The 57,212-nt window shown below is 36.4% G+C and carries 60 protein-coding genes and 1 riboswitch; of the genes, 22 read left to right on the top strand and 38 right to left on the bottom strand.

What is annotated here, in order from left to right; translation table 11 throughout:
* Positions 1 to 180: hypothetical protein (locus AC6HVZ_RS14585; RefSeq protein WP_497558906.1), on the top strand; the 180-nt coding region annotated here is incomplete at its 5' end.
* A 97-nt stretch (positions 181 to 277) separates the two neighbouring features.
* On the opposite strand, the gene AC6HVZ_RS14590 is transcribed toward AC6HVZ_RS14585, so the two are convergent.
* Positions 278 to 4,684 carry a S8 family serine peptidase gene (locus AC6HVZ_RS14590; RefSeq protein WP_497558907.1) on the bottom strand — a complete coding sequence of 1,469 codons (4,407 nt, stop codon included), beginning with the start codon at positions 4,682 to 4,684 and terminating at the stop codon, positions 278 to 280.
* Positions 4,685 to 5,496: 812 nt separating this feature from the next.
* On the bottom strand, positions 5,497 to 6,555 hold the full coding sequence (locus AC6HVZ_RS14595; RefSeq protein WP_497558908.1) for a M20/M25/M40 family metallo-hydrolase: 1,059 nt from the start codon (positions 6,553 to 6,555) through the stop codon (positions 5,497 to 5,499).
* Between the two features lie 126 nt (positions 6,556 to 6,681).
* Between AC6HVZ_RS14595 and AC6HVZ_RS14600 the strand changes: the two genes are divergently transcribed.
* The 5 genes from AC6HVZ_RS14600 (at position 6,682) to AC6HVZ_RS14620 (ending at position 12,412) form a co-directional block, all read left to right on the top strand.
* Positions 6,682 to 7,236, top strand: a complete 555-nt coding sequence (locus AC6HVZ_RS14600; RefSeq protein WP_497558909.1) for a thioredoxin family protein — start codon at positions 6,682 to 6,684, stop codon at positions 7,234 to 7,236.
* Between the two features lie 116 nt (positions 7,237 to 7,352).
* Positions 7,353 to 8,345: a potassium channel family protein gene (locus AC6HVZ_RS14605; RefSeq protein WP_497558910.1), complete on the top strand. Its 993-nt coding sequence runs from the start codon at positions 7,353 to 7,355 to the stop codon at positions 8,343 to 8,345.
* 117 nt (positions 8,346 to 8,462) lie between these two features.
* Positions 8,463 to 8,837, top strand: coding sequence for a S1 domain-containing post-transcriptional regulator GSP13 (gene yugI / locus AC6HVZ_RS14610; protein ID WP_497558911.1), 375 nt, complete (start codon positions 8,463 to 8,465; stop codon positions 8,835 to 8,837).
* A 575-nt stretch (positions 8,838 to 9,412) separates the two neighbouring features.
* The gene (locus tag AC6HVZ_RS14615; RefSeq protein ID WP_497558912.1) at positions 9,413 to 10,759 is read left to right on the top strand and encodes a glucose-6-phosphate isomerase; all 1,347 of its coding nucleotides are present in this window, start codon (positions 9,413 to 9,415) and stop codon (positions 10,757 to 10,759) included.
* Between the two features lie 477 nt (positions 10,760 to 11,236).
* A complete protein-coding gene (locus AC6HVZ_RS14620; RefSeq protein WP_497558913.1) occupies positions 11,237 to 12,412 on the top strand; it encodes a MalY/PatB family protein in 1,176 nt (391 codons plus the stop codon).
* An 858-nt stretch (positions 12,413 to 13,270) separates the two neighbouring features.
* On the opposite strand, the gene AC6HVZ_RS14625 is transcribed toward AC6HVZ_RS14620, so the two are convergent.
* Both AC6HVZ_RS14625 and AC6HVZ_RS14630 read right to left on the bottom strand, forming a co-directional pair.
* The gene (locus tag AC6HVZ_RS14625; RefSeq protein WP_497558914.1) at positions 13,271 to 13,846 is read right to left on the bottom strand and encodes a superoxide dismutase family protein; all 576 of its coding nucleotides are present in this window, start codon (positions 13,844 to 13,846) and stop codon (positions 13,271 to 13,273) included.
* Between the two features lie 350 nt (positions 13,847 to 14,196).
* Positions 14,197 to 14,388, bottom strand: a complete 192-nt coding sequence (locus AC6HVZ_RS14630; protein ID WP_497558915.1) for a hypothetical protein — start codon at positions 14,386 to 14,388, stop codon at positions 14,197 to 14,199.
* Positions 14,389 to 14,509: 121 nt separating this feature from the next.
* Between AC6HVZ_RS14630 and kapB the strand changes: the two genes are divergently transcribed.
* Entirely contained in the window at positions 14,510 to 14,902 is a 393-nt protein-coding gene (gene kapB, locus AC6HVZ_RS14635; protein WP_497558916.1) for a kinase-associated lipoprotein KapB, read from the top strand.
* A 421-nt stretch (positions 14,903 to 15,323) separates the two neighbouring features.
* On the opposite strand, the gene AC6HVZ_RS14640 is transcribed toward kapB, so the two are convergent.
* Positions 15,324 to 15,587 carry a phosphocarrier protein HPr gene (locus tag AC6HVZ_RS14640; RefSeq protein WP_497558917.1) on the bottom strand — a complete coding sequence of 88 codons (264 nt, stop codon included), beginning with the start codon at positions 15,585 to 15,587 and terminating at the stop codon, positions 15,324 to 15,326.
* Between the two features lie 223 nt (positions 15,588 to 15,810).
* On the opposite strand from AC6HVZ_RS14640, the gene deoD reads away from it, so the two are divergent.
* The 3 genes from deoD to AC6HVZ_RS14655 all read left to right on the top strand — a co-directional run bounded on the left by deoD (position 15,811) and on the right by AC6HVZ_RS14655 (position 17,894).
* Entirely contained in the window at positions 15,811 to 16,518 is a 708-nt protein-coding gene (gene deoD, locus AC6HVZ_RS14645; protein WP_497558918.1) for a purine-nucleoside phosphorylase, read from the top strand.
* A 117-nt stretch (positions 16,519 to 16,635) separates the two neighbouring features.
* A complete protein-coding gene (locus tag AC6HVZ_RS14650; protein ID WP_497558919.1) occupies positions 16,636 to 17,229 on the top strand; it encodes a biotin transporter BioY in 594 nt (197 codons plus the stop codon).
* Positions 17,230 to 17,420: 191 nt separating this feature from the next.
* A complete protein-coding gene (locus AC6HVZ_RS14655) occupies positions 17,421 to 17,894 on the top strand; it encodes a divergent PAP2 family protein (protein WP_497558920.1) in 474 nt (157 codons plus the stop codon).
* 48 nt (positions 17,895 to 17,942) lie between these two features.
* Here the strand turns inward: AC6HVZ_RS14655 and spsC are convergent, their stop codons facing one another.
* The 3 genes from spsC to AC6HVZ_RS14670 form a co-directional block, all read right to left on the bottom strand.
* A complete protein-coding gene (gene spsC / locus AC6HVZ_RS14660; protein WP_497558921.1) occupies positions 17,943 to 18,614 on the bottom strand; it encodes a stationary phase survival protein SpsC in 672 nt (223 codons plus the stop codon).
* A 61-nt stretch (positions 18,615 to 18,675) separates the two neighbouring features.
* Positions 18,676 to 18,987, bottom strand: coding sequence for a YuiB family protein (locus tag AC6HVZ_RS14665; RefSeq protein WP_497558922.1), 312 nt, complete (start codon positions 18,985 to 18,987; stop codon positions 18,676 to 18,678).
* Between the two features lie 128 nt (positions 18,988 to 19,115).
* Positions 19,116 to 20,333 carry an NAD(P)/FAD-dependent oxidoreductase gene (locus AC6HVZ_RS14670; RefSeq protein ID WP_497558923.1) on the bottom strand — a complete coding sequence of 406 codons (1,218 nt, stop codon included), beginning with the start codon at positions 20,331 to 20,333 and terminating at the stop codon, positions 19,116 to 19,118.
* Between the two features lie 334 nt (positions 20,334 to 20,667).
* Between AC6HVZ_RS14670 and AC6HVZ_RS14675 the strand changes: the two genes are divergently transcribed.
* Complete coding sequence (locus AC6HVZ_RS14675) at positions 20,668 to 21,651, top strand: NAD(P)/FAD-dependent oxidoreductase (RefSeq protein WP_497558924.1); 984 nt, start codon at positions 20,668 to 20,670, stop codon at positions 21,649 to 21,651.
* A 136-nt stretch (positions 21,652 to 21,787) separates the two neighbouring features.
* On the opposite strand, the gene AC6HVZ_RS14680 is transcribed toward AC6HVZ_RS14675, so the two are convergent.
* The 3 genes from AC6HVZ_RS14680 to AC6HVZ_RS14690 form a co-directional block, all read right to left on the bottom strand.
* A complete protein-coding gene (locus tag AC6HVZ_RS14680; protein ID WP_497558925.1) occupies positions 21,788 to 22,492 on the bottom strand; it encodes a Crp/Fnr family transcriptional regulator in 705 nt (234 codons plus the stop codon).
* A 156-nt stretch (positions 22,493 to 22,648) separates the two neighbouring features.
* Positions 22,649 to 23,005, bottom strand: coding sequence for a HesB/IscA family protein (locus AC6HVZ_RS14685; protein ID WP_497558926.1), 357 nt, complete (start codon positions 23,003 to 23,005; stop codon positions 22,649 to 22,651).
* A 137-nt stretch (positions 23,006 to 23,142) separates the two neighbouring features.
* On the bottom strand, positions 23,143 to 23,265 hold the full coding sequence (locus tag AC6HVZ_RS14690) for a hypothetical protein (protein WP_497558927.1): 123 nt from the start codon (positions 23,263 to 23,265) through the stop codon (positions 23,143 to 23,145).
* A 124-nt stretch (positions 23,266 to 23,389) separates the two neighbouring features.
* On the opposite strand from AC6HVZ_RS14690, the gene AC6HVZ_RS14695 reads away from it, so the two are divergent.
* The gene (locus AC6HVZ_RS14695) at positions 23,390 to 23,644 is read left to right on the top strand and encodes a NifU family protein (protein WP_497558928.1); all 255 of its coding nucleotides are present in this window, start codon (positions 23,390 to 23,392) and stop codon (positions 23,642 to 23,644) included.
* Between the two features lie 72 nt (positions 23,645 to 23,716).
* Here the strand turns inward: AC6HVZ_RS14695 and AC6HVZ_RS14700 are convergent, their stop codons facing one another.
* A complete protein-coding gene (locus AC6HVZ_RS14700) occupies positions 23,717 to 24,682 on the bottom strand; it encodes a 2-hydroxyacid dehydrogenase (RefSeq protein ID WP_497558929.1) in 966 nt (321 codons plus the stop codon).
* Between the two features lie 29 nt (positions 24,683 to 24,711).
* Entirely contained in the window at positions 24,712 to 25,686 is a 975-nt protein-coding gene (locus AC6HVZ_RS14705) for a YutH/CotS family kinase-like spore coat protein (RefSeq protein WP_497558930.1), read from the bottom strand.
* An 87-nt stretch (positions 25,687 to 25,773) separates the two neighbouring features.
* Between AC6HVZ_RS14705 and AC6HVZ_RS14710 the strand changes: the two genes are divergently transcribed.
* Positions 25,774 to 26,286, top strand: coding sequence for a phosphatidylglycerophosphatase A family protein (locus AC6HVZ_RS14710; protein WP_497558931.1), 513 nt, complete (start codon positions 25,774 to 25,776; stop codon positions 26,284 to 26,286).
* Positions 26,287 to 26,436: 150 nt separating this feature from the next.
* Here AC6HVZ_RS14710 and AC6HVZ_RS14715 read toward each other — a convergent pair whose 3' ends face one another.
* Genes AC6HVZ_RS14715 through AC6HVZ_RS14725 form a run of 3 tightly spaced genes read right to left on the bottom strand, consistent with a single transcriptional unit; the run spans position 26,437 to position 28,349 of the window.
* A complete protein-coding gene (locus tag AC6HVZ_RS14715) occupies positions 26,437 to 27,207 on the bottom strand; it encodes a TIGR01457 family HAD-type hydrolase (RefSeq protein WP_497558932.1) in 771 nt (256 codons plus the stop codon).
* 54 nt (positions 27,208 to 27,261) lie between these two features.
* Positions 27,262 to 27,897 carry a helix-turn-helix transcriptional regulator gene (locus AC6HVZ_RS14720; RefSeq protein WP_497558933.1) on the bottom strand — a complete coding sequence of 212 codons (636 nt, stop codon included), beginning with the start codon at positions 27,895 to 27,897 and terminating at the stop codon, positions 27,262 to 27,264.
* 11 nt (positions 27,898 to 27,908) lie between these two features.
* On the bottom strand, positions 27,909 to 28,349 hold the full coding sequence (locus tag AC6HVZ_RS14725; protein WP_497558934.1) for a DUF86 domain-containing protein: 441 nt from the start codon (positions 28,347 to 28,349) through the stop codon (positions 27,909 to 27,911).
* A 330-nt stretch (positions 28,350 to 28,679) separates the two neighbouring features.
* On the opposite strand from AC6HVZ_RS14725, the gene AC6HVZ_RS14730 reads away from it, so the two are divergent.
* Positions 28,680 to 28,964, top strand: coding sequence for a hypothetical protein (locus AC6HVZ_RS14730; protein ID WP_497558935.1), 285 nt, complete (start codon positions 28,680 to 28,682; stop codon positions 28,962 to 28,964).
* 23 nt (positions 28,965 to 28,987) lie between these two features.
* Here the strand turns inward: AC6HVZ_RS14730 and AC6HVZ_RS14735 are convergent, their stop codons facing one another.
* Positions 28,988 to 29,263 carry a YutD family protein gene (locus AC6HVZ_RS14735; RefSeq protein WP_497558936.1) on the bottom strand — a complete coding sequence of 92 codons (276 nt, stop codon included), beginning with the start codon at positions 29,261 to 29,263 and terminating at the stop codon, positions 28,988 to 28,990.
* A 137-nt stretch (positions 29,264 to 29,400) separates the two neighbouring features.
* On the opposite strand from AC6HVZ_RS14735, the gene AC6HVZ_RS14740 reads away from it, so the two are divergent.
* Together AC6HVZ_RS14740 and AC6HVZ_RS14745 are read left to right on the top strand one after the other, a co-directional pair.
* The gene (locus AC6HVZ_RS14740; protein ID WP_497558937.1) at positions 29,401 to 29,967 is read left to right on the top strand and encodes a YhcN/YlaJ family sporulation lipoprotein; all 567 of its coding nucleotides are present in this window, start codon (positions 29,401 to 29,403) and stop codon (positions 29,965 to 29,967) included.
* 188 nt (positions 29,968 to 30,155) lie between these two features.
* The gene (locus AC6HVZ_RS14745) at positions 30,156 to 31,091 is read left to right on the top strand and encodes a M23 family metallopeptidase (protein WP_497558962.1); all 936 of its coding nucleotides are present in this window, start codon (positions 30,156 to 30,158) and stop codon (positions 31,089 to 31,091) included.
* Between the two features lie 640 nt (positions 31,092 to 31,731).
* On the opposite strand, the gene AC6HVZ_RS14750 is transcribed toward AC6HVZ_RS14745, so the two are convergent.
* Both AC6HVZ_RS14750 and AC6HVZ_RS14755 read right to left on the bottom strand, forming a co-directional pair.
* Positions 31,732 to 31,839: a methionine/alanine import family NSS transporter small subunit gene (locus AC6HVZ_RS14750; protein ID WP_497558938.1), complete on the bottom strand. Its 108-nt coding sequence runs from the start codon at positions 31,837 to 31,839 to the stop codon at positions 31,732 to 31,734.
* Positions 31,840 to 33,387: a sodium-dependent transporter gene (locus tag AC6HVZ_RS14755; RefSeq protein ID WP_497558939.1), complete on the bottom strand. Its 1,548-nt coding sequence runs from the start codon at positions 33,385 to 33,387 to the stop codon at positions 31,840 to 31,842. It abuts the gene before it with no gap.
* A gap of 73 nt (positions 33,388 to 33,460) precedes the next feature.
* On the opposite strand from AC6HVZ_RS14755, the gene AC6HVZ_RS14760 reads away from it, so the two are divergent.
* Positions 33,461 to 33,736, top strand: a complete 276-nt coding sequence (locus tag AC6HVZ_RS14760; RefSeq protein ID WP_497558940.1) for a hypothetical protein — start codon at positions 33,461 to 33,463, stop codon at positions 33,734 to 33,736.
* Between the two features lie 969 nt (positions 33,737 to 34,705).
* Here AC6HVZ_RS14760 and AC6HVZ_RS14765 read toward each other — a convergent pair.
* From AC6HVZ_RS14765 to AC6HVZ_RS14790, 6 genes are all read right to left on the bottom strand, one after another.
* Entirely contained in the window at positions 34,706 to 36,265 is a 1,560-nt protein-coding gene (locus AC6HVZ_RS14765; RefSeq protein ID WP_497558941.1) for a Na+/H+ antiporter NhaC family protein, read from the bottom strand.
* A gap of 173 nt (positions 36,266 to 36,438) precedes the next feature.
* Positions 36,439 to 36,617, bottom strand: a riboswitch (Lysine riboswitch).
* Positions 36,618 to 36,665: 48 nt separating this feature from the next.
* Positions 36,666 to 37,451 (bottom strand): sporulation protein YunB, encoded by a 786-nt coding sequence (gene yunB, locus AC6HVZ_RS14770; protein ID WP_497558942.1) that lies wholly within the window; start codon positions 37,449 to 37,451, stop codon positions 36,666 to 36,668.
* Between the two features lie 63 nt (positions 37,452 to 37,514).
* Complete coding sequence (locus AC6HVZ_RS14775; protein ID WP_497558943.1) at positions 37,515 to 38,600, bottom strand: HD-GYP domain-containing protein; 1,086 nt, start codon at positions 38,598 to 38,600, stop codon at positions 37,515 to 37,517.
* A 260-nt stretch (positions 38,601 to 38,860) separates the two neighbouring features.
* Positions 38,861 to 39,169, bottom strand: a complete 309-nt coding sequence (locus tag AC6HVZ_RS14780) for a YunC family protein (protein WP_497558944.1) — start codon at positions 39,167 to 39,169, stop codon at positions 38,861 to 38,863.
* A gap of 79 nt (positions 39,170 to 39,248) precedes the next feature.
* Positions 39,249 to 40,652, bottom strand: coding sequence for a bifunctional metallophosphatase/5'-nucleotidase (locus AC6HVZ_RS14785; protein ID WP_497558945.1), 1,404 nt, complete (start codon positions 40,650 to 40,652; stop codon positions 39,249 to 39,251).
* 12 nt (positions 40,653 to 40,664) lie between these two features.
* On the bottom strand, positions 40,665 to 41,483 hold the full coding sequence (locus tag AC6HVZ_RS14790) for a sulfite exporter TauE/SafE family protein (protein WP_497558946.1): 819 nt from the start codon (positions 41,481 to 41,483) through the stop codon (positions 40,665 to 40,667).
* Between the two features lie 565 nt (positions 41,484 to 42,048).
* On the opposite strand from AC6HVZ_RS14790, the gene AC6HVZ_RS14795 reads away from it, so the two are divergent.
* Positions 42,049 to 42,591: an NADPH-dependent FMN reductase gene (locus AC6HVZ_RS14795; protein WP_497558947.1), complete on the top strand. Its 543-nt coding sequence runs from the start codon at positions 42,049 to 42,051 to the stop codon at positions 42,589 to 42,591.
* Positions 42,592 to 42,874: 283 nt separating this feature from the next.
* On the opposite strand, the gene AC6HVZ_RS14800 is transcribed toward AC6HVZ_RS14795, so the two are convergent.
* From AC6HVZ_RS14800 to AC6HVZ_RS14820, 5 genes are all read right to left on the bottom strand, one after another.
* Positions 42,875 to 44,428, bottom strand: a complete 1,554-nt coding sequence (locus AC6HVZ_RS14800; RefSeq protein ID WP_497558963.1) for a polyamine aminopropyltransferase — start codon at positions 44,426 to 44,428, stop codon at positions 42,875 to 42,877.
* Positions 44,429 to 44,600: 172 nt separating this feature from the next.
* Entirely contained in the window at positions 44,601 to 44,996 is a 396-nt protein-coding gene (locus tag AC6HVZ_RS14805; RefSeq protein ID WP_497558948.1) for a DUF350 domain-containing protein, read from the bottom strand.
* Positions 44,997 to 45,013: 17 nt separating this feature from the next.
* On the bottom strand, positions 45,014 to 45,619 hold the full coding sequence (locus AC6HVZ_RS14810) for a DUF4247 domain-containing protein (protein ID WP_497558949.1): 606 nt from the start codon (positions 45,617 to 45,619) through the stop codon (positions 45,014 to 45,016).
* Positions 45,620 to 45,714: 95 nt separating this feature from the next.
* Positions 45,715 to 46,383 carry a PspA/IM30 family protein gene (locus AC6HVZ_RS14815; protein WP_497558950.1) on the bottom strand — a complete coding sequence of 223 codons (669 nt, stop codon included), beginning with the start codon at positions 46,381 to 46,383 and terminating at the stop codon, positions 45,715 to 45,717.
* A gap of 36 nt (positions 46,384 to 46,419) precedes the next feature.
* Entirely contained in the window at positions 46,420 to 46,929 is a 510-nt protein-coding gene (locus AC6HVZ_RS14820; protein ID WP_497558951.1) for a DUF4178 domain-containing protein, read from the bottom strand.
* Positions 46,930 to 47,145: 216 nt separating this feature from the next.
* Here AC6HVZ_RS14820 and speD point away from each other — a divergent pair, with 216 nt between their 5' ends.
* Positions 47,146 to 47,526 carry an adenosylmethionine decarboxylase gene (gene speD / locus AC6HVZ_RS14825; RefSeq protein WP_497558952.1) on the top strand — a complete coding sequence of 127 codons (381 nt, stop codon included), beginning with the start codon at positions 47,146 to 47,148 and terminating at the stop codon, positions 47,524 to 47,526.
* Between the two features lie 317 nt (positions 47,527 to 47,843).
* On the opposite strand, the gene AC6HVZ_RS14830 is transcribed toward speD, so the two are convergent.
* Positions 47,844 to 48,548: a Fic family protein gene (locus AC6HVZ_RS14830; protein WP_497558953.1), complete on the bottom strand. Its 705-nt coding sequence runs from the start codon at positions 48,546 to 48,548 to the stop codon at positions 47,844 to 47,846.
* Positions 48,549 to 48,933: 385 nt separating this feature from the next.
* Here AC6HVZ_RS14830 and AC6HVZ_RS14835 point away from each other — a divergent pair, with 385 nt between their 5' ends.
* The 3 genes from AC6HVZ_RS14835 (at position 48,934) to AC6HVZ_RS14845 (ending at position 51,055) form a co-directional block, all read left to right on the top strand.
* Entirely contained in the window at positions 48,934 to 50,175 is a 1,242-nt protein-coding gene (locus tag AC6HVZ_RS14835) for a helix-turn-helix domain-containing protein (protein WP_497558964.1), read from the top strand.
* 17 nt (positions 50,176 to 50,192) lie between these two features.
* Entirely contained in the window at positions 50,193 to 50,381 is a 189-nt protein-coding gene (locus AC6HVZ_RS14840) for a hypothetical protein (protein ID WP_497558954.1), read from the top strand.
* Between the two features lie 530 nt (positions 50,382 to 50,911).
* On the top strand, positions 50,912 to 51,055 hold the full coding sequence (locus AC6HVZ_RS14845; protein ID WP_497558955.1) for a hypothetical protein: 144 nt from the start codon (positions 50,912 to 50,914) through the stop codon (positions 51,053 to 51,055).
* Positions 51,056 to 51,543: 488 nt separating this feature from the next.
* Here the strand turns inward: AC6HVZ_RS14845 and AC6HVZ_RS14850 are convergent, their stop codons facing one another.
* The 7 genes from AC6HVZ_RS14850 to AC6HVZ_RS14880 form a co-directional block, all read right to left on the bottom strand.
* Complete coding sequence (locus tag AC6HVZ_RS14850) at positions 51,544 to 51,852, bottom strand: DUF378 domain-containing protein (RefSeq protein ID WP_497558956.1); 309 nt, start codon at positions 51,850 to 51,852, stop codon at positions 51,544 to 51,546.
* A gap of 435 nt (positions 51,853 to 52,287) precedes the next feature.
* Positions 52,288 to 52,569 (bottom strand): HesB/IscA family protein, encoded by a 282-nt coding sequence (locus tag AC6HVZ_RS14855; RefSeq protein WP_497558957.1) that lies wholly within the window; start codon positions 52,567 to 52,569, stop codon positions 52,288 to 52,290.
* A gap of 32 nt (positions 52,570 to 52,601) precedes the next feature.
* Complete coding sequence (gene arsA, locus AC6HVZ_RS14860) at positions 52,602 to 54,368, bottom strand: arsenical pump-driving ATPase (RefSeq protein WP_497558958.1); 1,767 nt, start codon at positions 54,366 to 54,368, stop codon at positions 52,602 to 52,604.
* Between the two features lie 15 nt (positions 54,369 to 54,383).
* Entirely contained in the window at positions 54,384 to 54,740 is a 357-nt protein-coding gene (gene arsD / locus AC6HVZ_RS14865) for an arsenite efflux transporter metallochaperone ArsD (RefSeq protein ID WP_497558959.1), read from the bottom strand.
* Between the two features lie 88 nt (positions 54,741 to 54,828).
* Positions 54,829 to 55,248: an arsenate reductase (thioredoxin) gene (arsC, locus tag AC6HVZ_RS14870; protein WP_497558960.1), complete on the bottom strand. Its 420-nt coding sequence runs from the start codon at positions 55,246 to 55,248 to the stop codon at positions 54,829 to 54,831.
* A 41-nt stretch (positions 55,249 to 55,289) separates the two neighbouring features.
* A complete protein-coding gene (locus tag AC6HVZ_RS14875) occupies positions 55,290 to 56,579 on the bottom strand; it encodes an arsenic transporter (protein ID WP_497558965.1) in 1,290 nt (429 codons plus the stop codon).
* Positions 56,580 to 56,603: 24 nt separating this feature from the next.
* Entirely contained in the window at positions 56,604 to 56,948 is a 345-nt protein-coding gene (locus tag AC6HVZ_RS14880; RefSeq protein WP_497558961.1) for an ArsR/SmtB family transcription factor, read from the bottom strand.
* Between the last annotated feature and the right edge of the window lie 264 nt (positions 56,949 to 57,212).

Below are 57,212 nucleotides of genomic sequence, written 5' to 3' on the forward strand. Positions count from 1 at the left end.
GAAAATAAAATTAGCCTTGTCCTTAACACCTTGGGACACTTGCACTTTGAGACTTCGCAATTAGCTCTTAAGAATTTAGAAAAGCATTTTATCGCATATTTCATTACTTTTATAGCCCTGCAAACTGAATACACCTCGCTTTCACTTCCAAGTGCGAATTTGTTCGGGCGGGACGAGTAAACGCAGTCCAAACTTTTAAAAAACGGCATTAAAAAGTGCAGAAGCGATATGCTTCTGCACTTTTCAGAATGACCTCTTCTACCTGAAAGAGATAAGGTCACTCTACATTTATAAACAATTTACCTTCTGCTTGCTCACGGGTTTCGTTACCAAAGTCATCAACTATTTTCACTTCAATAACGGCACCTTCAGCATAAGCATTACTTGTTGCTGTCCAATAACCAACATAATGACCTTCAGATGTTTCCATCATTGGAAGCTCTGTCGCATTGGCAACCGTATTTGTTAGTGGCATATGGATAAAGTATGTTGCTCTTAGTCCAGGCTCACTATCAAACTCAAATTTCACACTTTCACCAGCATTGATGTAGACATCTTCTGTTGGTGTTAAGTTTTCAATTTCCGGTTGAGTGAAGTCCACATCAATTGTTACAGATTCCTCTGATATGTTTCCAGCTAAATCCGCTGCAATAACTTCAATTGTGTTTTCTCCTTCATCAAGCAGGATACGTTTGGAATAGCTTCCATCCGTTACAGCTGCCTCCTGACCGTTTACTTCCACATAGTCAAGATTTGGATCAGAAACAGTACCTTCAACTGTCACTGTTTCACGGTTTGTTTCCTCACCATCAGCCGGACTGTCAATGGTTAATTCCGGTGCTTCTGTATCCAATGTTACTGTCACAGGAGCAGATTCACCTGTTGGTGTACCTTCAAGTAACGATACTGCCATAACAACATTTTCACCTTCTGAAAGCTCCACAGGAATTGCAAATTGACCATCATCGCCAACCTCTGCAGATCCTGCTTCTTCTCCATTATTCAACAATTGAATAGTAGTTGTAGGTGAAGCAGTACCTTCAACTGTAATATCAGCCTCATTTGTTATAAGATCTTCTGCAGGTGATGTTATCACAGGTTCTTCAACCTCATAACTCACACGTGCACGGATCATATAGTTTCCTTCAATAGCAGGTGACTGGGACCAAGCACCAGCAACTAATTGATAGCTACGTTCAGCATTTGGACCATTTTCATCTGTTGCAAGTCCTGGTACATTAGGATTTGCACCTGTTTGGATATAAACCATGTAGAAGTCGCCTTCAACTTGGATAGCATGTTCTCTTAAGTCAACAACAGTCCATTCATCCAAACTTCTTGTCGCTTCTGCTTCAACTGGGCCTGCTATTTTTTCTCCTGGTGTTCCATCAGGACCTGTAGCATCCCATACTTCTACAGCAAATTCAGTACCACCCGGGACTGGCCAATCGGTACCATGGAATTGGAATACGCCATCTGTTACGATACCAGATTCTTCACCCTCAGGTAAGGACATTTTAACTGCCCAGCCATTGCCTGCATCATAGAATGCACGTGCATTTTCCGCTGTTCCGTCATCATAGCCGATCTCTCCGCCAGGAACGGTGTAAAATGGTTCAAGTGCAACATCAACAGTAGCATCCGAACCATCAAGGTTAACTTCAACCTCTGCAGCGTGATAACCACTTGCTAATACTTTTAATGTGTAGGTTCCTTCGTATGCTGTTAGAGAATAGTTACCATCCTCATCTGTTTCGACAGGTGTAATATTGGCATCTTCCACAAGAAGCACTGTTGCCCCTTCAATCATTTCACCTGTTGCTTCATCCGTAATTGTACCACTTACTGTATACTGATCGATTTCTTCTAAAGTGAAATCAGCTTCAGTCGTTTCATCTGCTGCAATTGTTACACTTTGCTGATCGGAATGGAATCCATAAGCTTCAGCCTGAACAGTAAATTCTCCTGCAGCATGAAGTAATGAATAGTTTCCATTTTCCGGATCTGTATTTACGGATCGTCCACTTTCAATTACACTAACTTGTGCGCCGATTGGAAGTAATGTTGGATTAATAACGTCCTCTTCCACTGGCGGCTTTTCTTTAATAGGTAATACAGGTACTATTTTAGCAGGATCGACTTTGTCTTTTAAAGCTGTCTTGTCCCCTTTATTAATTAAGCCAAGACCAAGACCGTTGTTCCCTTTATTCAATCCTGTTGCTTTCCCATTGCTATTGCCATTAGCGATTCCAAGTGCTAAGCCTTTACCTGGAACTACCCCTAGTGATGCACTACTACTTTTTGACGTATCAGATAATGCAACATCATCAATATACCAGCCATCACGTGTTACACTGCCATCAGTTGTTAGATTGAAACCAATATATACTCGCTGGCCACTATATTCAGATAAATCTACTTCAGCACTTTCCCAAGCATCAGTTAGACCTTCCACACGTAAAACTTGCGTCCATTCTTCCTGATCTGTTGATATGAAAACGTGTCCAAAGTCATACGCAGTACCTGAATCATATTTCTCTAAATCATGCCATTGATTAAATTGTAAATAAGACTCTCCTTCCGGCAAATCAATCGGCGGCATCATTAGTGTAGCATTCGCACTGCTGTCATACGCTCCAGCCAGGTTCGTTGCATAAACATTTTCACCAGATGCAGCATCTCCTGGTCCTGATGTTGGTACACCGCGTTCCCAGCTGTTATTTTCACCAAATAAAGTCCAGCCAGTTACAGCTGATTCAAAGTCTTCGGAATAACCTACAGTAATTCCTTGCTCAACTGCTACAACATATTCATCACTGGTAACTTCATTATTCCCAAAATCATTGATAACCCATTGATATGTGAAAGAATCACCATCAATGTGTTCCCCAGGAATTGAAACTGCGTATTCACCAGCTTTATAATCTCCTGAAATACGATCTGCTTCAACTGTATGATCATCACCATTAGCGTCCTGATACTGTAATTCTACAGATGCAACACTAATGTTATCACTTACTTGGATAGTTAAATCGAGAGCCATTCCTGCGTAAGTTTCCTCAGGTGCTTCATGTTCAAAGGTAGGTGCTTCTAAATCTTCGCCCTCTTTTGTAACCTGACCCTCTAAAGTTCCAAGACCTGTGACAAGAGATGAAACTGCATCATATGCATTAACTAACCCATAACCATATCCCATATTTGGAGATTCAGGATATTCTCCATCTGTTAATGGTGTCGCTGTGTTCATAATAATTTCTTCCAATTCATCGACAGTTAAACTAGCATCTGCTTCAATCAAAAGTGCCACAACTGCAGATACAGCAGGTCCTGCCATGGAGGTTCCATTCCAACCACCTTCATAATTCCCACCTGGTACAGATGAACGAATATTAACACCAGGCGCTGAAATATCTGGTTTAATATCACCTTCATATGGAGAAGGCCCCTCTAAAGAAAAACTTGCTAAATTATCATTTGCATCCGTTGCACCTGTGGCAAATGATTCAGGATAATTTGCAGGTGTTGCAATAGATCCTGGCCCACCTGGATTAAATATAGTAGTATTACCCGCTGAAAATTCTGGGAAAATATCAGCAGCTCTCCAGTTCTGCACAACTTCACGATACCATTCATCAAGACCTGGTCCGCCGCCCCATGAATTATTAACAACATCTGGTGCCAAATCAACACGAGCGTTTCCATCTGCATCTGTTGGTGCCATAATCCAATCAGCTGCTTCTAGGAGATCAACATCCGTTCCTCCAGCTGCAGTGAATGCTTTAACTGCGATCCATTTAGCACCAGGAGCTACCCCAACCTGATTAGATCCATCTGACTCACTACCAACCATTGTTCCAGTTACGTGTGTACCATGACCTAGATCATCATAGGGTGTCGTTTCACCAACGGTTGCATCAAAAAAGTTAAAATCGTGTTCTACTTCACCTGTTGCCACGTCATATCCACGATATTTTTCTTTAAGTGCTGGGTGATCCCACTGAACACCTGTATCAATACTTGCTACAACTGTGCCTGTGCCATCAAACCCCATATCCCAAACTGCAGGAGCGCCGACACGTTCAACGTTCCATTCCACATTTGCAATTTCGGATTGTGGTGTTTTAGCATCTTTCGTTACGTTTGTATACAATTCGCGTGTTTCGTTTGGTAATATTTTTTCTACTTCTGCAAATGTAGCTATCTTCTCTGCAACTTCTTTCGTAGCGGTAACTGACAATCCATTCACAATATAATAAGAGTGGAAATCCTTCACATTCCCTTTTTCAAGCTCCTGCTCCAGATACTGCTTTACATTTGCTTGAGAGGCCAGGGATGTTGCTTTTAATTCTGATACCACGGCCGAACGTTGCACAAGTTCTGCTTTTTGGGCCGAAAGATTTGCTTTAGCAGCACTTGATTTAGCTTCCTCAGCTATCTTTGCTGTATCCGTCTTTTCAGTGAATTTAATTAGAAAAGTTACTTTTTCATCATCTTTAAATTCATTGAGTAACCGATCACTAACCTTAGCTTCTGTTACCTTACTGGAATCGTTTAATGACGTATGCAGCTTGTTTGATGATTCCGCACTGCTAATTCCAGGTGCAATTAAAGAAAAAGTCATTAGAAATGATGCTGCAATACTAAATGCTTTGACCTGTTTTCTTTTCTTTTTCCTCAATATCATTTCCTCCCCTCGATTTTAAAACAGAGCGGCCCCTACCGCCTATGTTCTTCTGGAAAGAACAAAACTTTCCACCCCTCCTTTTCTTAGAATAATAGGTTTTGAACTTCTGGTGATGTAATTCGAAGCATCTAAGTTGTTAATGTAAGTATAATAGAATAACAACAGTGATTGTGTCGAATTATGTCGATTTTAATCTGAATATTCAAAATTGATAGTTTAGTATTGTTTTTTCCTCTATTACTTCATAGGCTATGTACCTGTTTAAATGTGTATTTTGTCATAAAAATAAATAAAATCATTGACGTGAAAGGGTTTACCAGACAATACCAATAAATCTATTATTTTCTATTTATTTGATATAATCCAAAAAATGATTAGATGGTCCTATTAAATTTATCATTGTTGTAACTATATTTTCTGATAGGAAGAAAACAAAGGACTTCCCCCCTTCTTTAGTTACAAATAATAGTTATATTTTCACAAAATTTGTTATATTAAATAGACTTAAGAACTAATTAATGAGATATTGTCATTTCTCCGTAAAATATGTAGTTAACTAAGAAAAATGCTTGTACATCTTTCTAGGAGCAAGAGGTCAGAGATCGGATTAGTAGAAAATGTTGAAATAACCGATCTTTTTATCTAAACCTTTTTCTAATAAAGATCCCACCAACAAAAAGCTATTATCTTAACTCTGTTGGTAGTACCCCAATAGTAGTTAAATTCTATACTTTTCTACCTCTAAAAAAATCAACCGACAATCCTTTTAAACGAAGACTGTCGGTTGATTTTTTTATACTTTTATTATTGGCTTAATCTTCCAAAGGATTTAAACTTTCATTTCCAGACATGTCAGCTATCATTGTAACAAGTAATTCTATCACTTCTTCTATATCCTTTATACTTGCTGTTTCAACAGGCGAGTGCATATAACGAAGAGGTAGTGATACTAGTGATACCGGAACCCCTCTCCCAGTTAAACGCATTTTATCTGCATCTGTTCCGGTCACTCTTGGGGTTAATTCATATTGCACATTCATGTTTAATTTCATTGCGGTTTGTACGAGAAGCTTATTTATTTTAATGTTGATTGGTGCTCCCTTAGCAAGTACTGGACCATTCTCAAGGCGAACATCTCCATGCTTATTTTTATTTACCCCGGGATAATCAGTTGCAAATGTCACATCACAAGCAATCGCCATGGTAGGTTCAATGCCTGCAGCAGCAAAGTATGCACCTCCCATATTTGTTTCTTCATTAACTGTACTTGCTGCATATACACCTACAGAGCAGCCTTTTTTTGCCAACCTTTTTAGAACTTCTGCTACGATAAAGGCACCTGTTCGATTATCCAATCCACGTCCTGCCACATAACGATTCTTTAATATTTCCGGCTCTGTTTTATATACAGCCAAATCCCCAATTTGTACATCTTCTTCAGCTTCTTCCTTTGTTTTATAGCCACAATCAATAAATAAATTCTCCAGACCAAAGTCATTTTTCAAGCCACCATGGTGTTGTGCGTTCACACCAATAACACCAATCGTAGTTTTAGTAGAGCCTAGGACAGTAACCTTCATACCAACTGCAGCTTTTGGATTAATTCCACCCATTTTATCAAAATGCAAAAAGCCATTCTCATCAATTCGATTAATTACGAGTGCAATTTCATCACAATGACCTGCCAGCAATATTTTAAACGGGGCGTCAGGATTAAGTATCCCGATTACATTTCCTGCATTGTCTGTTCTAATTTCATCTGTAAAGTCTTTCACATAATTTATCCATTTTTTCTGGATCACCATTTCATAACTAGATGGAGATGGAGTATGTAAGAGTTCCAATAAAAAATCCTGATTTACTTTTTCCAAATTTACTTCCTCCTTTAAAAACGTTAGTACAATCATAGCAAAAAATTATAATAAGAGCACATTTGTTTACGTAACTATCGCAATTAGGTACCATTTAAGAAAAGCATTTAAAAGGAGCGATAAATTATGGGTCTGAACGATTGGTTTAAAAAAGGAATGTCACCAGATACATACATTGAATCCATGGAAAAAAATAAGGATGGTTTGTTACAGGTTTATGATCATTTTTCATTACCTGCTGATGAAGAATTTCACCAGGAGCTAAAGCACAGGAACCTCCGAGCTATTGCCTTAACTGAAGATTGGTGTGGGGATGCCATGGTAAACATGCCCATTTTACTTCGACTAGCTGAAGCATCCAGTATCGATGTGCGAATACTGCTCCGTGATCAAAATCTCGAGTTAATGGATCAATACCTGACAAACGGTCAATCACGCTCGATTCCAATTTTTATATTTATCGATGAAAATGGGAATGAAGTAACAAAATGGGGACCGCGTGCGGAAAAAATTCAAAAATTTGTTGATGACTCCCGCGACGAATTACCGGATAAGAATGCAGCGGATTACAAAGAGAAATTTAATGAAATGCTTTTGTTTATGAATCGATCATTTCGTGAAAATAGTGATTTCTGGATTGAAATATATACAAGTTTGAAACAAAGATTGCAAAATAGCTGATTTATAGAAAACATGAAGGCTGACACTAAATTTCTGTCATCCTTTTTGTATAGTCTGCTATCCCTTTTGTCCATACTAAGTAGATAGAATTTACTTAAAAGGTGAAGCATATGAGCATGAAACTTGTTAAACATATCTACTTACAAATACCGATTATAATCCGGCTGCTTTTAACAATTCTCTTACTTATGATTGGATTTGGTGGAATCATTCACCTAATAGAACCACTGCAATTCCCTACTATTTTTGATGGGATTTGGTGGGCATTTGTAACAGGTGCTACTGTTGGTTATGGTGATTATGTTCCGCTGACATTTGAGGGTAAAGTGGTTGCTATTCTATTAATCCTCTCGGGTGGTGGATTAATTGCTTATTACATCACTACATTTGCTGCCACTACATTTAAACATGAGCATAATTTAGCCAGTGGCAAAGTAGCTTTTAAAGGCAGCGGACACCTTGTTTTTATTGGGTGGAATGAGCGGACAAGACAGCTGATTGATATAACAGTCGATAACGATCCACATGTTCGAATTATTCTCATTGATAAAACATTAAACCATCTTGCCTTCCAGCATTATCCCGTTCATTTTATTCACGGGGATGCAACCGAAGATCAGACGTTAAACCGAGCTAATATTGCCACAGCAGATAAAGTTATTATAACTGCTGATATTTCAATAAAAGAGAGACAGGCTGACATCTATACGATATTAGCAACTGTTGCAATTAGAGGCAATAACAAAGACATTCCAATTATTGCAGAAATTCTATCTAAACTGCAGATAGAAAATGCGTTACGGGCTGGTGCAACGACAATTATTAAATCAAATGACTTCATGAGTGCATTACTCTTTCATGAGCTGTCCCGGGTCAAAACGGCAATGCCATTTGAAGATATATTACAATTACTGAAAAGCCAGCAATTCTATCACACAAAAATTATGGAGGGATTAGTGAATAAATCATTTCTGGAAGCTTCTGTATATTATTTAAAGAAAAATCAGCTACTGTTAGGAATCATCCGCCAAGATAAATGGGAGTTTAACCCACAAGCAGACTTAATTTTAAATAAAAATGATATTATTGTGACACTTGCCCCATGGTAACTTTCCCATTGCCATACTCCAGTCTATTTTTCTATCTTTTTTGCTAGTTAAGCTTATTTATGATAAAATAGTTTATTGTGTGAAATGAATCGAAAATGGATATAGGAGTTGTTCAGCATGACAAACAAATTTGAGAGTGGTCAAATTTTAGAAGGTAAGGTAACAGGAATACAGCCATACGGAGCATTTGTTGCTTTGGATGAGGAGATTCAAGGATTAGTTCATATTTCTGAAGTAACGCATGGGTATGTAAAAGATATTAACGATCATCTGACTGTTGGGGATGAAGTAAAAGTTAAAGTCCTAAATGTTGACGAAGCGAATAATAAAGTATCATTATCTATCCGTGCAACAGAGGAAGCACCCAAGAAACCGGCAAAAGTGAAGAAACCTCAAGTAGCGAAACAAGAAGATAATGGCACTACTGGATTCAATACATTGAAAGACAAGTTAGAAGAATGGATAGAGCAATCAGAAGAATTTAAAAAATAAGATCCAAAGTGAAAATACGATGTATGTACTACGCCCCACCGTGCAAGGAAAGCTTCTTAGAGTTTGCATCGCACATAGTTAAAGCCTGCTTCTTTTTTCAAGGACATCAGGTGGTTGGGCTTTGCCGTATATGGCTGTCTTAGTTAAACATTCATTCACAGGAGATTTACCTCAAAGTATTAGATGATCTAAGACTTCTGTTTTTAACTATTAAATTCATTTAAAAGGAAATACAGTGAGCTAATAGCGAACCGATGTTGGTTTAGATTACGGAGAAGGCGAAAATCTACTACGCATACGCATTAGAACTGAATGTGACTACCTTGTCCTTAGCTATATAGAGCCTGGAATTTTATATTTTCTTTCTATCATAAAAAGAGGCAATCTAAACTAAATTGGCTGCAGTCAATTAAGTTTAAGCTGCCTCTTTTTTTACTTTAATATAGGATAATATTGTTATTGACCATTCATTTGGATTTTTTTTAATGTGTTCTTTCTTGATTTATTAACTTCACTTGGTTAAAGTAAAATGTATGATATATACAGAAATTGAAAGCTTCTTAAGGAGGATTATTATGACTCACATTTCATTTAACTATGACAAAGCACTTACATTTTTTAATCAGAAAGAATTAGATAACCTGAGTGATTATATTCAAACTGCTCATACAGCACTACACAATAAAACGGGAGCTGGAAGTGATTTTTTAGGATGGGTTGATTTGCCGGAAACCTATGACAAAGGGGAATTTTCCCGCATAAAAAGGACTGCTGAAAAAATCAGACAAGACTCAGATGTTTTGCTTGTAATTGGGATTGGCGGATCCTATTTAGGGGCACGGGCTGCACTTGAAATGCTTACCCATTCATTTCAAAATCTTCTTTCCAATGAAGAACGTAAAGCACCACAAGTAATTTTTGTTGGTCATCACATGAGTTCAACCTATATGAGTGAATTATTTGATGTACTAAAAGACAAAGATATATCGATCAACATCATTTCAAAAAGTGGTACAACTACTGAACCAGCAATCGCCTTTCGTATTTTCAAAAATTATTTGGAACAAAAATACGGTGTTGAGGAAGCGAAGAAACGCATCTATGCTACAACAGATAAGGCTAGAGGTGCATTAAAAACAAGTGCGGATCAAGCAGGCTACGAAACGTTTGTCATCCCCGATGATGTCGGTGGTCGTTATTCTGTATTAACTGCAGTAGGATTATTACCAATTGCAGTCAGCGGAATTTCGATTGATGATATGATGCAGGGAGCTAATGAAGCAATGAATGGCCTGGATGAGCCTAACCTTGAAAACAACCCTGCTTATCAATATGCAGCAATACGAAATATCCTGTATAACAAAGGAAAAACAATCGAAATGCTCATTAACTACGAGCCACAGCTTCAATATTTTGCAGAATGGTGGAAACAGTTATTTGGTGAAAGTGAAGGAAAGGATCAAAAGGGAATTTATCCTTCTTCAGCTAACTTTTCAACAGATCTACATTCACTTGGTCAGTATGTTCAGGATGGACGGAGAGATCTATTTGAAACAGTACTTCATGTGAATAAATCAAAGAAGGATTTGATTTTAGAAGCAGATGAAGTGAATTCAGATGGGCTTAATTATATTGCTGGAAAGACAATTCATGAAATTAATGACAAGGCCTTTCAGGGAACGCTTTTGGCCCATACAGATGGCCAGGTGCCTAACCTAATTGTTGAAGTGCCAGAGCTTGATGCCTATACATTCGGATACCTGGTTTACTTTTTCGAAAAAGCATGTGCCATTAGTGGATATTTGCTTGGAGTAAATCCTTTTGATCAACCAGGAGTAGAGGCATATAAGATAAATATGTTTGCCCTGCTTGGTAAACCCGGATTTGAAAAAGAGAAAGAAGAACTTGAAAAAAGACTCTAATGACCTAAAAGCACCTTATGTTCAGTTCAAGACATGGGGTGCTTTTTTCTTATTCCATCGCTCTATCAAGTACTTTCCATTCATTATTTTCTTTGATCAATTGTTTACTGCCAGCTACATCTACACCCCTATTCGTGCTGGATGCATTCATGTAAAAAAAGATGCTCTTCCCATTGAAAATAATATCCACCCTGATGTTTCATTATTTGCGTCTTCTTTCATCTATGACTTCCCTCTCTGCTTACATCCTTCATCTATATAAGAAGTTTATTCAGCGAAAAGGATTCATTTTAAAAAGTTTTTTTAAAATTGGTGTTTATATATTTTAATTCGGGGTATAACTATAACTGTAAGACTTTCTCGTATTCCCCCTGTAAGCAAAGCGTTTAAACGCTTTGCTTTTTTTTATCCATTTTACCTCATTGGTGACTTTATTCATTCATGTTATAATAGGATTATTGAAAAGGGGGTTTTTACATGGAAAATTTCGAAACTTTATATGATCGAAAAAATACACGTTCTGTAAAATGGGATATGCTCCAGCCAGTTTTTCAAACCGATGATGTCCTGCCAATGTGGGTAGCTGATATGGATTTCAAAGCTCCAGAAGCTGTTAATGATGCTTTAGTAAAACGGGCACAGCACGGAATTTATGGCTATACCATTATCGATAATGATGTGAAAGGATCTATCTTGAATTGGGTAGAGAAACGACATAATTGGAAAATTGATCAGGAATGGCTATCCTTCAGCACTGGAGTTGTTACAAGTTTACATATGGCAATTCAAGCGTTTACCAACCCAAATGATAGGGTTTTAATTCAAACACCTGTCTACACACCGTTCTACAATGTAATCGAAGCACATGATAGAAAAGTGGTTAGAAATCCGCTTATTTTGGAAGATAGCTATTATAAGATTGATTTTGAAGACTTCGAAGAAAAGTTGAAACAAGGCGTAAAAGCATTTGTTTTATGCTCTCCACATAATCCGGTTGGACGGGTCTGGAAGCAAGAGGAATTATTGGAAATGGCCAAGCTTTGTTTAAACTATGATGTATTAATTTTGGCAGATGAAATTCATTGTGATCTTGTCTTTTCGGGAAACCGCCATATTCCGATTGCATCTCTTTCCGAAGATATCGCTGATCAGACCATTACTTTTATGGCTCCATCAAAAACATTTAATCTTGCTGGCTTAGATGCTTCCTATGTGATTACAGCGAATAAAGAGATGCATCAAAAGCTGGATGCTCAATTTGGTAAACAGGGATTTCATAATATGCTTAATACAATGGGGAATACAGCACTAGAGGCTGCCTACACCCACGGAGAAGAATGGCTTGATGGATTACTTACTGTTTTAGAATCCCATCAGAAATATGTTACAGAAATGTTTGAGAAGCATACAAAGGAACTCAAAGTAATTCAAGCAGAAGGAACTTACCTACTATGGATTGATTGCAGTGATTTAGGTATGGATAGTAATGAATTGAAAACATTTATGATAGAAAAGGCTAAAGTTGGTCTGAATACTGGTGTTGATTACGGGGTAGAAGGTGGTTCTTTCATGCGGATGAATATCGCTTGTCCACGGACGACCTTGGAAGAAGGAGTAAATCGGATTATTAATGCAGTAAATAGCAGATCCTAGTTACCGTTTCCGCAAAAATTTAAGTGAACAAAATGGAACATAGGAACGCTATAAAGCTTGCAGTTATAGGATTTATTTTTAAATATTGCAATGGAGATGACCTCAAAAACACAGCTATTAATCTGGTTTTTAAATCTTTCAAGCTGAAACTTAAGCTAACAGAATTGCATGCTCTGATTTCTATATTACTCAACTTTCGCACCAATAAAATAAGCTCAAACAGTTAACTTTGATCAACCCAAAATGTTTCTAATTGTTGGCTTGACAACCTTGATAAACATAAAAGATCGTTGTACACACAAATATAAAATGTGCAATTACTGCCGCATTTGATTTCCGCTGCGGGCAGTTGCTTTCCGCGGGCACGGCCTCAGCCTCCTCGGAAGAAAACCACTTCCTGCGGGGTCTTCAGACTCGTGCTTTTCCCGCAGGAGTCAACTGCCCTCCGCTCCAATCAAATGCTGGTACAGTGCAACATCGATTGTTAAGCATTGCATTACAGTGAATACGAAAGAAAAAATTAAAAATCAGCGGAGGGAATACATGGAGACTCCTGTGGGAGCAGAGGCCTGGATGAGACCCCACAGAGCGTTAGCTCGAGGAGGCTGATCAGCCGCCCACGGAAAGCGACATGTATTTCCGCAGCGGCATTATAGCACATTTCTGCCTTCTAACTTGTTACACATCTTATAGCAAATACGAACCGTTAAACCAAAGTCAACTCGAGTAGTGTATTTTCAGCCTTCCTTATTCCTTCAAGACTTATGTGTTCATTTTACGCTGCGAAAGTTGAGTATATTACTTTAAATTTAAAAGCCATACTTCCAAAGGTAGTATGGCTTTTTTTCTTAAATCAGATTATTCTTCTTGTTCTTCATTAAACTCAGTAGGATCTGTCGGTGATTCTGTTGAGGTTGCATTAGGATCCGTCTTAATTTCACCACATACAAGCCGTACACCAGAGTTACCACTCGGCTGGCTAACTCCATCATCTTGTCCATCATGTACAATTAATGAAGTCCCTTCCCCCTGCAATAAAGAATTTTTACCCTCCATAAGAGTAGCACCGGCCAGCATTAATTCTGCCTCCACAAGCCCAGCCTCATCAGCTTCGATGTTAGGTAAGTCACCTAAATGAGGCCCTTCTGGATGCATTAACCCATGCTCTTTCCCCTCCGGATTGAAATGATTGCCCGCACTGGTAAATTCAGGACCCTCACATTTCGGATATTCATGTACATGTATCCCATGAAAGCCAGGGGTTAATCCTTCCAGTTTAAGTTTTATTTGAACCCCATCAGGCTGTTCAGCCAAAGCAGCGGTACCTACCATATCTCCCGTTGAATTATACATGTCCACATTACGTGACGTCTGACTATCATTTTGACAAGCAGTCAAGAATAGAATAATAATAGTTAATAATATGAAGCGCATGCAGATTTCTCCTTTAATCACTTACTTTACTAAGTAGTATCTACATGATATTAAAATGATAAACATTAGCAAACTTGGCTTATCGTTAATTGGGATTCTTGAAAACGTATTTCGCTTTCAAAGAAACCCCTAAACTCTGTAGTATATGCCTTCATTCAGGCGAACAATACCTTTCGTTTACAATCTGAATTTACTTTGAAGTTTTACTTATGCACCGATGATTTCTAAAAAGGTAAAATTTACCTATCTGTGTAATAAATCCCCCCAACCAATCAAGGTATAATTAAAGTAGTGCCTTTTCTTGACCTGAGCGAATCCCAACAACTTAAATAAATAAGGTGAGCAAAGTTTTATTCATTTTTCTTCGGTAAATTCTTTGTATCATTAATATTATATTTTTCATTAAATTCCTTTTCGTCTTTTTTAGATTTCTTGTAAAACCAATACATTGCTCCAACAGCTAAGATCATAAAAATAACTAATACAATAAAAGCTGGAATATATTCGGATTTGTCTTCCGGAAAATATAAAAATGGCATCATGATTATTCACTTCCTTCTGTATACAGTATAGCAAAAATATGGTTATTTCTAAACAATGGATAGCAAATGTTCGCAAATCTGTTCTATTTTTGGCACAATAAAAATAAGGAGGGAACTAAAATTGGCAACTGTAACTATCGGTGAAATTGTTCGTGCCCATTACAATTCTGGAACGTACATAGGAGAGGTGAAGGAAGACCGGGGTGATCGCTATTTAATTGAAGTACTAGCCGTTGATAAACATCCATTACAAGGAGACCTGCATAACCCTGGGGAGGTGCGGGGTGTATTTTTCCACGAACGTAAAGCATTGGCGCACCATGAAAAAATGAACGTAAAAAAACCTGCAATACACTCATACGAAGATGTTATTCCAGATTACAGTGAATCACTAAAAGCTGCTGTGGGTAGATATAAAGAAAAACTTTCGCTTGAAGATAGTGAATTTAATAAACAAGCACGAATTAAGCTAAAGGATCTTGAAGAGAAATATTACGAAAAAAATTACTACTGATTAGGAAACTTGGCTTATCACCAAGCTTTAGTTGCACTTATACTGATTTCCTAAAAAAGTTAAACTTTCCTATCAGTGGAACAAAACGCAGACCACCCGTTTATCTCGTATATGAACTCAATCGTGTAAGATCTTAGTTAAAGGATGTTTAATAAAATCGACACGTCCTGGGACTGCGCCAGAGCTTCCCGAGAACCTTACATGGCAACGTCTAACTGACCTACATCCTAGATGCCCGAGTAAAGGGAGTCGATGTGACTTAGATTAAGGAAGTTTTATCTAAGGGAGCGCTGGAGCTCGATGCGGCTGATCCGGTTGCATAGTTATCTTATCCACAACCAACAATGATATATTTTACATCATGTGCTAAAAGAAGCTGAAGAGTTAATAATCTCCAGCTTCTTTTTAATTAATTTCCTAATTATTCACCAAGATGTTCTTTAATTACTTCAGAAACACCATTAAGTGCATCTTCTTCATCACTACCTGTAGCAGAAACTTTAATTTCCGCTCCTTTTGGAATTCCAAGTGACATAACACCCATGATTGATTTAAGATTAACTGTTTTTCCACTATAGGAAACCTCAATCTCTGACTCAAATTGCCCTGCTTTATTTACCAACAATGTAGCTGGACGTGCATGAACACCAGTATCCGCAGTAATTGTAAATGTTTGTTCTTTCATTACGATCATCCTTTCAAACCTATATTAGTTTCATATGTACTATTTATTATTAGTACATTATAAATCCTAAGTAAAAACTGCACTAATCCTATTATATACAATCTTTTAGTATTTTGGAATTAAAAACTATAAAAATCCTTATTTTCTTAGATATATTTGTCTTTATTTTGACGTTATGATAACGTTATTTTAGAAACAATACCTTTAATTGGGAGGAAATAAGATGAGTGTACATATAGGTGCGAAACAAGAAGAAATTGCAGACAAGATTTTATTACCTGGAGATCCACTACGTGCGAAGTATATTGCTGAGACATTTTTACAGGATGTAACAAAGTACAATGAGGTTCGTGGAATGTTAGGTTTTACTGGAACCTATAAAGGTGAAAGAGTCTCGGTACAGGGAACTGGTATGGGAGTACCATCCATCTCTATTTATGTAAATGAATTAATTCAGAGCTACAATGTAAAGAAATTAATTCGTGTTGGAACATGTGGTGCAATTCAAAAGGATGTAAAAGTGCGAGATGTTATTCTTGCTCAAGGTGCTACTACAGATTCTAAAGTCAATCAGCTTGTATTCAATGGAATCGATTATGCTCCATTGGCTGATTTTGATTTATTGAAAAACGCATATGATGTAGGTGTAGAAAAAGGAATGAATCTGCGTGTTGGTAATGTGTTTACAAGTGATATCTTTTATCGCGATAATGCGAAGGAACTCAATGAATTATTAGCAAAATATAAGGTACTTGCAATCGAGATGGAAACTGCCGCACTTTATACATTGGCAGCAAAATTTGATCGCCAGGCCTTATCTGTTTTGACAGTATCTGATCATATTTTAACAGGGGAAGAAACAACTTCAGAAGAGCGTCAAACAACATTTAATGAAATGATGGAAATTGCTTTGGAAGCAGCAATCAAATAAATAAGTAGATTGGAGCAGTCTTTCAAGTAAAGGCTGTTTTTTATTGTTAACCTTAAATAAAAGTGGTTGACAACATCCCTCCTTCCATTTAAAATTATACAAAAGGAGGAGGAAAGTTTGAAAGGATTACGTCCGATTGATTTAACATTTGGAGCAGTATTTGTTTGTTTAATGGCGATTGGTGCTAATATCACCGTCTGGTTTCCAATATTAACTGTTCCTATAGGTGGAACCTCTGTGCCATTATCATTACAAACATTCTTTGCTGTTTTAGCTGGGTTAATGCTCGGCAGGAAGCTTGGAAGTATTGCGATGATTACATATACGCTAGTAGGAGTAGCTGGTGTGCCGGTATTTGCAGGGCTTTCTGCAGGGCCAATGGCATTAGTAAGTCCTACAGGTGGGTTTATTATTTCATTTATCCTTGTTGCGTTTTTCGTTGGTTGGATCAGTGAGCTTAGTAAAAAGCCTTCTATAGCTATCTATTCAACAGCGGCAATTATCGGCTTAATTATTAATTATGGATTTGGTGTTTCTTATATGTATCTAGCTATGAATACGTGGCTGGAGCTGAATATATCCTACACCCTTGCCTGGATGGGAATGATTCCTTTTATTATTAAAGATACGGCATTTGCTTGTTTAGCTGCAGTATTTATGATTCAACTGGCTAAACGGGTTCCATCACGATGGACAAGCGCAAAAGCCTAAAAACATAATACCTTTAGAGCCGTTCATTTTGAATGGCTCTTTTTTTCTCCGTATAACATGCGTTTACATAAACATTATGATAAACTAATAACTACAATTATAGTTGTATATACTTAAAGTTTCACATAAAGTGGAACTTCACTCACTGAGATGTAGTAAAATTTTCATCAGGAAAGGTGTTTTACACATTAATGGAACTTTTTTTGAATTTCCCTTTAGCAGCTGCATTAGTATCGATTGTATTTGCCCAGGCAGTTAAAATCCCGATAAAACTAATCGTAACAAAAGAGTTTAAACCAAGTCTCGCATTCAGTACTGGAGGAATGCCAAGCAGTCACTCTGCAGCTGTAACAGCATTAACTACTGGAGTTGGTATTGTTGAAGGTGTAACATCAACTGTATTTGCAGTAGCTTTCGTTTTCAGTATTATTACCATGTTTGATGCAACCGGCGTGCGTCGACATGCTGGTGAACAAGCAGTGGTGTTAAATATGTTAATCAAAGACTTTCACTATTTTATTGAAGGAGCAAAAGACTGGAACAAGAAAGAAGAATATGAAAAACGCCAGGAGTTAAAAGAATTATTAGGACACCAGCCAATAGAAGTATTTTTTGGTGGACTGACTGGTGTAGGTATTGCCTTTTTTCTCTATCCATTTTATTAAAGAAATCAAGGGCTTTCAATATGAGATTTGAAAAGCCCTTGATTTCTGTTAACTTTCTATTATTTGCTGTCTGAACGCCTGCAGTGCCTGATTTTCATTTAACTTAATGAGTTCATCTTCTGTTAATTTCCCTTCACCCATTTCAATAACATAAACTTCAATTTCACGTTTACCCCAATTGCTATAAACATCTGCAACTGTATGGTAATAAAGATCAATTTTATTTCCAGTTATTGCACTGCCTTTATCAGCTACTACTCCAAAACCATAATCTGGAATATATAATATTGTTCCTATGGGATAAACATCTAAATCTGCAGCTATAGTAGAATACAAGTCTCGTTTTACTTTAACACCTGAATAAGTAATTCCGTATTCCGGATGATTCGGGCTTTTCCCTGTTGATTCTACACCTGCAGTATAACCGGTAGCAACAACGGTCTGACTAGGATATTGTGCAAAGTCGCCCCATTCTTCTAAGGTTTTTGCTTCTTTAAATTCATCACTAGAGGGGGAATTCTTTTTCGCCTGTACTTGATTCGACGTTTCTTTATTCACTGTTTGTCGATTTACAGTTGAATCTTGAGCACCAATTATATTTTTATTCCAGTCACGCATGTCAGCTAAAGATATATTCGAAATGGATGTTACTGTAACATAAAATGCCCCTAAGAACAACAGTAACATTAGGTTTCTTCGAATAAAATTTTTGATTTTCATTCATAACACCTCTCTGGGTGTCATCATTTCCAATCTAGTAAAGTTTTATTCATTATTCCAACTAAAACATTCGATAACCACTCTTACGCAGCAGTTTAATAACAATTCCAGAAACAATAGTTCCGGCAAAACCCGATAGTAAAATCGTTATATCAACTGGGGTTATTTGCCCTAATTTTGAAAAGGCAGTTGAAAATGCATCACCTGGATGCTTAAAATATTCTACTGTTGACATATCATCAACAATGATAAGTACAATAAATGGATAAATAAACGCCATTAGCCAAGTTCTTCTTAACAGCATATTTAATATAAAAGCAATGCCAAAAAATATTACAAAATATAACATAATTGAAACAACTAATTGAATCAACGATCGTATCTCCCTTCACTCTCTACCTTCATACCAGTTTCATTTTATAATAAAAATGTAAAAAAGCAAAGGCAGCCACATTCCCTTTGCTTTTAGTGGACGTTCTTTTAGTGCATATCCAAAACCTTTTAATAAAATATATTAAATTTCCCTTTTTTCATTAGCAAGCCAATTCCACCTAATTTCAGAAGATAACGGTTATCAATTATTTTTTTCATAACAGTAGCTTTCCAGCCTATTAATTTTTGATTATTTAATATAACTCCAATTGCATCATTATTACCTAAAGAAGCTACGGTACCCATTATATTTGCTTTAAAAGGCTCCATTTCTTCTCCATTTATGAGAGCTTTCACATTGTGTGCAACTACACCCGATTCCTGGATAGCAATTTGTGCTGTCGGAGGATAAGGACTGCCAATTTCTCGATCCATGACTAATGCACAATCCCCAACGACAAATATATTATCAAAATCAGGTGCCCGCAAGTCGCCGCGAACTTCCACTTTTCCCCGATTTGTTTCCATTCCAGATTGTTCAACAATTGAGTTTGCTCGAACACCTGCAGCCCAAACAGTAGTCATTGTTGGAATTTTTTCTTGCTTTCCATCCTTTTCATATACAATTTCATCAGGCTTACATTCTTTCATCATAGCATCAGTTATAAATTCAACACCACGTGTTTCTAAAGAATTCATTGCATATTCAACAAGCTGGGCATCAAATCCAGGTAAAATAGACGGTGATCCTTCTACATTAATAATTCGGACTAAGTTTTTCTCAATATCATATTCCTCACATAATTCCGGTATGCGGTTTGCCAATTCACCCAAAAATTCAACCCCGGTGAAGCCACCACCACCAACAACGATATTAAGCCGAGCCTGTTTTTTTTCTTTTTCTGTATGATATCGTGCAAAGTTATATTCAATGTGCTCCTTTATAAGTCGAGCACTATTTATATTGCTGATTGTAAATGCATGCTCGGCTAATCCCGGAATACCAAATGTTGCTGCTTCGAATCCTAAACCAATTACAAGGATATCGTAATCCAGTACACCATTTTCAAGTTTAACCTTTTGTTTATCTGGTTTAATAGAAAGTACTTTATCCAGTAAAAAGTTCACCTGTTTCGTGTTCACAACATCTTTAATGGGAATTCGCGTTCGATCATGATGTAATGTTCCAGCGGCATTCTCGTGTAACCAGGTAGATTGATAGTGGTAGTCATTCATATTTACAAGTGTTATCTTTGCATCGCTTGCCCCTAATATTTTCTGTAATTTGACTGTAGTCATAATCCCACCGTATCCCGCACCGAGGATTACTATATTTGGTTTTTTCATATTTTTCACTTCCAATTTATTATTACTTTTCAATCTATACGTATGTGACATTATTCACTTAAAAGGAAATAGAACAGTTGGTTTCATCTCAAGTGTGAAATCTGAATTAACATAATTATAATACCTTTGTTACATAAACGTAATATATCTCCATGAAATATCATACCTGTATTCGCTCTAGATTTCAAGACCAAAAAAAGCAATGATTAATATTTAATTTTTCTATTATTCTCCTTTTACCTTTCTGCTTGTGCACTTATGTACACATGGTTTATTTGTTTATGATACTATAGGAATGGCGTTCAATTTAATATAGAGAAACGAGGGATTATCCATGTCTGAAAAAGTATATGACATAACCATAATTGGAGCAGGCCCTGTTGGTTTATTTACTGCTTTTTATGGCGGAATGCGTCAAGCGAGCGTTAAAATAATCGAGAGCTTACCACATACTGGCGGGCAGTTAACAGCCCTTTATCCAGAGAAATATATATATGATATAGCAGGATTTCCTAAGATTCGTGCACAGGATTTAGTAGATAACCTGGAAGAACAGGCAAAACTTTTTGAACCAACTATCGTGCTTGAGCAATCAATTGAAAAAGTGGAACGATTGAAAGATGGTTCATTCAAATTAATTTCTGACAAGGAAATTCATTATTCAAAAACAATTATTATCACTGCCGGGAACGGTGCATTCCAGCCAAGACGTTTAAATGTTGCTGGCTGTGAACAATTTGAAGGTATAAATCTGCATTATCATGTGAAAGACATGAATAAATATAAAGACCAAAATGTAATCCTCTTAGGTGGAGGTGACTCCGCAGTTGACTGGGCACTTATGCTTGAACCAATTGCAAAAAAAGTAACCCTTGTCCACCGTCGTGATGCCTTTAGAGCTCACGAACATAGTGTTGAAAAGCTGATGAATTCTACTGTTGATATTATGACACCATTTGTACCAAAAGAAATTGTTGCAACGGATAAAATTAATAAAGTGATTTTAGAAGAAGTAAAAGGTGACACGATAAAAGAAGTTGATGTTGATTCTGTACTATGTAATTATGGCTTTATTTCAACACTGGGGCCAATTAAGGATTGGGATTTGGAAATAGAAAAAAATAGTATTGTAGTGAATACTAAAATGGAAACAAATATCCCTGGAATTTATGCAGCTGGAGATATTTGTACCTTTGAAGGAAAAGTAAAACTAATCGCAACTGGATTTGGCGAAGGACCTACTGCCATTAACAATGCTAAACAATACATCGATCCAAAAGCACGGATTCAGCCAAGACATTCTACTAGTATGTTTTAGAACGAAAAACGGAGCGATCTTAGCAGCTGCAGAAGATTGAAAAAAATTTAAGCTAGCATTACGGATTATTCTGTCCACGCTAGCTTTACCCCTCCGGCAGATATTCCCGCCCTCCAAACGATATTTCACCGGTAATTTATCCCGATGCTACAGCTAAAAGTGTTTCCATATCTATAATTTTTATATTGCGATGCCCTGTCTGTTCAATCCACCCATTCGTTTGAAAACTAGATAATCTTCTGCTTACCGTTTCCTGTGTCGTTCCTAAATAGGAAGCAAGGTCTTTTTTACTCATTGGCAACACAATTTCGACTGAATTTTTACCTTCAGCCAATTCCATTAAATAACTGGCAATTCGTGTTTCTACATCTTTTGAACTTAATTGTCCCACGAGTTTTTCCGTTTGATCTAATCTATTCGAAAACTGCTCTAAAATCTTTACCGCAATCATAGGATAAGTTTGCATTAATTCCTGCATGTCATCTCTATGTATCATACATATATTTGTTTTCTCCATTGCTTCAGCATAATTATCCAATAGCTTTTCTGTAAATAATGCAAGTTCCCCCATAAATTCTCCAGGCTCTATAATCCGTAGTAACTGCTCTTTACCTGATTCAAACAGCTGATAGCTTTTCACACGACCTTGATGTACAATATATAAATATTCAAGTGGATCTCCTTCATGATAGATAATTTCACCTTTCTTAAAATCCATATGTCTGCTCATATTAGCTATTTTTAACATTTCATCTATGTCCAAATGATTAAAAAATGGCACCTTTGACACACACAACTGTTTGCTGTCCACTCCATGGTCATGATTATACGATTCGGTCATCATAGAACCCCCTTTACTTATAGTATAACTTATATCGATAAGCCAGGAGTCATAATTGCTTGTAATTATGCAAAAGTTTTGATATCAACAGGGTGTTCGATTGTGACCATTAAAAAACCAGAGTACCTTACAAGTACTCCAGCTGCTTTTTCGTTGTTAACAATTTTCTGGTGTTCCTTCTCTATCCTTCGCTCTAAATGAGGATCCACAGCCACATGATACAATCGCATTTGGATTATCGATACTAAATCCTCCTCCCATCATGTTCTGTTTAAAATCAATTGTTGTCCCTTCTATAATAGGAATATCTTGATTGAAAAACACAACAGGAATTCCATTTATTTCGTCCAATGTATCTAGTTCATCATTGATGTCATATTCAAAGCCCAATGAATAAGATAATCCACTGCAACCGCCACCTTTGATCCCAAAGCGTAGACGTGCCCCATCTGATTCTTCTTTCATCATTTCCTGAATTTGCGTACTAGCGTGATCTGTAATTGTAATCACCATCGGCAGTACCTCCTTTTTCATGGTTAACTAATAGTATACAAATAATAAATTTACTATACAAACATTTGATATATAAAATGAAGCTTGTAACACTTTGCCATGTTTATCTAATTCCTTATAATGTAATCGGTTCATCATCATATTTCCTTCCAATTGCAGCCTGTAGCCACCCAGAAGTATCCTTGAAAACCTGGTACACCTACACAATTTGCGCAAATTTTCTCTGCGCCGTATATTGTAATCAATACATTTTCATTCACCACTTGCTCCCCTATTTTATAGTTGCTTTTATTTTACAAAATGTTCGTATAAAGGTAAAATAAAATAGACTTATAATAGTGAATATTGCTTTTCAGATAGATTTTTTAACAAATTCATCATATAATGATTTATAAGGAAAGGAGAAGATGGATAATGCAAGAGCAAGTACAAGAAGTTTTGAACAAACTACGTCCATTCTTACTACGTGATGGTGGAGATGTAGAGTTAATTGATGTTGATGATGAAGGCATTGTACTTCTTCGTCTGATGGGTGCATGCGGCAACTGTCCAAGTTCTACCATCACTTTAAAAGCAGGAATTGAACGCGCATTGATGGCTGAGGTTCCAGGTGTGAAAGAAATTGAACAGGTGTTCTAAATAATAGATGATAAGGCAGACATTCATTTGTCTGCTTCTTTTATTACTGGCTGATCCCCAATATCTCCACCTTTACTTAACGGGAGTTTTTGGCTCTTTCCCCTGTAAAACCGAAGCAATATTAGCTAAACATAATTGAATCATCTCTGTACGTGTCTCATTGCTAGCAGAACCAATATGTGGAAGGCATACGGCATTATTCAGCGTTAATAATGGATGATTTTTGCGAATTGGTTCCTCTGCAAATACATCTAATCCTGCTGCTTTAATTTGATTCGTTTTCAATGCTTCAAGTAATGAATCTTCATCCACCACAGCACCACGTGAAATATTAATAAAAATAGCTGTTGATTTCATTTTATTAAATGCAGATTGATCAAATAATTTCTTGGTTTCATTTGTTAACGGAATAACAGATATAACAAAATCTGCTTCATTTAATAGCTGATCAAAACTAACATAAGTTGCCTCCAACTCTTTTTCCGCTTCATATTTTCTTGAACGATTATGATACAATATTGTCATATTAAAGCCTCTTGCACGTCTAGCGATTGCCTCACCAATTCTCCCCATGCCAACAATTCCAATTGTTTTGTGATGAATATCAGTGCCTGCAAGTAAATAAGGTGACCAGTTCTTCCACCGATCCTCTTGTATATACTCAGTTGCTTCAATAATTCGTCTGGCGGTTGCCATCAACAATCCAAAACCCAAATCAGCTGTAGTCTCTGTTAAGACATCAGGTGTATTCGTTATAATTACTTCATGTTGTTTAGCAGCTTCCATATCTATATTATCAAAGCCAACCGCCAAATTAGCAGCAATTTTTAATTTACTGGCTTTCCTTAACAGTTCATTATCAATTTTATCTGTTAACATGCATAATAAGCCATCAGCTCTTGCTACTTCTTCTAATAAAATATCCCTTGGTACCGGCTCAGCTTCTTTTTCCCACATCCGAAAATCAAATAACTCCTGATATGGTTCAATCAGCTCCTCTGGAATCTTTCTTGTAATATAAATGAGTGGGTTTGACATGTTCATACCTCTTTCCTGAAAGTTGTAACTTATAACCAGTTTAACACAGGTATTTGTAAAACTTCATGATCAACTCCTACCATTTCAAATATTTCCCTCAGGTTTTCTTGGTAAATTAGTTGTTTTTTTAGAATATCCTGCAATTCCATATAAGATTGTTCTAGGTTTTGCATTGTAAATCCGCGGTTAATTATATCGAAAAAATGTATAGGAAAAATTAATCTGGCATACAATAAGCGCCAGCTAAACACGGATAGTGATCGTATCGATTGATAGTCATTTATAAACGTAGTCACCTTATACCTTTCCTTCTTATTTAATATCATGAAGCGAATGCATTCTGCCAAATCTCTTGTTGGATGGTCATATACTAATTCATCTGTCCATAATATCGGTTTTTCCAATTCATTGGTATAACGCCTAAAAGCAATTGTGCCCTGATCCGCTTCGTGGTAGCGCCTTTCGTACTGACTTTCCTGTATATACTGAATCCCATTTTCACTGATTCCGATAATATAGGGTAAAACATCCATCAATAAACGATAATAGTCGGAAGAATGTTTTTTGGCTTCCAATTCTATACTACTTTCAAAAGCAGTGAGCTTATCGATCCATAATTGTTTCCATTGGCCATAACTGGAAATTGTTTTTGGCTCATAGCTATAAGACGAGCCAATTTGATGAAAATATGCTAATGATTCACCTGTGGAATACTTATTTTCCAAGAAATCTCGCTGTGCCTGCATAACCATATAGTTTTTGTCCTGATAGGAAGTAAACCATTCACCATGGATATTTGGTATAGGAATCGCAGTATTACTGTACCTATTTTCACTTAAATAATAAGCTAGTGCCGCCTGTTCCATATGAATAATTTCCTTGTTGTCTGCAATAATGGTAAAATAAACATAGTCATCTTGTTTATATCCATCTTTACCATCCAACTCTAATTTCCCTTCAGCATGTATAGCATAATTTGCAGTAAGCATATCTAATAAAGGCAAAATTATCTCCCCCATTTGCTTTTAACATAGTGTATGAGTTATAAAGGCAATTCTTAACCAAAATTTTTTAGAAAAAAGGTGATCTTAGTGGGTAAAAATACAAAGAAAAGTGAATTGGAAATCAAAGCAAGACAGTGGTTAACCGAGCGTGGAGTTACATTAGATGATATTGCAGAACTGGTTTATTATTTACAATCAAAATATCATGATGATTTAAGTATGGAAGAGTGTCTGCATAATGTTGATCGTGTATTAACGAAAAGAGAAGTTCAAAATGCTGTATTAACGGGGATCCAATTAGATGTACTGGCAGAGAAAAAGATGCTGGAGCAACCATTGCAAAAAACAATTGTTACAGATGAAAGCCTGTATGGTGTCGATGAAATAATTGCTTTATCCATTGTTAACGTTTATGGTTCTATTGGATTCACGAATTACGGTTATATTGATAAACAGAAGCCAGGGATTTTGAAAAGGTTAAATGACAAATCAACAGGTTATGTACACACATTTTTGGACGATATTGTAGGAGCTATTGCAGCGGCCGCTTCAAGCAGACTAGCACATGGCACCGCTGATGATAAAGCTTTAGATGATTAATAAATTGTAGTTGTTCCTAGCGGAGAAATCGGCGATTGTGCCGATTTCTTTTGTTTTTTGGGAAGAATATTCTGTTCTCAGGCTAATATTCCGGTTCTCGAGCTGATATTCCCGCTCTCGGGATGATGTTTCCGCCGCTCTTGGGCTGATCTAAATTTCGCCAATCCATTCACGTAAGCTTCGAACATGATAATTAGGTTTTATTTCTAAGTTTACCAGTTCTGCAAAAGGTGTTACCCCGGTTAAAACCATTAGCGTATCTATTCCTGCATTAATACCTGCACGAATGTCTGTATGATAGTTATCACCAACCATTAACGTATCGTTTTTTGATAGTCCCAGTATTCCTAATGCCTCCTCCATAATAATTGATTCCGGCTTTCCAATAAAAATTGGAGCTTTTCCTGTACTTACAGCTATCACCGAAGTAAGTGCACCATTGCCAGGTAATAGTCCACGTTCAGTTGGAATGGCGACATCACTATTTGTTGAAATAAAAGTCGCCCCATTTCGAATTTCAATACAACCTTTAGCCAATTTTTCATAACTAATTTCCCGATCTATTCCAACTACAACATAATCACAAGTGTCCTCTACAATTGTAATTCCCTGTTCTTCCAATGCAGCATGTAAACCTGCTTCACCGATAACATAACACCTTGCATCAGCCTTTTGATGTTTAATAAATTTGGCTGTTGCCAGACTAGTTGTTACAACATGGTCTGGTGTCGATCTAATTCCCATTTTATTCAACTTATCTGAAACAGCTTCTTGTGTTTTGGAAGAATTATTTGTTACAAATAAATAAGGAATACTTTTCTTCTGCAACGTATTTACAAATTCGGCTGCTGCTTCAATTGGTTCACTCCCCTGATACATCGTTCCATCCAAATCGATTAAATAACCTTTGTAGTTTTTCAAGTAAAAGTCCTCTTTTCATCACATAGAATAGAAGAAGAATGAGAGATCGCATCTTCATCCTTCTTCCGGTTTTTCAATTGTCCATTTACAAAAATTATCACCTTTCGTTATACAAGAATGAAAAATTACTTTACTATCAGAAAAAACCTCTTCATAAACAATTTTTTCATTTTTACATACTTGTTGATAAGATGTGGCAATATTAGAAATCGGACAATTAAAATGTTTCATTTCGTAATGTCCTTCTTTCGTTTTATCAACTTCAACCATATAGCCTTTTTCATCTTGGAGTCGTGCTACTTCAGCTATTTTTTTATCAAATTCATTTGTTTTTATCTCTTTTTCAAAGAAGGTTCTTTCCCTGTCCATCCGTCGTGATAATACATCATTCACAGCCTGGGAGCCGTGTATCTCCTCAAGATCCCGCAATAGTTCCAGTGGTAATTTTTCATATTGATTAGGAAATGTGTCATGCCCTTGTTTTGTCAGTTCATAGGTGTAATATGGACGTCCCATTTTTTGCTTAATTGGATTCTTCTTAATAAAACCCTGTTGCTCTAAATCATGGATTTGTTTACGTACTGCTATTTCTGAAATGGTAAAGTAACCCATTATTTCATTAATTGAAAGTTCATCGTCCTTTTTCAAAATATTTAATAGTTTTTGCTTTGTTGGGGTTCTTTTTTTCATAATTATCACCTTCATTTATCAGTTGAAAATGCATTGGCAACTCCTAATTCATTATTTAAATATGTCCGAATACGGGAACTGAACCTATCTAGAACAGGTTTGTTTTTATTCAATATTTCTTTTAATTTTTCGTGATCGATTGCATTATAATTATTTATAATCATTTTCCGTAATTGAATAATTTCTTTATAGCCATTTTCCTCGTCGATTGGTAAAACCTTCTCATCAATCAGTATATCAATGATGTCCTCATAACTTCCTGGATCACGCATAATAAAACCATCAATCATCATGTTGCCGACGTCAAGGGTAGTTTCAATCAGTAGATGTATCATTCTTTCTAATGCTAAATACTCTGAGAAAGTCGCAAAGTTTGCTTTCCCTGCTTCCTTTAGGATTTCTTCCATATATAATAATGTTTGTTCTATTTTACTTCGATCAACAAAATACATTTATAATACCTCCAATAAACTTGGTAACACCACTATCATACCATAATTAGCATGAAGAAAAACATGAAACATGATATAGTTAAGAAAATGTTAAAGTTCTAACAATAGGGTTTCTAAAGGCTTAAAGAAAACAGATGACTACTTAAAAAGTTTTGCATAGATTTGGAATGCACTAATTGCCTCACCGTAATGATTTGTTGATATCTTCCCCAATAGTCAATAGAAGCTGTGGTATATCCACTGTGATATATTAGGTTAATCCAATATTTGGTATAATATATCCTTTCTTTTGCAGGGAAACTATAGGTAAGAAGAAAGGGTGAACCATTTATGGCTAAGAAGGATAAAAAGGCCTATTCTGATTTTTCCAATGTTCGAAACCAGCGCAATGAATTAATACCAGAGGAATTTCCTGAAGGGGCATTTGGTTCTTCGATCAATAAGGAAGAGCCTGTTCACGGTAAATCAACACCATGGATAAAGGGGCAAAAGAGGCAAAGTGCTTATGTTTATCCATATAAAGAGCTGCACGAGGATTTACCGCGGCAAACACCTGGTACTCATCCTCTTCACGACGCTGAAGATAGGGATGTCCACTCAATTAAAGAGCAGTAGTTCATCTAGAACTACTGCTCTTTTTACTTTGGTATTTTTTTCATTACGAAATAAGCACAGCCAAAATTACAGTATTCATATAAATAATCATCCAATGCGCTTATTTTTGTATCAATGGATGCCTTTGCATGTCGATCGTGATAGAACCCCTTTAATCGAAGCTGATCATAGCCCCAATCTCCTACAATATAGTCATATTTAGATAAAATAGCAGAAAAACGTTCATTTAAAGCTCCCTCTTGAAAGCCATCCTTTATATTTTCTATAATTTCGTAATTTTTACCATGTATTTCAATCAAAGCTAATCACCCCCACTTAAGCTTACTATAGTTTATCATATCCATCCCCATCATAACCAGAATAATATATGCATGATATCCAGGCTATAATGCAAACTATTAGGGAAAACGATTTGGTTGTAAGAAGGAGGGAAGTCATGAAACCAAAACATTTTATTTCAAGTGCTCTAATAGCAATTTTTGCAATATCCGGTTGTGGAAATACAGATAATGCTATGGATGAAAGAGATGAAAACATTAATGAACTAGATCCTGCAAGAGAAATAGAGTCTCCAGCAGATGAGGAACTGAACAATAGACTGGGTTATGTACGATATTCAAAAGATCAGCTTGATGATGATGTAGAAAATAATCATCAAGTGACAATAGATCGTACGCAAATGGCAAATATGATTACGAGGATAATCTTACGAAATGATGGATTCGAAGAGGTTGCTACACTCGTTACAGATGAAGAAGTATTAATTGCTTATGAAAAAAATGATGCTATAGAAGAAAGGGATGCAGCAGATATTGCAAAGAAAACAGCCGTATCAGTGATGCCTGAGTTTTTTAATATTTATGTGTCAGATAATGATGTATTAATCAGAGACATCCATAGTTTGCATAACTCAACGACAACCAATAAAAACTATGATAACACGATTGACAGGATTATAAATGAAATGGAAAAATCTTCTCAGGGGAACACAATTGAAGATTAATATTACTACTACTTAAGGTAATCAACATTCCATTAGGACGATCAAGCATTTAAGGGCTAACTCAAGGTTAGTCCTTTTTCAATGAATAAGAAATCAGGTTTAATCTAAAAATACATACTGTCTAACAACAGACTTTTTATTAACAGGGGGTGAAACATATCTATAAATTAATAATCACTTCAATACTAATAATAATTGCAAATCTTATCCAAATTGAAGCCATTCATGCCGAAGAGAATATTTACGAGGAACGGATGGCACTTTTTAAAAAAACAGAGGCATTAACACAAATCCCGTGGTATTACTTTGCAGCAATTGAAAATTATGAACGAAATATTAAAGATAATGATGATAACGAACAAACGATATCCATTGAAGTTCCACCTGAGCTTTGGTTTGGACTTGGAAATAGTCCAATGATTAAAGATAAACAAATCATTGCGTTTTTTAGTGGAAAAGGGAAGGATGGAAATGGAGATCAAAAAGCAGACCCTGAAGACCCCGAAGATATTTTGTATACGATGGCAAATATCATTTTGGAACAGGGTCAAACAAGGGATGATATTAAGATTGCATTGTGGAATTATTACAAAAGAGATCTTACTGTCCAAACCATTATGAATACAGCCAAAGTATTTAAAACGTTTCAGGATATTAACTTAACTGACCGGGATTTCCCTTTAGCTATTCAATATAACTACAGCTATAATAATACATGGGGTGACAGGCGTGGTTTCGGAGGTTTACGAATACATGAAGGAACGGACATATTCGCCGGCTATGGGACACCCGTAAAATCGACAACTTATGGTGTTATTGAAATGATGGGTTGGAATTTATATGGTGGTTGGCGAATTGGGATTAGAGATATCTTTAACATATATCATTATTATGCTCATATGAGCGGCTATAATGATGACATTAAAGTTGGACAAGTAGTAAAGCCAGGCGATGAACTTGGCAGTGTTGGTTCGACTGGTTACGGCCCGCCTGGAACATCTGGAAAATTTCCACCACATTTGCATTACGGAATGTATAAAGATAACGGCAATAGTGAATGGTCATTTGATCCATACCCTTATTTAAGAAAATGGGAGCGTATGGCAAAGGAGAATAATTATTAGAAAACTTGGCATTCATTATAGGGGTTGTTCTAAAACTCCAGTGAAAATGACACATCTTAGGGATTCCTACTATGTAACGATACGTCCTGGGACTGTGCCAAGCCTCACTACACCTAAAACCATTGGACTGTGCTAAAGTTCGGTCCACCGAAAACCATTGTATCGAACGTAGAGTTAGAGGTCATTATCACACGAGAAGTTCGTTGGCTTGCTTTCTTCGTCCTCGGAAAAGAAAAACACTTTTCCTGCATGCTAGCGTTTACTCACATATTCATTGCATACGTTATGTTTCTTAGAATGGTAAATCACCTTTCCTACCTGGGACGTTAACTCGATGAAATTTCCCTTGTGCTCAAAGCTTCACCGCCTTGAACTTCTATATCCCTTTCATCCTCTTTTTTATATGAAGATGGGATTTTCATTTATTGCGATGTCTGTCAGGATATTGGGGTTTTAAACATGCACTTAAAGAAATTCTTATGAAGATTTACTTTTTTAAAACTATTATACTTTGGGGTACAACCTTTTTAGTCGAATATCCTAATTGCACTTGTGGAGTTATGAAATGTTTATACTTCTCTAACAGCAAATAAGAGCCTTTACCATATTGGTAAAGGCTCTTATTACTTATTTTTGAATATTATTTTACTTCTTTGGCTTTTTTCATGGCATGCCTTATGCTTGTCGCTAGACCACCCCATATAATTACCATACCAAGGATCATTACGAAAATTGCTCCACCACTCATTTATTTTGCCTCCCCAGACTTCTTAGTTTCTTCATCTGCTGCGTCAGATGTTTTCCATTTAGTCATTGAGATTAATATTCCAACAAGTAATGCTGCTGCTGCAACAGACCAGCCACCAAACATGATAAACGTATCTGAATAGCCTTCATAGTTACCAGTGGTATTTCCTTCTCCAGTAAATTCCTTCATTAAATTCTGCTTGAACAATCCGAACATCATATATCCCATGACAATTGGCGTGATAATACTTAAGCTTATCGTCCACCATGAACCTAGGCGAATATCTGACACTTCATTTGCATGTGCCTGAATGTTTTTAACTCTGCGCAGAACCCAAGCAATTAATACTACTTCAACCAATCCTAACAATGCAACACCAAATTGGTTAATAAAGTAATCTGCTGCATCAAGGAAGTACAAACCACCTTGTGTAGCAAATATTAATGAAATAACCGCTGCTAATCCTCCACCAAACAGTACCGCCTTTGCTCTTGTAATCTTAAATTTATCTACTAATCCAGCAACATAGGTTTCAGTGATAGACATCAAGGATGTTAATCCTGCCAAAACCAATGATGCAAAGAACAAGAATCCAAACAATTCATTTAATGCCGGGAATTCATTAATGATTGCAGGGAATACAACAAATGCCAATCCTACTCCACCTGCAACAACCTCATCAACACCTACACCAGCCCCAGTAGCCATGAATCCAAGAACAGCAAATACTCCGATTCCAGCCAGCAATTCAAAAGATGAATTACCAAACCCTACAATAAATGCATTATTTGTTATATCCGATTTTTTCGGTAAATAGCTGGAATATGTGATCATAATTGCAAATGCTATGGATAAACTAAAGAAAATTTGTCCATATGCCGCAATCCATACATCTGGATCAGCTATCCTTGTGAAATCAGGTGCAAAAAATGCCTCAAGTCCTTCCATGGCTCCAGGTAAAGTTATTGCACGAATTACAATAATAAGAAAAATAATTACTAATGACGGTATAAAAATTCTATTGGCAATTTCAATTCCTTTTTTAACACCTTTAAATAAAATACCTAACACTACAACCCATACAATTATCAGCGGGATTAATACCCCAGGAACAAGACTCCCTGTTTGACCCGGATCTACAGTTAAATTCAAATGATCACTAAATAAAAATGCCTCTGTATCTGAACCCCAATTTAGATTAAATGAAAAGATTGAATAAGACATCGCCCAAGCAATAATAACAGAGTAGTAAGTGGAAATAACAAATGCAACTAAAACGCCCCACCAGCCAATCCATTCTGTTTTCTTATTCAACCTTTTAAAGGTTAGTGGAGCTGAACCACGAAATTTATGCCCCATTGAAAATTCCATTATTAATATGGGAATCCCAGCTGTTAGCAAAGCGAATAAATATGGTATAAAGAAAGCGCCACCACCATTTTCATACGCAACAGTTGGAAACCGCCAAATATTACCAAGCCCAACTGCCGAACCTACTGCTGCTAAAATAAACCCAGCCCTTGTCCCCCATTGTGAACGTGTTTCCATGTATAGACCTCCTCTTTTTTTTATTCCCTGTTACAAATCAGTGTATGTCCGACTGTAACAGGAAATGTTTAAAATGTTTATTTTTTCTGATATTTATGCTTGTATTATAACGGTACTTTCTTACTATGTCAAAGAATTTATTAAATTTTCTATATTATCATTTAGTTATGGAAGTAATTTACAACGGTTTGTGGAGTTTTCAGTTAGGTATATGGGCTACCAGCAAAAGCGAATAGGTATTGTTTTATCTTGGAGCAAAAAAAGTGTATTACTAGCAGAAGTATTAGCTAAGGTGTTATCGCCCGGTGAGCGCGGATATCACCTGGAGAGCGGGGATATCGGCCGGTGAGCGCAAGATATCGACCGGTGAGCGCAGGATATCAGCGGGAGAACGCAGATATCACCCGGTGAGCGCAGATATCACCCGGTGAGCGCGGATATCAGCGGGAGAACGCAGATATCACCCGGTGAGCGCGGATATCGACCGGTGAGCGCGGATATCGGCCGGTGAGCGCAAGATATCGACCGGCGAGCGCGGATATCACCCGGTGAGCGCAAGATATCGACCGGTGAGCGCGGATATCACCCGGTGAACGCAGATATCGCCGGGTGAGCGGGGATATCGGCCGGTGAGCGCAAGATATCGACCGGTGAGCGCGGATATCACCCGGTGAGCGCAGATATCACCCGGTGAGCGCAGGATATCAGCGGGAGAACGCAGATATCACCCGGTGAGCGCGGATATCGCCTGGAGAGCGCAGGATATCGCCTGGAGAGCGCAGGATATCGACCGGTGAGCGCGGATATCACCCGGTGAGCGCAGATATCACCCGGTGAGCGCAGGATATCAGCGGGAGAACGCAGATATCACCCGGTGAGCGCAGATATCACCCGGTGAGCGCAAGATATCGACCGGTGAGCGCGGATATCACCCGGTGAGCGCAGATATCGCCGGGTGAGCGGGGATATCTGCCGGTGAGCGCAGGATATCAGCGGGAGAACGCAGATATCACCCGGTGAGCGCAAGATATCAGCGGGAGAACGCAGATATCACCCGGCGAGCGCAGGATATCAGCGGGAGAACGCAGATATCACCCGGTGAGCGCAGATATCACCCGGTGAGCGCAGGATATCGACCGGTGAGCGCGGATATCGCCGGGAGAGCGCAGGATATCGACCGGTGAGCGCGGATATCGCCTGGAGAGCTGGACATGACTAGATAATTTCGTTCACTATCCACAGCCCACGTTCACAAATTTGATAATTCCCTAAATAATAAAAAATTCCTTCATCCAAGGATGAAAGAATTTTTTATTATTTATGCTTTATTTAGCTTTGTTTTTGCCAGGTAATTAATAAATAATCCAATAGCGATCACAATTGCAAAAGTTACCACTATAGGAAGAAATACTTGATTTGTAAAACCAATTACCAAATATCCCACACATGCTGCTGCTGCGGCAATTATTGCATATGGTAGTTGTGTTAGAACGTGATCGATATGATTTGCTCCCGCACCAGTTGAAGATAGGATGGTTGTATCTGAGATAGGCGTACAATGATCGCCAAATACAGAACCTGCTAGCACTGCCGCCAATGATGGAAGTAGCATATTTATATCTGTAATAGCAGTCACCTCTGCTGCAATTGGCAGCATAATTCCAAATGTACCCCATGATGTACCTGTAGCCAATGCCATTATTCCGGCAATCAGGAAAAATAAGAATGGCAGTAAGGATGAACTAATAGAAGCATCGTTGACTATTTGCGCCAAAAACTCCCCTGTTTCTAACGTGCCGATAACCGAGCCAATCATCCATGCCAATATTAAGATATAAATAGCTGGTAGCATCGTTTTAATACCTTCAATAAAGATATTAACGATATTTGCCCTCGGTTCATTTTGTTGAAAATGGAATACTAATGATGTTAGTACAGCAATCAATCCACCAACAAATAAAGATAGATTAACATTTGTATTTGCAAAAGTTGCTAAAATTGTTGCATTACCTTCAGTGGCATTTACTCCTGTAATAAGCATCGAAACAACAGTTGCAACAATCAGAACTGCAATAGGAACGAGCAAATGGAATACCCTTCCACTTTTATGCGGTTTAAATGTATCTCCTAAATCACCAGGTACACTATTTTGCTCTGGATTTAGCAATTCACCTGTTTCAATAGCACGCTTTTCATGTGTACGCATTGCTCCAATATCCATTTTAAAGTAGGCAACAAGAAAAACAAGTAATAATGCTGAAAGTGCATATAAATTCAATGGTATCATTTTTATAAATGCTTCCAGTGGTTGAATGTTCGTTATTTCATTTGCTGCAAACAAACCACCTAAAATACCGATTATATAAGCTCCCCAGCTTGAAATTGGTGATAATACGGTAACCGGTGCCGACGTTGAATCAATAAAATACGCAAGCTTTGCACGGGAAATTTTATGTCTGTCTGTTAATGGTCTTGCTATTTGCCCAACTGCCAGACTGTTAAAATAATCATCAATAAAAATTATAAATCCTAATATGGGTGTGATAAACTGTGCACCTGTACGTGTTTTAACACGTTTAATCATCCATTCGCCAAATGCCTTACTACCGCCTGATGCCTGCAGCAACGCTGTCATTATTCCTAATAATAATAGAAAACTGAGTAGGAGAAGGTTCCCTTTATTTAAAGAGCCTTCAGAAACAAAGATGTTATAAAATATTTCCCAAATCTCATTTAGCGTTCTAAGTATATTGAAATCATGAATCATTAATGCTCCAACGATAATACCTGCTCCTAAAGATAATAAAACCTTTCTAGTAAGTAGTACAAGTACCAGCATGAGCAGTGCTGGAATAATTGAAAGAATTGTGCCTTCCATTGATGTTACCTCCGTTTATATATATGTATGAATGGAACATGGAGAAACGCTTGATAAAGACAAAATGCTGACGATCGAGGATACGCAATCAATTTATATTGTCCTTAAAAACACAAAAAGACAACGATAGAAAATAACCATCATTGTCCTTACAATATTCGTTATCCTCCATTTCGATCAGTAGTTCTCCATGCACATTCATTTTAGCATGACAGTATACCCCTTTTTCAAAGCTATACCAGCTATAATAAGTCTGACCCTCATTATGCTTCGGCAAACAATCCTTTTATCAACAATCCAAGTTGTCATTCTCCTGCTGACTACTCATATTATCTGCACCTCTACCTCACCGATCTGATAAGGTTTTAATATTTAATTCTAGATTTACTATACAATAAATTTATTCATCTTGCAAGTCTCCTTGAAAGTCCTCTCTCGGAATAGCAATATTAGGGTCACTTCCACCATAGAATTCTGGTACATCCCCCATAATTGCTCCGCCATCCATATAAATTTCAGTATGAACTTTTGCCACCTCTGTAGTAAATGGGATGACTACCTGTACATCAACCTCAACATAAAGGTAGAGAGAAACCCAGGAAGAATTAATCCCCCACTCTTTTTCTTCCTGATAAATATTCGTTCTTACATTACCGACAAACTCAAGGTTTACCGGTACTTTTGGGCCTAAATTGGCAAGTACAGAGTTACCTGTTACTTGGCCAAGCGGAATCTCTATAATGGTGGGATCCACTTTTGCGAGATCTTCTGCCCCATCACTATATTCTGGAGGATTCTGAAGTGGATTATCAAAAACGAGCGGATCCCCTCTGTTCATATTCAGAAAAAACTCTTCCACCCTGTCTGTTGCTACACGATTTATTTCACTGATCATCGCTGAATTCCAATTATATACTGCTGGATCTCCATTATTATTATATGTAATATTAGCAATATCCTCGAAGTCATAATTTTCGGCAAAACGCACAGCTGTATTAATTGCTCGTGTTGCAAATTCATCAGTTTTTGCTTGCGCTATCTCCATCAAAGTTGGTTTTATACCTCGATCAATAATCCAAATACTTAGTAGAACAAAAACAGCAAAAAGAATCATCGTAATAACAAGCGCATTTTTTCCCGGAGGAGATGTTCTATTCATACCAAATCTTCTTTGATGTCTCAGCATAAAAAAACCCCCTTGTAAAATAATTTATGCTTGTTTTAAAGGGGTTAGAATCCTAAATAATCTTTAATCTATTTTAACTGCAGTTACCGTAACATTCATTACACTGGCTAAATCCAATTCATAAGATGTACTCAGACGTTTTCCATCTTCTAACAGGATCCGGATTACCGGGCGATCACAGATATGTTTATTTTGTCTGACCACAACCCCCTCTCTCCCGTCACTAAGCTGTAGTGACAGACCATCCGGATATACAACAATGCTCCTTTTAAATGCCTCGATCATATTTTTATCAAATAAGTTTATGGCACCTACATAAAGAATTTCCAATCCTTCATGTGGCAGCATTGCATCACGATATACGCGATTACTTGTTATTGCGTCAAAGGCATCTGCAATCCCAATTAATTTTGCGTATTCATGAATCTCATCACCTTTAATTCCGCGCGGATAACCAGACCCATTTAATCGTTCATGATGCTGATATGCACAATGAGATAGAATTGCAGGCATATTAGCTGTCTTCCGTAAAAAATCAAAACCTATTGTTGTATGTCCTTTAATAATTTCAAATTCCTCTTCTGACAGTTTACCTGGTTTTTGTAAAATTTCCGGATCAATAAAAATCTTTCCAATATCATGCAGCATTGCTCCAATACCTATTTCAGTTAATTTCTTATTGGAGAAATTCATTTCCACACCGATCGCAAGCGAATATATTGTTACGTTTAAAGAGTGATGAAAAATATAGTCGTCCGTTATAAAAATTTCGGTAAGCAAGGACAATGACCTTTCATTGCTCTGTAAATCCTCCATAATTTGCTGCACGACATTTGTAAGCTTTTTTCCTTTTTTCTCAAGGATATAAGATCTTTCCTTTATACCACTATCTCTTAGTTCTAGGAAAGTTTCTTTAATTGTTTTACTGGCTTCTACTCTTAATTTATTTGAAAGTACGGATTCCACATTAATATCTTGCGTGAATTCATCTTCTATATAAATATATGTAATCCCTTGATTTAATAATCTCCCGAGCATCTTTTCAGTTATCTTTATCCCTTTTTGGATCAGTACAACACCATTTTCATTATAGATGGATTGTGCTAATATCATTCCTGGAGTTACTGATTTTGTACTGGCAAGTCTCATATTTTCCACAACTCCTATAAAATACGACCTTTTTCGACATTTGTTCCATTAAAATAGTACCAAATTATAAATGAAAACGCTATGGATATTTTAAAAAATTGGGTATTTTTAAAACTATACTTGTGCTGCCTTATCTTCTATTGGTGCTTATAAAACCAACTACTTTTGATTTGTTTGTGCGTAAGAGAGGCATTCTATGCGACCGTTTGCTTTCATAGACGATAACAAAAAATGCCTTCCCCACCAGGAAGACATCCTTATTACGATATTTTTACCAATGCATCCTTGCCTATCATTCCTTCTTCCCAGCCATAGGACCTGGAAGCATCGGTTATTTTTTCTAATGGTGCATGTAATAAATCATCAATCGTCCTGACACCTACTGCCCGGGCGGCAATGATATTACGCCCTCTTAATTTTTCATTACTGTTAAACAGATCAACATCCAATGCTCCACACATAATGTAGCCAACTTCGTTTGAGATCATTAATAAATTTGTTTTTGGCAATTCTACACGTATTGCAGTAAAAAACATTCCCTCAACCTCTAATGGATTAACCGTAATCATTAATTTAAAGGCCTCCTTCGTAATGTACAATATATTTGTATGCACAAAGGAGGTACAGTGTCACTAATTGAATATCCGCTTATTTTCCAGCATAGTCTTTACGCAATGTATCTGCCAATAAATCTCGCAAGAATTCAGGTAAGAAATAACGTTTCACTTCTGATTTTGCTATCTCTGGCAGTAAACGACCAAATGTAAACGTATCTGCCGTCGCTACAGAATAGGTCTGATCAGGATCAAGAGGGGATCCGTCAGTAAATAAAACATTTTTTACATATTCTTCACCATTTTCATGAAAATCTGTTTCCACATCTAATCCGGCGAACACCATTCTCCCAAGGACTTCGCCGCGAAATCCAAAACCTTTTAATTTCAATTCCGTAAAATCTTTCGTAAGCGAGCCACGAATCACTTCAACTAGCTCATCACCTTTAAGCTCCACCATCACCGGATTAATCGGATGTGGGCAAATACGATGGATATCTTTATACGTTATATCCCCTGCCGGCAGTTGATCCAATAGAAGACCTGAATTTAACATGCCACAATCTGCCTTTGTCCAATTTTTAACGGTATTAGTCAACTGTTGCATGATTTCAGTATGTTTAAACCATTTCACTTCTATTGTTTCATTTAGCTGTACAACTGTATTTCCTAGCAGTTTGTCCGCCGCTTCATTCATTTCGTGTAATCTTTGTTCTGTTTGCAGATCTTTTGCTAAATGCGTAATGTCAGTTGTATAAGCCTCTTTTTTCACTAATTCCTGATCCACATTATCCCAAGTTAAAATGACTTCCCCAACATATGCACAATGTTTTCCGGCTGCTGTTATTATCGTATTATTCACATACTCTCCAGTACGTAATAAATGATGTGTATGCCCACCAATTATCACATCAATATCCTTAAATCTCTTAGCAATTTCCTGATCTTCATTAATCCCAAGATGTGATAGCAAAATAATAATATCAGCAGATTCCTTCAATTTTGTTATGTATTTCTCTAAGGCTTCAAATTGCGGGGATATATGCCAATCAAGCAATTCATAAAAAGCGTTAAATGGTGCAGTTAGACCAATAACTCCTATTTTAACTCCATTTACCGATTCTATTTTTACCGTAGGCTTTAGCCAATCCGGTTTGTTATTTTTCAAATTATGTAAATTTGCACAAACCACTTCAAAATTAGCATCATCATATAAATGAAACAGATCATCGTGTGTTAATGTTATTCCTTCATTATTGCCTATTGTTGCCAAATCATATCCGGCATCATTCATTAATTGAACATTCGCTTTTCCCACAAATGCTTCAGCAATTGGATGAACACGATCCATATGATCACCGATATCTACAACCCAACAAGAATCACCTGCAGCTACTCTTTTGGCTTTTGCATCTTTCAGAAAACCTGTAACCTGCGACCAATGTTCAAAATTACTATGTAAATCATTTGTATAATAAAAATAAATTTTCTCCTGCATATGTCATACTCCTTATCCAATACCTTGAAAAATCATTCGTATTCCTATAACAATTAATAAGATCCGCAATATCCAGACAAGCGTTTTTCCCGTCATCTTTTGATTTACCATTGCACCAAGCTTTCCACCAATCCAGGCACCAGGGATAAAAAAGAATACATACTGCCATGCAATATGCCCTAAAGCGATATGTGTACCTGCACCAATAATACTTACAAAAAATATCATAAACATTGATGTAGCCGTAGCAATATGTGCTGGAAATCCAAATAATAAAATCATAGCTGGTACCATTATGGAACCGCCGCCTATCCCAAACAAACCGGATAGCATTCCGACAAATAGAGAAAGAAAAAACGCCTGCCAGATTGAAACCGTGTACTGATATGTTTTTCCGTTTACATGAAAAACTCGTAATGTCTTATTTTTGCCGGGCAGGGCCTGTGTTGGTTCTTTTCGTTTAATAAGAAAAAGCATGGAAATTATAATCATAACAAAGCCAAAGTATAATAAAAAGTCATCTTTATTGACGAATTGATTTAACCAGGAGCCCAATACACTTCCTGGGATGCTTCCAGATAAGAATAACAAGCCAGTCTTATAATCTACGCGACCGACCTTAAAATATGCGAGGGTTGACGACAATGCCGTGAAAATCATTGTCACCAGGGAAATTCCTACAATCGTCTGTGGGGTTGCCCAGGAAAACGCCTCTGAAATCTGATTCAAAAATAACAAGCTTGGAATTAGGATAATGCCCCCACCGAGGCCCATTAGTCCGCCAAGAAATGCGGTGATTACACCAATTAATACACAAATAATAAAAACCACTAGTACCCCTTCAATCTTTCATTTACTATACCTTTATACTAGCACTGATTTGTAGTATTTCCTATTTATATACTTGATGTAACGATTTCGATATATATATTATAGAAAGCCTGTTGAATATAGTTGGGAAATGTATATAGCATTGGCCTCATTAATTCCTATCAGATAATGAAGCTCACAATATCAAAAGGTAAATATATAAGCTGTTATCTATCAAAGGAAAAATCTATAATAACTCAACCAGTTTAATTTCTCAAAATTCAGGATGCGAAAGCTGTAACAATTGGATGACCTCAGCCACTCTAAATCTTGTCATAACTATTTATAGGTTTATTCCTTTTGAACATTATTACTATCCATATATAATGTTCTATCCTTTTGTACTTCAGCATAAAAAACTCCTCGAACAAAATGGGTCCCCGCCCGTATTATTGGTTAAACCAGTCATTGGTTTATTAAATACAGTGTCACGCTCGGTTTCAAGCAATTTAGTTGCATGAAAAATTAGAATAAGATAAGCTTCTTACTGCCAAGTAAATACTAATATTAATGCGAGGTAATTATAATGAAACTTATCGGGATATCCGGAGCATTGGCTGGTGAAAAGACATCTCTGGCCGTAAACGATGTATTAGTCGCAGCCGGACGACTTGACCCAACCATCGAAACAGAATTAATTGACTTAAGAGAGTTTGAGATTGAATTTGCAGTTGGTGCCCCATTATCGGATTATAATGATGATACTTGGGATGTTGTAAATAAGATTTTGGCTGCCGATTTTCTGGTATTTGGCACACCAATTTATCAAGCATCCATTTCGGGGGCATTAAAAAACCTGCTGGATCTTTTCCCCGAAAATGCCTTCAAGTATAAGGTAACAGGGATTGTAGCAACAGGTTGGTCCAATAAACATTTTCTAGTAACAGAATACCAATTAAAGCCAATCCTTTCTTTTTTTAAAGGATTAGTTCCAACAGGTAATGTCTTTATCCATAACGATGCCTTTAACGAAGAAAGTGATGAAATTATCGATCAGGATGTTACCGATAGAATTCAAAAGCTTGCTAATGAAATGATATATTTGCAGCGGGGAATTAATAATAGATAAAGTGTAATTTCAACAGGGGCTTGGGTTGTTATTAGCTGAAAGAGTTGAGAGACAAGTTCGTAGAGAGACGTTTTATTGGAGATTTACACCGATATAGGGCGGAAGTTGAGAGAAATCAGGTAGAAGTTAAGACAAACTGGGTAGAAGTTGAGAGATAATACATGAAAAGACAATTATCTCTCAACTTTAATTGCTTTTCTCTCAACTTAGCTCGCTTTTCTCTCAACTTTGGTCCCTTGTCTCTCAACTAACACTACGCATTTAAATTTTAAGGACAGTCTATCTAATAATTTTCCCATGCCCTTTCATAAATCTGAATCAAATGTGGATCAATCAATGTATTCGGCTTTAACTCCACAGGATTTCCATTATCATTTTCCATTTGCTCATCTTCATCCTTGCCAAAGGTTGTCAGACCAGAAATAATGTCTTCCGTTATGAATTTTGTTGGGACAGTTATGTCCATTTTACCCAGATCTATAGCTTCACGACTTGCCATGACAAATCCCCAATTGCCAAAGCTTGGAACGTCGACATGTAAGTTTTCAGTAAATAATCCTGTCGATGCGACTGTCTCAGATATCGTCCAATAAACTTCAGTTGCAAAAACCGGACTCGTTGCTTGAACCATTGCTGTTCCGCCGGGCTTTAAATGGTTTCGAGCCAAAGAATAAAATTCCTTTGTATAAAGCTTGTTCAGGCTTTCGTTATTTGGATCGGGCAGATCGACAATTATTACGTCAAACCATTCCTCCGTATTTTCCAAAAACTGAAAAGCATCCCCGTTTTCCACATGCACTTTATCATTATTTAGTGAACCCTCATTTAATTCCAGTAAATGCTGATTGGTATTTGCTAACTCCACAACTGCAGGATCTAAATCAACAATGGTTATGTTTTTCACTTCTTCATACTTCAGAATTTCTTTCGCTGCAATACCATCACCACCACCCAATATTAAGATGTTTTCGTGATTCGCTGCAGAAGCCATCGTTGGATGAACCAGTACCTCATGATAGCGATATTCATCTGTTGAGCTAAATTGCAAGGAGCCGTTCAAAAAAAGTCGCACATCTTCCTCATCCTGTGTTAAGGTTACTTTTTGATAGCTGCTCTCTTCCATATGGATAATTGGATCTTTGTAAAGCTTTTGTTCAAAACTAAAGGCCATTGCTTCCCCAAAAAATAATCCAATAATTAACAAGACCCCGATCATGACTCCAATAACAGCATGCAGTGCAAAGTGACGAATTTCCCTACGAAATAGCCACAGAACAATTAATGCTACCGTTAAATTGATACACCCAACTAAAAAAGCAGTTTTAACCATACCAAATTGAGGGCGTAATAAAAAGACGAATAATAATCCACCAATTAAGCCCCCTGCATAATCCGAAAATAAAACTCGTGCTGTGCTTTTATTTAAGGTGACACCAATTTCATTCGCTTTTCGAATAAGAATTGGAAGTTCGACCCCTGTTAAAGCTCCAACCAATAATGTAATAAAATATAAATAAAATGCCTCGGTTCCAGCAGGGGAAAATGCTGTTATACCAAACATGGTAAAACTGGAAAATCCGCCAATGATTGCCACACCAAATTCAATCCATACAAAAGTAATGATTAAATGCTTCATTACCTTTTCACTTAAACTGGCACCGATCCCCATGCCGGTCAAAAACAGCGAAATGGTCAGCGTATATTGTTTAACACCATCACCTAATATATAAGACCCTAACGCACCAAATAACACTTCAAATATAATCCCGCAAATAGACACAATTCCTGATGACCAATAAATAATTCTGCTTTTTCTAACTGCTGCTTCATTCAAAATCCATTCACTCCATCATATAAACCTAGCATGATCAGAAAAGAGGTGAGACGTCGGATTGGTAGAACGCAGTGAAAAGAACCGAGTTCAATATCTAACCTTCTAGTTCAAGTAGGAATGCCTCCCTATAAAAAAACAGTGCGACCATGCAATGACAAGGTCACAGAGTTTAATGTTATGTAATAGACGCCCCGATAACAAATGCCAATCCAATCGATACACTCATCGATATAATTCCGACGGCAACATTATTTTTTAACAGCTGTTCTTCCACTGAAAAATTTCTTGTAAACAAATCAAACAGCCAGTATGCGATCATTTGTAATATCACACCAAATATGCCCCAAATTATCGTTTCATAAATAACATCACTGTTATAGACAGCAAAGGCTAATATAATACAAATCCCGATTATCTTCCCGGCAATGGATAATGCAACAGAATAATTCCCATTTTTTACTTCTTCCATATCCTTGTATTTACGTGTCATATTCTCAAATATAAGTAAACCAATTAAAACAATTACTACAGATATTGCAAAGTAAATAAGTGTAGCTATAAATGGCTCCATTTTATCACCTTCCTTATTTATTTACCTGTTCCTGGTCCGCCGCCTCTGAATGTTGTGCTTCCACGATTAGGTATATCCTTCATACCTCTGTATTCACCTCGGGATCTGCTTCCCCAATTATCTACACCCAACATATTCTCTAATAGCCTAATTGTAAAATATGTACCTAAAAAACTTGATGAATAATTTCGCTTCACAAACTCGTCACTTGCAACCTCGATCAGGAGTACATCCTGATCCTCATCACTTTCCCGCAATGTAATAAAATCATCTGGATAAATTAAAATTTGCTGGTTATCCTTCACTTCACTGATTTCCTCTGGTTTAACAGCGGTAGAAAGTACTGAAGCAAGCTCCGTAAGCGTGAATTCCTTTGTCGCATAGATTTTAGCTGTTTTCGAATCGCCAGTAATGGTATCCATTACTGGAAAATTAGCCTCGATAATATCATCGATTTCATTGTTTGCAGCACTCCCGATCGCAGTAGAGATTTCATCCTTTGGAGGCTCATCTGGAATATCTTCTGCCGTTATGGAACCTTCTTGTTGACCACTAAAAGAACATGCAGTTAATAGTAGGATAAGAAATAATAGTCCAATAAGTAAACTCTTTCTTTTTAACAAATCAATCCCCCTCTTAACAAAACAAGGAGCAGCTTTTTATAGAGGTTTTTCAAAAGCCTATATAAAAAACTTACTGCTCCCATTGCTGCCTGCCTTTATTTTTGATTTATTTTCTCTTTTAATGCAGCTAATTCATCATCAACATTGTTCTTGTTTAAATCTTCAAATTCATCATCCAATGTACGGCTTTTTTGAGACATATCTTCACTTGTTTCTGCTTCTGCTTCAAAACGCATAACTTTTTCTTCCATTCGTTCAAATCCCTGTTTGGACTCATCACTGCCGATTGAAGACATTGTACGATTCATTTTTGTTCGTGTTTTAGCAGATTCAGCACGTGCTTTTAGTGAATCCTTTTTAAGTTGCATTTGCTGATATTCTTTTTTCATTTCATCCAGCTTGCTCCGCAGCACTTCTGAATCATTTTTAGCTCTTTCCCATGACTCGTTTAAAGTTGTTGCAGTCGTTTCATGTTCATTTTTATCCTCAAGGGCACGACGCGCTAAATCCTCATTACCAGCTTCAAGCGCTTGTTCAGCCTGCTTCTGTCTTTTTTCCACCATTGCATTCGCATCATTTGCTTTTCGCTTAAGCATTTTCTCATTAGCAATTTGTTTTGCGACAGCTGCTTCCACTTCGCGAATATCACCGGCCATATCTCGCATAAACTGGTCCAGCATTTTCACCGGATCTTCCGCTTTATCCAACATTGAATTTAACTCCGAACTTACAACTGTTGACACTCGCTTAAAAAATTTAAACATGTATATTCCTCCCAGTAAATTTAGTTGAACTATTTCTTAATTGGATCCCGCCAAAATTTTAATCTCATATGCCTCAATTGGATATCCATGGCTTACCTCAATCTCATTTCCCCATGATTCCAAACTAATAAAACTTACTGCGTCACGATCAGCATAATCAGCGTAATTCGTTTCTGTCCCCTGCAAATTTGAGCTTCTTCCCTCTCCGATTACCCTGGCTGTACCTGATTCTTCCAAATAATAGGTTTTGTTATCATACGTCACTTCTTTTGGGTATGGTTTTGATACTGGCAACTGAATCTTTTTATAAATCCCGAGCTCCAGTTCATCATCCATTTCAGCAGATAACCAAATTGTATCATTTCCTTCCAATAACTGATACCCATACCACTCATAATTTCCATCCCGATATGTGATTTTCCCTACCACCTCGTAATCCCTCAGATCATAGGTCAAGATGTCTCCGATCTCTATCGATAATACAGTTCTTTCCTTTGGAGCAGGCTCACTTTTTTTCCCTGAAAAAATTTTCGAAAACAAACCCACAGCTTCACCTCTTAATTCAAAATTATACGTTCTATATTGTATTACGTTTTTCCTTTAAAAAAGTTTCAAAAAATAATAATTTATTTACTTCAAAGCAGGGACTACACTTTCGGGGCCTCTATATATTGCATGATCACACAAATTGCAAAGATGAGTCAAACGGTTTATACTTTTCGATAGATATATTTTTTTAGACCTAAGGAGATATTTTTACAAATGGAAATAATGGGGAGACAAATAATAGCTGAACTTTGGGATTGCAATATTGATATATTAAATAATATAGAATTAATAGAACGTATATTTATAGAGGCAGCACTCAAGGCAGGCGCAGAAATTCGGGAGGTTGCATTTCATCAATTTGCACCACAGGGTGTGAGTGGCGTTGTAATTATTTCCGAGTCCCATTTAACCATTCATAGTTTTCCCGAACATGGTTATGCCAGTATCGATGTATACACATGTGGTGATAAAGTAGATCCAACTGTTGCTGTAGAATATATTGCCAAGTCTTTAGAATCAAAAATCAGCGAGACAATGGAAATTCCACGGGGGATGGGACCTGTTAAAGCAGAGCCGTTTCAGAAGCTGATATAATTAATAAAAATAATAAATTGAAAAAACATATGAGTTGCGTAATAAAATTAGAACTTATTTATAGGTTAAAACTTCTTTCTTCCAAAGTGTTCATACACATGCGAAACAGCAGAAGAAAAATTAATCGATAAAATATGGCTAACTACAATTGGCGTTTCACCGCCACCAAGCATGAATTAAAAAGAAGGCAATGATCTTTCGTTGCTTTCTTTTTTATTAGGGGGAATAGAATATGAAAAAATAAACTTTTATAAAGTAACCGATGAATACATACAGTAACTAAATTATAAATGTAACGACTTTATTCCCAATCAACACTATGATTCAAAGTCATTTTCCAACTTCGATTCATTGACTTTAAATGAATGAATTCTTTTCCTTTCTTTTTCTGTTTTCTTTTCTGCATACTCCCTGAACTCTGCGACATCTTGTGTCGACAAGAAATAAATATACCTTTCCTTCTCTTCTTTCTCAATAATCAATGGGGCTATATCATTTTTTAACAACAAATAATTCATCATTAATCTTCCTGTTCGACCATTCCCATCCGCAAATGGATGAATACGTTCAAACAAAATATGACTTTCACAAACCAGTTGAATGATTTCTTCTTTTGAGGTTGCTATGTCCATTCTATAATTTATATTATCCAACCATTGCTTCATGGCTAGAGGTGTTTCACTTGGTTTTGTTGTATCGAAATCCGTTCCTTTAATATAGTTCACTTCTGTTTTAAATTTTCCTCTTTCATGATGTAGACGATCCATCAATAAAGAGTGTGTTTCCATTAAAATATCCAGTGTGAAATCTTTTTGTAATGTCTCAGGATCAAGCAAATATTCCATTGCGTACCGGTGATTATCAATTTCATATAATTCACGTAAAGAAACTTTATTCGGTACGGTATGATGGAGAATAATTGACACGGTTTCAGGTAAGCTAATTGTGTTGTTTTCTATTGCACTCGAATGGTGTGTCATTCGAACAAGTAAATCATCCATATATTCTTTCGGCAGCTTCATTTTGTAACCTCCCCATTTTCATATTATCTTATGGAACAGTATACCACGCTACTTATGACTTTATCACCCTGTTATTTCATTATAGGAGCTCTTATTCCAATCAAATTGAGGTTTTTTGCTGGAATAAAGTGTATATTTACAGTAATAAAAGACGAGATTATATTGTACCTTATGGCAGTAGCGTCTTTAATATAATCTTATAAAGTCTAAAATAACCAATCTTCATGAAAATTTTCATATAATATCTCGTTTCTCAATGAATTTTAATATATTAATTGAAACATTGAAAAATAAGGTCCATTTCCCTGTTTAAATAGAAATAATATTCAATTTCTTTTATAATAAGTAAGAGGGGGGTAGTAATAAAAAAAATATTGGAAAAATCATAGAATACTATAGATTAGAATCGAATATGACACAATCAGAACTTTCGAAAGGCATTATTTCCATTTCCCACTTATCTAAAATTGAGAACAGCAAAATCATTCCCACCGAAGAAACAATTAGGTTGCTTAATGAGAGATTGAAAATTGAGAACAAATTAGATGAAGATGCTAAGATAACAAAATTAATTCAAGAATGGTTTAAATATTTATTAGAGGGGGATAAACAAAAATCTAGTAAACTTTTTAATAGTATATTTATTGAAAATAAACCCATTGTAAGTGGGCAGCCAGTAAATTTAATTGAAATCCACAAACTACGCTATTTTATAATAATAAGTAAACACAAGAAAGCTGCAGAACAATATAAATACCTCCAGAAAATATCTAGAAACTTCACAGAGTTGGAGAATTATTATTGGTTGAAGTTCTCTGGTAATTATTACTTCTCCCAGTTAATATATAAAGATGCTTTAAATTCTTTTCAAAACGCTGAAAGATATTTAAATAGGAATATAGAAGTTTCTACAGAAGAATTTAATGACCTGTTTTATGCTATTTCATTAGCAGCTAGTAAATTAAGAAGAGTACATATTACATTGGTGTACTCTAATAAAGCACTGATTTATTACCAGAATAAATACAATTTAAAAAGGTGTGCAGAGTGTCATATATTGCTTGGAATATCATATCAAAGGATAAATGAGTTCGATAAAGCAATGGAAAACTATGAACTTGCATCCACAATAGCAAGTGGTATAAATGATAAAGATATACTTAGTTTATGTTACCAAAATTTAGGTAAGTTAAACTCTTTAAGGAGTAATTCGAATAAAGCAATTGAATATTTTAGTAAAAGTTTTCAGCAACGATTAAATAAACCGGCTATCAAAAAAATAGTACCAGTATCCAGCTTGATGAAAGAGTATTATCATTCAAATGATTTAGCCAATGCTAATAAATGGCTGCTAGAAGGTCTTTACTTAATTGACACATTGAATCAATCGGATTCCGTCTATATCTACGAATTTAAAGTATTTAATTATTTGATTAATGGTACTGATAACTCCATAGAGCCATTAATAATCAAAAAGATATTACCTTTTTTAAAGGAAAAGCAACTGGATTATGAAAAAGTTTATTATTTAAAAATTCTCGCTGCTTATTATTTTAATAATAGAAAATACAAGTTATCTGCTATTTACTACAATTATGCACATGATGTCTTATCAAAAATATATTAATAATAGGGGTGTCCATTATGAAGAAAATTATTTTTGCTATGTTTTTATCATTACTCTTATTTAGTTATGCCTTTTCTTATGTACAGTTAACTGTTGAGAACATGAAGATAGAAAACCAAATCATTCTCGCAAACGAAGAGGAGCCAGATCCGTTTGATAATGAAGAAGAGCCAGAACCATTTAGTTTTGATAATGGCTTTATCTAAACAGTAAAATTATATATATTTAAACATGTATGTCAATTTCGTTATCAGATCCATCATAGGTTTATTCTAAAATTACTGACAAATTTGTATGGAGTTTTGTATCAAGTGGGAAAGACAGGTACGATCTCCATACTTTTATTTTACTTATCTAGGATCTTTACTTTCTTTAAGCAATGGGTGTGCACATAAGTTCTTTTATAAGTGAGAAATTTATTTCAATAAGTGAAGGGGGCAAATTATTTTCTATGATATTAATACATTATAAGATCTAAATAAAAATATGGAAAGGATGGATTTCTGTGTTTAAGAGGTTTCCTCTATAATTACTTTTTTTACTAATTATTTTATCTGCTTGTAATCAGCATGAAACCATTAACTTTTCTGATAAAAGTACTAATTGGTCTATTAATTATGAGGCATTTGCTGAAGATGGAAAAATTAAAGATGGAAATTTTGTAATAAAATATATTGGTGAAGGAGACCCCCCTAATAGTAATGTAAAGTACGACATTGAACAAGGTATTGGACATATGGATGGTAACATGCAATTGGATAAGGATGGCTTATTAAAAATTAATAATCCAGTTTGTGATTATTGTAGCATTGAGGATATAAAAGTTATTATTACAATGGATGGTGAATCAGAAGAGTTAAATTTAGAAGAGATTGATTAATAGCTTTTAATTGAGAAAAAGGACGAAACGGAGATTTATTCCTCCGATTCGTCCTTTTATTAAACTATAAATTGATTTGCGGAACGCCTCTTATGGGATTTAATAGGAAAAAATCGACCTTTTATCATCAATTAGGTCGATTTTCTTTTTATTTGCCGCTAATGCATAAGTTTGTTTAATTGATCAATAAGCTTTATCTTCTTCCAAATTTTCCTTAATGACCTGAAGATTTCCCTAATCTAAGCCCCTCTTGACGATTCCTTCTGACCGGTTCACGCTAATGAAAATTTATATCAAATGGATGAAGATACAGGATATCCAGAAGACGATGAAGATTATCTCCAAGAATAAAAGGAAAATTTCTGACAAAAGGGCATAAAACTTTAGCACAATTCAAAAAAGGGAACGAATTTTAAAGATATTAAAATATGTTTCCTTCTACTTTTATTTTAATTTCAACATTAATATATGCATTTAATTTTTACTAACTACTCTTTTTTATCAAGGTTCCTTACATTTGAAAAGTCTTCTTCTTCGCTAAACTCTGTGCCATAGTTTAAATTTCTAGTTGGATTGGAATTAGCTCTATAAGTACTTCCTTCATCCATTGGGTCAAATAATAAGGTTAAGCAATATAAACCACTAATTCCGACAAGAGCATATACCACTCTTGAAAGTCCAGCTTCTTGACCACCAAATATGGAAGCAACTAAATCAAATTGGAAAAATCCGATAAGTCCCCAGTTAATTGCACCAATGATAACTAAAGCAAGTGCGATCTTTTTTAAAGTATTCATATATTTTTCACCTCCAAAACTCTCCTTGGATATTAGATTCATTCTTTATCTTTTGACATAGTGATATCATTCATACACAATTAATAAAAATAGTTTAATTTCGAGCGGAATAATTGGATTAAAATAGAAAGAAGTCAGGTGAAATAATAGTTATTAATCACATCTTTAAACCTAGCGAGGTTGAATATAATACCATTCATAATCCACCTGTTCTATTGAATTTGCTATTGTGGTGATCAAATAAAAAACAGGAATATTGCTGTATAGGGATTATTAGACTATGCATCAAAATTCAAGTTAATGTATAACAAAAAGACCTGAATCAAAGGTTATTTTTGTACCTTGCGATTCAGGTCTTCTAAAACATTGGTTATATAATTTATCTACGTCTGTTTATGAGTTAATAAATTTTATCGTTGTATTTGTATCATTCTGCTAACAGCACTGATCCATTCCCAATAAAACAAATTGTGATCCATTTGGAGTCTCATCATTGTCTAGTGTTAATCCTTCTAGCGAATCCTTTACATCTTTATCAATAGCTACTTTTATTCCATTGATTTCTTCAATAATGTCATTCTCTTCCGGTTCATCCAAAGATATTCCTAACTGCGGTCCACAACAGCCTGCTCCCATAGCGTAGAAGCGAATCCCTTCACCACCTTTTTCTTCAAAAATCATTTGTAAATTTTGCTTTGCCTTTTCCGTTATATTCATTTCATATTCCTCCCAATTCATTTCATAAACACTTATGACTGAGTAATCTTACTATCATTGTCTAGAGTAACTTCCTTTGTCCACGGAATAAGCGCACATCGTTCAGCCAATTCATTTTCCACCATATCAATCCATTGTTTTTCGCTTGAAGCCCTTGCCTTTAAAACTTTATCATCCGTTCCTGTTGCAGATAAACTTCGATTAATGATCCACCATTTTGGAACAATTTGAGCACGTTTAAGATCTTCTTGTAAACGGGTTGATTCAAATACAGGAGTAGCTTCTGCTAACGTTACAATCACCACTCCTGTTTCTTCTGGATTACGAAGACGAGGTAATAATGTTTTCACACTTTCTGGCGTTCTACCCGTAGAGCGACTCATTTCCTTATGATAAGCCTCAGATGAATCGAGTAATAACAGTGTATGACCGGTTGGCGCTGTGTCAATAACAACTATTTCATTTTCTGACCTTGCCACTACATCTGCGAAAGCACGGAATACTGCAATTTCTTCTGTGCATGGGGATTCTAAATCCTCTTTTAAATATGCTAACGCATCTTCGCTTAATTCCCCTGCCGCAGAAATAACTTCTTGCTTGTAATTTTCAACTTCCATTTCCGGATCAATATTGCTGATTGATAAATTTTCATTTATAGCATTATTTTTGAACATGTAATCAAGATGAGATGCTGGATCAGTAGTTGTTAGATGAACCTTATGTCCCTTTTTCGAAAGTCCCACAGCAATGGCTGAGGCAACGGATGTTTTTCCTACACCGCCCTTGCCCATTGTGAAAATAACTCTTGTATTTCTATCCGAGAAATCATCGATAACGTCACGTAACTGGGACAATTGATTCCATACAATATCTTCACTGTAATTTTCGTTAGCAATAAATGGATTACCATTAACAAGCTGTCGCAGGCTATCAAAATCTGTAAGAGAATATGGAACATACGGTAATGACAATGTGTTGATTTCCTTTAACTTATTTGGTAGTTGACTTAACGCATCTTGCTGACTTTCATAAAATGCAGTAGCAACTTCATCATTTGAATCATGTGAAAGTAGGAGTCCATTAATGATCAGCATTTGATTTTGTATTCCAACTTCTCTCAATTCGAAAGATGCCCGATTTGCCTCAATGAGTGTTGATTCTTCTGGTCTTGCAACTAACATAAGCGTTGTTTTTTCGGAATCAGAGAGAGCCTGAACTGCTTTTGAGTACATATTCTTCTTATCTCCCAGACCTGAGAGTGGACCCAAACAAGATGCGCCATGAGTGCTTTCATTCAAAAAGCCACTCCAGGCAGTAGGAAGCGATAAGAGTCTTAGTGTATGACCAGTTGGAGCTGTGTCAAACAATACACGATCAAATTGATTTAAAATTGATTCATCAGCTAGTAAATGAGAAAATTCATCAAATGCCGCAATTTCTACCGTACAAGCACCAGAAAGTTGTTCTTCCATTTGGTTCACGACAGTATCTGGAAGTTTACCTCGATACGGTTCAACCGTTTTCTCTCGATAGGATCTTGCAGCTTCTTCCGGGTCAATGTTGCTAGCGAATAAGTTTTTTACTCCGGGAATTTCTATCGGATTGTTAGATAGCTCCAAGCCGAATACATCCTGTAAATTTGATGCTGGATCAGTACTGACCAGAAGCACTTTATACCCTTTATCTGCCAGAGAAACCGCCGTTGCACATGCTGTGGAGGTTTTTCCTACACCACCTTTACCCGTAAAGAATAAAACTGGTGTTTTTACATGTTGTGTCGGATTAAATAATGGATACATATCAGTTCCTCCTCGTTAATCAAATTTGACAGATACACGAACTCGAGGTTTAAGTGTAAGTTCATCCATTTTCATTTCAAACCATTCTGCAAAATCTTCGTTCGCCGGATATGTCCCCACTCTTACTACCTCATTATCTAAAAGTGTTATTGGTAATGCATCTGCTCCCTTTTCATGAAGTACTTGATTAACCTTTTCATTATCTGAAAAAGCTGCTGGATCATTTGCCAGATTATAGCGTGTAATATCTACGCCTTTTTGTTCCAATGAATAAACAGTTGATGCTAATCTTGTCAAATCAGGATCAACACTTGGTCCACAAACTCCTGTGGAACAACACATTGCCGGATCAAAAATTTCAACTTTTTTCATGTCTATACAACTCCTTATTAACAGATAACTATATGCTTATATTAAAGGTTATAAAAAAGCTGTGAGTCTTCTCATGGCTTTCCTATAACTATGCTCCAGTTTCTGCAAAACGTTTGATACGTTCACCAATTTCATCACGAACGCGCCGAAATACTTCCCATTTTTCCTCTTCAGTACCTTCTGCCTTTGCTGGATCATCAAATCCCCAGTGCTCTCGCTTCACATGAGGTGGTGTCATTGGACATTTATCAGCAGCATCTCCGCAAAGCGTAACAGCCAAAGTTGCGCTGTTCAAGAATTCTGTATCAATGATTTCTGATTTCTGATTAGATATATCAATATTCACTTCATTCATTGCTTTTACAGCTTTAGGATTTAAACCATGTGCTTCAATTCCAGCACTTCTGACTTCCCATTCATCTCCGAGATATTTTTTGGCCCAACCTTCTGCCATTTGGCTACGGCAAGAGTTCCCAGTACATAAAAAGTAAATTGTGTTTTTAGACATAATGACGCTCCTTTTCATTTTATTTTTTTCACTAGTTCAAACTAAAAGAGTAGTAGTGTCAGGTATAAACCAAATAAAGTGATTAACAGAATGGGAATAGTTATAATAATACCTGTTTTAAAATACCTTCCCCATGATATTTTTACTCCCTTTTTCGATAATACATGAAGCCATAATAAGGTTGCCAGCGATCCGATCGGAGTAATCTTTGGACCCAAATCCGATCCAATTACGTTCGCATAAACTAATCCTTCACGAATAACACCAGTTGTATCTGTTTCAGCTATCGCAATAGCATCAATCATAACGGTCGGCATATTATTCATAATCGATGAAAGAATTGCTGCAATGAATCCCATGGCTACCGTTGCAATAAATAATCCCTGTTCTGCGGCCACCTGAATAAGATCTGCCAACAGGTTGGTTAGTCCCGCATTACGAAGGCCGAAGACCACCACATACATTCCAATGGAGAAAAACACGATATTCCATGGTGCATCTTTTATTACTGTCGTTGTATTGACTGCTTTACTATTTCTTGCCATCAAAATGAAGAAAATGGCAATAACTCCAGCCACAATGGATACAGGTACCTGGATAAACTCACTTGCAAAGTAGCCAATGACCAGCACCCCAAGCACATACCAGGATAGTTTGAACATTTTCTGATCCCGAATTGCTTCTTTCGGTTCCTTTAATTTAGACAAATCATACGTTTTAGGGATACTTTTTCTGAAATAGATCAACAAGACAATAATCGTTGCAGCTAGCGAGAATAAGTTTGGAATAATCATTCGTGATGCATATTCCACAAATCCGATAGTAAAGAAGTCTGCTGAAACAATATTAACCAGGTTACTTACTACAAACGGAAGTGAGGTTGTATCCGCAATAAACCCACTTGCCATAATAAAGGGAAAAACCATCTTTTCCGCAAAATTTAAGTTTCGTACCATGGCGAGTACAATTGGTGTTAGAATCAATGCGGCTCCATCATTTGCAAAGAACGCCGCAACCACTGCACCGAGGAGACTGATATAAACAAACATCTTTATACCATTCCCTTTTGCAATCCGTGCCATATGCAGAGAAGCCCATTCAAAGAAGCCAATTTCATCTAATATTAAAGAAATAAGGATGATGGCTACAAATGCTAATGTAGCATTCCATACAATACCGGTCACTTCTGCTACATCACCAAAATCAACTACACCGACAATCAATGCGAGTATTGCACCCCCGACCGCTGACCAACCGATTGATAATCCTCTAGGCTGCCAAATTACTAAAATCAGCGTAACGAGGAAAATGAGTACTGCTAAAATAACCATTAATGACAATATTTAAACCTCCAATTAACAACACGTAATTCGTGTTCCTTGATCTTCTAATTCTTTTAATTTATGATCTTGACTTGATAATTGGTCAAGAATTTGTAGAACAAATGGATAATATTCATTATTTTTGTTAATGGAGTAAAAAATCCATTGCCCTCTTCTTTCTTCTCTCACTAATCCAACATCTCTCAATTTTCGTAGATGTTGACTAATAGATGGTTGACTAACTTTAAAAATCTCAACAAATTCACAAACACAACAATCGTGGCTATCAAGAATTTTCATCATAGTCAACCGAGTTTTATCACCTAACAATTTCAAAATAATTGCTGCTTTATCCATTTCAATTGCTACTTTCAGCATAATAAAACACTCCTTTTCTATATGTATATTAGTATATAATAATTCACTTATATATTCAATAAAAAAGAACAGTTTACTGTGTTAAAATAATTCATAGTTATAATGCAGGATTATTAAAATGAAGATAGAAAGCTTTATGTTCTATATTATTGAAGTTGCATAAATAAGAACTTGATTTGTCAAGCATTTTTATTAGAGAGCTTTTTGCGATGTGCCACTTTTTTAGTTTTACGAGCAAAAAAATAAAGGTTTTATTTTTTTTGA

The organism is Oceanobacillus sp. NCCP-135, from assembly GCF_059698015.1.

What these genes read in the sequence shown, in the direction of transcription:
- arsC (WP_497558960.1), bottom strand. Translation starts at nt 55,248, where the DNA reads ATGTCTAAAAACACAATTTACTTTTTATGTACTGGGAACTCTTGCCGT.
- AC6HVZ_RS14845 (WP_497558955.1), top strand. Translation starts at nt 50,912, where the DNA reads ATGGATGGTAACATGCAATTGGATAAGGATGGCTTATTAAAAATTAAT.
- AC6HVZ_RS14880 (WP_497558961.1), bottom strand. Translation starts at nt 56,948, where the DNA reads ATGCTGAAAGTAGCAATTGAAATGGATAAAGCAGCAATTATTTTGAAA.
- AC6HVZ_RS14695 (WP_497558928.1), top strand. Translation starts at nt 23,390, where the DNA reads ATGATTTATAAGGAAAGGAGAAGATGGATAATGCAAGAGCAAGTACAA.
- AC6HVZ_RS14740 (WP_497558937.1), top strand. Translation starts at nt 29,401, where the DNA reads ATGAAACCAAAACATTTTATTTCAAGTGCTCTAATAGCAATTTTTGCA.
- AC6HVZ_RS14640 (WP_497558917.1), bottom strand. Translation starts at nt 15,587, where the DNA reads ATGAAAGAACAAACATTTACAATTACTGCGGATACTGGTGTTCATGCA.
- AC6HVZ_RS14675 (WP_497558924.1), top strand. Translation starts at nt 20,668, where the DNA reads ATGTCTGAAAAAGTATATGACATAACCATAATTGGAGCAGGCCCTGTT.
- AC6HVZ_RS14855 (WP_497558957.1), bottom strand. Translation starts at nt 52,569, where the DNA reads ATGAATATAACGGAAAAGGCAAAGCAAAATTTACAAATGATTTTTGAA.
- AC6HVZ_RS14685 (WP_497558926.1), bottom strand. Translation starts at nt 23,005, where the DNA reads ATGGTGATTACAATTACAGATCACGCTAGTACGCAAATTCAGGAAATG.
- AC6HVZ_RS14760 (WP_497558940.1), top strand. Translation starts at nt 33,461, where the DNA reads ATGTTTATTTTTTCTGATATTTATGCTTGTATTATAACGGTACTTTCT.
- yunB (WP_497558942.1), bottom strand. Translation starts at nt 37,451, where the DNA reads ATGCTGAGACATCAAAGAAGATTTGGTATGAATAGAACATCTCCTCCG.
- AC6HVZ_RS14850 (WP_497558956.1), bottom strand. Translation starts at nt 51,852, where the DNA reads ATGAATACTTTAAAAAAGATCGCACTTGCTTTAGTTATCATTGGTGCA.
- spsC (WP_497558921.1), bottom strand. Translation starts at nt 18,614, where the DNA reads ATGAAAATCAAAAATTTTATTCGAAGAAACCTAATGTTACTGTTGTTC.
- AC6HVZ_RS14815 (WP_497558950.1), bottom strand. Translation starts at nt 46,383, where the DNA reads ATGTTTAAATTTTTTAAGCGAGTGTCAACAGTTGTAAGTTCGGAGTTA.
- AC6HVZ_RS14725 (WP_497558934.1), bottom strand. Translation starts at nt 28,349, where the DNA reads ATGTATTTTGTTGATCGAAGTAAAATAGAACAAACATTATTATATATG.
- AC6HVZ_RS14875 (WP_497558965.1), bottom strand. Translation starts at nt 56,579, where the DNA reads ATGGTTATTTTAGCAGTACTCATTTTCCTCGTTACGCTGATTTTAGTA.
- AC6HVZ_RS14625 (WP_497558914.1), bottom strand. Translation starts at nt 13,846, where the DNA reads ATGCGCTTCATATTATTAACTATTATTATTCTATTCTTGACTGCTTGT.
- AC6HVZ_RS14655 (WP_497558920.1), top strand. Translation starts at nt 17,421, where the DNA reads ATGGAACTTTTTTTGAATTTCCCTTTAGCAGCTGCATTAGTATCGATT.
- AC6HVZ_RS14590 (WP_497558907.1), bottom strand. Translation starts at nt 4,684, where the DNA reads ATGATATTGAGGAAAAAGAAAAGAAAACAGGTCAAAGCATTTAGTATT.
- AC6HVZ_RS14785 (WP_497558945.1), bottom strand. Translation starts at nt 40,652, where the DNA reads ATGCAGGAGAAAATTTATTTTTATTATACAAATGATTTACATAGTAAT.
- arsD (WP_497558959.1), bottom strand. Translation starts at nt 54,740, where the DNA reads ATGAAAAAAGTTGAAATTTTTGATCCGGCAATGTGTTGTTCCACAGGA.
- arsA (WP_497558958.1), bottom strand. Translation starts at nt 54,368, where the DNA reads ATGTATCCATTATTTAATCCGACACAACATGTAAAAACACCAGTTTTA.
- AC6HVZ_RS14795 (WP_497558947.1), top strand. Translation starts at nt 42,049, where the DNA reads ATGAAACTTATCGGGATATCCGGAGCATTGGCTGGTGAAAAGACATCT.
- deoD (WP_497558918.1), top strand. Translation starts at nt 15,811, where the DNA reads ATGAGTGTACATATAGGTGCGAAACAAGAAGAAATTGCAGACAAGATT.
- AC6HVZ_RS14775 (WP_497558943.1), bottom strand. Translation starts at nt 38,600, where the DNA reads ATGAGACTTGCCAGTACAAAATCAGTAACTCCAGGAATGATATTAGCA.
- AC6HVZ_RS14755 (WP_497558939.1), bottom strand. Translation starts at nt 33,387, where the DNA reads ATGGAAACACGTTCACAATGGGGGACAAGGGCTGGGTTTATTTTAGCA.
- AC6HVZ_RS14830 (WP_497558953.1), bottom strand. Translation starts at nt 48,548, where the DNA reads ATGAAGCTGCCGAAAGAATATATGGATGATTTACTTGTTCGAATGACA.
- AC6HVZ_RS14670 (WP_497558923.1), bottom strand. Translation starts at nt 20,333, where the DNA reads ATGAAAAAACCAAATATAGTAATCCTCGGTGCGGGATACGGTGGGATT.
- AC6HVZ_RS14615 (WP_497558912.1), top strand. Translation starts at nt 9,413, where the DNA reads ATGACTCACATTTCATTTAACTATGACAAAGCACTTACATTTTTTAAT.
- AC6HVZ_RS14680 (WP_497558925.1), bottom strand. Translation starts at nt 22,492, where the DNA reads ATGACCGAATCGTATAATCATGACCATGGAGTGGACAGCAAACAGTTG.
- AC6HVZ_RS14605 (WP_497558910.1), top strand. Translation starts at nt 7,353, where the DNA reads ATGAAACTTGTTAAACATATCTACTTACAAATACCGATTATAATCCGG.
- yugI (WP_497558911.1), top strand. Translation starts at nt 8,463, where the DNA reads ATGACAAACAAATTTGAGAGTGGTCAAATTTTAGAAGGTAAGGTAACA.
- AC6HVZ_RS14730 (WP_497558935.1), top strand. Translation starts at nt 28,680, where the DNA reads ATGGCTAAGAAGGATAAAAAGGCCTATTCTGATTTTTCCAATGTTCGA.
- speD (WP_497558952.1), top strand. Translation starts at nt 47,146, where the DNA reads ATGGAAATAATGGGGAGACAAATAATAGCTGAACTTTGGGATTGCAAT.
- AC6HVZ_RS14700 (WP_497558929.1), bottom strand. Translation starts at nt 24,682, where the DNA reads ATGTCAAACCCACTCATTTATATTACAAGAAAGATTCCAGAGGAGCTG.
- AC6HVZ_RS14720 (WP_497558933.1), bottom strand. Translation starts at nt 27,897, where the DNA reads ATGAAAAAAAGAACCCCAACAAAGCAAAAACTATTAAATATTTTGAAA.
- AC6HVZ_RS14600 (WP_497558909.1), top strand. Translation starts at nt 6,682, where the DNA reads ATGGGTCTGAACGATTGGTTTAAAAAAGGAATGTCACCAGATACATAC.
- AC6HVZ_RS14630 (WP_497558915.1), bottom strand. Translation starts at nt 14,388, where the DNA reads ATGATGCCATTTTTATATTTTCCGGAAGACAAATCCGAATATATTCCA.
- AC6HVZ_RS14750 (WP_497558938.1), bottom strand. Translation starts at nt 31,839, where the DNA reads ATGAGTGGTGGAGCAATTTTCGTAATGATCCTTGGTATGGTAATTATA.
- AC6HVZ_RS14780 (WP_497558944.1), bottom strand. Translation starts at nt 39,169, where the DNA reads ATGATTACGGTTAATCCATTAGAGGTTGAGGGAATGTTTTTTACTGCA.
- AC6HVZ_RS14840 (WP_497558954.1), top strand. Translation starts at nt 50,193, where the DNA reads ATGAAGAAAATTATTTTTGCTATGTTTTTATCATTACTCTTATTTAGT.
- AC6HVZ_RS14805 (WP_497558948.1), bottom strand. Translation starts at nt 44,996, where the DNA reads ATGGAGCCATTTATAGCTACACTTATTTACTTTGCAATATCTGTAGTA.
- AC6HVZ_RS14620 (WP_497558913.1), top strand. Translation starts at nt 11,237, where the DNA reads ATGGAAAATTTCGAAACTTTATATGATCGAAAAAATACACGTTCTGTA.
- AC6HVZ_RS14765 (WP_497558941.1), bottom strand. Translation starts at nt 36,265, where the DNA reads ATGGAAGGCACAATTCTTTCAATTATTCCAGCACTGCTCATGCTGGTA.